The sequence below is a fragment of the Streptomyces sp. NPDC004542 genome (assembly GCF_040610035.1).
Lineage (GTDB): Bacteria > Actinomycetota > Actinomycetes > Streptomycetales > Streptomycetaceae > Streptomyces.
The window spans coordinates 1-57671 of record NZ_JBEXLP010000017.1 but is presented as its reverse complement, the minus strand read 5'-3'; the positions used below and the strand labels follow the sequence as shown (position 1 = coordinate 57671).

Sequence of the window (57671 nt, the reverse complement as noted above, 5' to 3'; positions counted from 1 at the left end):
CGACACCGTGCGGGTGGCCCCCGGCCTCGTCCGCATCCCGCACCCGGTGCTCCTCGACGACCTCGAGGAACTGCGCGAGTTCGCGGTCGAACTCGGTGTGGAGCAGCGGGCCCAGCAGCTCTTCCGCGAGGTGTTCCCCCGCCCGGCCGCCGTCGACGCGGAGGGCACGCAGATCGAGGAGTACGCGGGCGGCTCGTTCAAGGAGCTGCGCTTCCTGCACGGCCGGGCCACCCAGCTGGGCTACCGCGTCCGCGGGGGCAACGCCGTGTGCTCCGTGCTGGAGGACGGCCGCGGGACCGAGGCCCGGGTGTGGATCGGCGACTACGACGGCTACGAGGAGACCGAGACCGGACCGCTGATGTGGACCGACGCCGCCGGCCGGGCCCTGAGGCTCGGTCAGGTCGGCCCGGTCGCCTGGTCGGAGGGCATGCGCATGGCGGCCGCGCTGTACGCCGGACGCGACATCGAGGACGAGGAGCGGGCGGCATGACGGTGACGACGTACGACGAGACCACGGGGACCGCCGGGACCACGGGGACCGCCGGGACCGCGGGGGCCGCCGGGACGAGCGCGGCCGCGCTGCTCGACGCGGGCGCCGTCCTGCCGCCGGGCTCCACCGCCCGCGAGGACGCGGACACCCTCACCGTCCGCACCTACACCCACCCGGCCCTCGACGACCGCCGCGTGGTCCGGCTCGTGCCGGGCACCCTGGGCGAGGCCGAGGACCTGGCGCTGGAGTTCCTCGGCCTGGCCCGGGAACCCAGCACGCCCGAGGTCGGGCAGGTGCGCCGGGAGACACTGGGCTTCCCCGCCTGGGCCCTGGTCAACGACCCGGCGAACGGGCACCACGCGCTGGCCCTGGTCAAGGAGGTCGAGCGGCTCGCCCGGATGGCCAAGTCCCGCCCGGGCAACGCCAAGGACGGCTTCGAGACGCTCGGCGTGCGCCTCGGCCGGGCCGTGCCGCACTTCCTGCCCACCTTCTACGAACAGGCCGCCCGCGTCTTCCTCCAGCACGAGAACACCACCTACGCCGCCGCCTTCTTCGGCAAGGCCCGCGAGGCCGAGCGGGTGCACGCGCTGACCGTCGACGAGGAGCGGCAGCGGGCGGTGTTCCTGGAGTTCGCCTTCGCCGGGGCGCTGACGGTCAAGGCGCTCAAGGAGCACGTGAAGGACCTCGCGCGGCGGCTCGACCCGGCCGCGGCATGGGCGCAGTTCCGGCAGCTGACGGTGGAGCGCTGCGCGGCCGGGATGCCGCCGTACGCCTCGCTGCCGCAGGACGCGCGCGGTCTGATCAAGGCGGCCGGGCTGCCGCGCGACACCGAGGAGTGCGACCTCCTCGCCGATCTGCTCGCCTCGCCCGCCGCTGTCCGCGCGCCCGCCTCCTTCTGGACCGCCTACCGTGCCACCCTGCCGCTCCTCGCCGCACAGCGGCCGGCGATCCGGGCCCGGCTGCTGGAGATCATGCCGGCCGGGCTGGGCCGGGAGGTCGAGGACGACGAGTTCTGGCTGACGCTGCTGGCGGAGAGCGGCGCCGACCGGTTGCTGACCGGGGAGGACGGAGAGGACACCGACGCGGGGCCCGGCGTCGACGCCGCCGACTGGCTGAGCCGCTGGGCACTGCACCGCAAGCACGGCAGCGCCCACACCCGCCGTTCCCCGGCCACGCTCGCGCTCGTCGAGCGGATGGCGCCGAAGCTGCGCGCCGCGGGGCGGCCCGTCGACCTGTTCACCGGACGCTGGCACGCCGGGGCGGACCTCGACCTGCTGGACCTGTGCGCGGCGCAGGGCATCCCGCTCGCCGTGCCCGACCCCGGCGTGAACGTGTATCTGGCCCTGGAGCGCTGGCTGCCCGACACCGCCCTGCCCGGGCGGCGTGATCTGGTCGCCACCGCGGCGGACCCGCGCCTGCGGCGCCTGCTGCACGGGGCCGTCGGCACGCTGGGCAACGGACAGCGGGTGACGCCCGAGGTGCTGGCCGCCCTCGCCGCCCACCCCGTGCTCGGTGACGTCCTGGGCGAGTGGCTGGACGAGGCGGCCGGTGAGTTCACACGCGCGGTCGGCCTGCCCGGCGCCCGTGCGGCCCTCGACCGGCTGCGGCCCTTCCGTGCCGTCGCCCGCGAGGTCAGCCCCGGGGCCGTGGCCCGGATCGCGGGCCACGCGGTCGCGCCGCTGCTCGGCCGGACGCTGCGCGCGGGCATCCTCGACGAACTCGGCTGGCCCGCCCTGGAGGAAGGGCTGCGGCTGCTCGACGGCGAGCCCCGGCAGGGCGAGGACAACACCCTGACCGTCACCGAGGCCTGGCCGGCGCTGATCCTCACCCGCCGGCACAAGGCGGTCGTCGTCGGCCCCGAGGAGATCCTGCTCGAGCACGAGTTGCGGCTGCCCGACGATCTCGACCGCTGGCAGCGCCCCCGGTTCCGCTACACCGACGGCGAACTCCTGGTGATGTGGCGGCAGGGCAGCGAGCAGTTCGGCTACTGGTCCACCAGGCCTGCCGAGGTGTTCCCGCTCACCGGCGAGCAGCTCCCCTCCTACTGGTCCGGCCACGACGCCGGCCCGCCCTCGATCCCGCTGCCCGACGGCGGCCGGGCCACCGGCGGGCGCACCCTGCACGCCGGCGACACCGTCCTGCCGCCCGGTCGTGCCGTCATCGGTGACGGCACCACGTACTGGCGGCAGGGCAGGCAGGGCCGGCAGACGGTGTGGCTCGAGTACGACCCGGCCACCGGCACGCACGGCCGTGCCTCGCTGCCCGCCTTCCTCCGGTCGGGCATCCGCGAGGTCGCGACCCTGCTGCCCGCGCACTGCGAGGTGCTGCCACTGCAACCGGGCCTGGAGAACAGCCCGTTCGGCACCGACGGCACGGTGCTCGGCCGCTGGGTGCGCACCGAGGGACAGGGGCCCGCGGCGGTGACCACCGCGGGCACCCCGGACGGCCGGACCGTCACGCTGGCCGCCCAGCGCGGGCACGGGCGCCGTGTCCCGCTGGGCAGGCTGAGGCTGCCGGGCGGAGCCGAGCCGGTGGTCGCGCAGCTGTACCCGAAGGTCGCCCTGTTCGCGGGCGACGACACCTCGGACGCCGGTCTGCTCGGCCGGGTGGCACCGCTCGAGCAGGGCGGCGAATTCGCCGCCGGCACCCGGCTCGTGCCGCCGGTCGCCTTCTGGCACGCCCTGCGCCCCCGGGACGAGCGGTCGTCGGCCGTGCTGCGCGCGCTCACCGACGAGCAGGCCGCCGAAGTACAGCGGGTCACGGCCGCGGCGCTGGCCGAGCGGCGGGAGCGGGAGGCGGCCGCCCGCAAGAGCATCACCCATGACCCGGGCACCGGCGGCGGGCTCGGCGTGCCGACCGCCGACGAGGTCGCCCGCGAGGCCGTGTCCGGCGCCCTGCCCCCTCTCGCCGACGAGCGGATGCTCACCGGCGTCGCCGCCCTGGTCCGTACCGCGCTCGGGATCGCCGAGTCGGCCGCCGCCTTCGCGGCACCGCCCGTGGAACGGCCGCGGCCGGACCGCCGGCGGACCGAGGGCATGTTCGCCGACTACGGTCCGGAACTCGGCGACGACCGCGCCCTGCACGTCGCCACCGCCGGCCTCGCCCGCCTGGGCTCGTGGTGGGGCGGACAGCGGTGGAGCGTGCTGCGTCAGATCCGGTCCGTGAACCACGTGCTGTCCGGCAGGCCCGCCGACGGCAGGCCGCTGCCCGACCGCGAGCGGCTCGCCGCGCTCGCCGGCGGCTGGCACAGCGACGAGCACACGATTCCCGGCATCGGCATGGTGTGGACGCATCTGCTGTCCGTGCTGCGCCCCCTCGCCCACCGCGCCGCCTCGGCGGCCCTGCCCGACGCCGAGCGGGAGGCGCTGCTCCTGCTGTTCGAGGCGATGACCGAGGGACCGCTCGTCACCGCCTGTGGGGACACGCTCCGCGAGATCGTGCTGAGCGAACCCCACGACAAGCAGCAGCGGACCGGGCAGGTACTGCGCCGCGAGGGCCGGACCGTGGTCGTCCTCGGCTGCCAGAGCGTCGACTCCCAGCGCGACCGCGTGGACTGGCTGGCCCTCGACCACGATCCGGCCGGCGCGTTCGGCGCCGTCGCCCACTTCGCGCTGACCGGGGAGACCCGGCACACGCCGCGGATCTCCACCGAGCAACTGGCTACCGTCACCCGGCTGGTCCGGGACAAGGGCGCCGCGCCGTGGCGGCCCGAGGCACCCGCCGCGCTCGCCGCCGCGACCGGCCAGGGGCTGGGTCCCGTGCAGGCCACCGTGCTGCTCGCCGGTCTGCCGGGCCGTCCCGACGCCGAGGTGTCCGCCGTCATCGGGCTGAAGCCACGCCAGGTGGACTTCGGCGACCGCATGCTGGCCCCGCTCGGCGCGGACGGCCGTGCCGAGCTCGTCGCGGCCCTGCTGCCCGAGGACCCGGCCGACCTGTGGACGTCGGGCCCCGACACCGGGGCCGCGGGCCGGGTGTGGGCCGAGCGCCACGGCTCGCTGCTACGCCTGACCGAGGAGCTCGCCGACGGGCTTCCGGTGAGCGCCGGCGCCGCCGAGGCGGTGCTCAACCCCGGGCACACCCCGTGGCTGAGCCGTACCACCGTCCTGCGCCCCGGCCAGGACGGCGACCTGGTCTGGGCCGACCCGGCGGCCGTCCCCGGCCGGCACGACCTGACCGGCGCCGTCGCCGCGCTGTCCCAGCTCGCCTACCACCTGCCGTACGGGCACCCGCTGCGCGCCGCCCTGCCGGCCGGCCTGGCGGCGCTGCGCCGCCGGCTCAGCGACCCGGAGCTGCTGCTCGACCTGGATGTCGCCTGGGCGGAGAAGGGCGGTCCGACCGCCGCCGAACTCCGCAAGGCGTACGGGCTGCCCGCCACGGGCGGCGCCGACGCGTACGGGCGCACCCGGGTCGGCGAGGCGCTCGTCCTGCGTCCCTGGTACGGCGACAGCGAGAGCGTGCTGGTCCGTCCGGCCGCGCTCACCGGCCCCGACGACGACGTCCTGCTGCTCCTCGAAGGCCTGGTCGGTCCTGCGCGGGGTGACGCCCTGCGGTCCCTGCGGACGATCCTCGGCGACGACCTCGGCCGGGCCCTCGCGGCCGGGGCGGGGACGGACGGCCCGACCGGCCACGCCCAGGACCCCCTGGTCAGCGTTCCCGCGCTGGTCACCGAGGTCGCCGGGGCGCAGGGGCTGAGCGAGGACGCGGCGGCGCTGTACCTGCAACTGCTGGCCCTGCCCGACCCCACGGACCGCAACCGCGCCCGCTGGACCGGCTGGAAGCCGGCCCGCCTGAAGAAGGCCCGCGCCGAACTGGCCGCGACGGACCTGGTCGTGGAGGCGAAGCGGCCGCGCGCCGGGCGCACCCTGTTCCTGCCCTGCGGCTGGCACGACCTCAGGTCGCCGGCGCTGCCGGTGGAGACCTGGAAGGAGGGGCTCTACCCGGTGTCCCGCCACGGCGGCCGTACCGTACCGCCGCTTCCGGTGCCCGAGGTGTTCGCCCGCGCCTGGGACCGCGTGTGCGCGGGAGACGCCCCGGCGTACGAGGAGCTGACCACGCGGGCGACCCGCCGCGGGCGCCGCCGATGAGCGGCACCGGCCTGACGGCTTCCCCGACCACCACCCGTACCACCGCCTCTGAGGACCACCGCCGATGACCACCACCCTCGTTCCCGACGCCACCCGGCAGATCGTCCCGCCCGAGGAGCGGTACGCCACCGAACTGGCCTTCCTGGCCGCGTACGACGACGGGCCGCGTCCGCCCGCCTGGCGGCTCACCCCGCGTGCCGTCGTCACGTTCGTCATGGGCAGCGACGGGCGTGCGCTGCGCCTGCCCGACGACGCGGCGGTGCCCGGGGGCGTGCCGCGCCGGCTGGTGGTGGAGGGCAAGTTCGTCGGCGACCGTGCGCTGGTCGAGCGGTGCGTGGTCACGCTCGCGGGTGAGCGCGGCCTGCTGCTCGTCGGCGAGCCCGGCACCGCCAAGTCCATGCTGTCGGAGCTGCTGTCCGCCGCCGTGTGCGGCACCAGCGGGCTGGTCGTGCAGGGCACCGCGGGCACGACCGAGGACCAGCTCAAGTACGGCTGGAACTACGCCCTGTTGCTCGCCAAGGGGCCCAGCCGGGAGGCGCTCGTGCCCTCGCCCGTGCTCGCCGCGATGCGCCGGGGCGCCATAGGCCGGGTCGAGGAGGTCACCCGGTGCCTGCCCGAAGTGCAGGACGCGCTGGTGTCGTTGCTCTCCGAGCGGCGCATCGCGGTCCCCGAGCTGACCGGCACCGAGGACGCGCTCGCGCACGCCGCGCCGGGCTTCAACCTCATCGCCACCGCCAACCTGCGGGACAGGGGCGTCTCCGAGATGTCCGCCGCGCTCAAGCGGCGCTTCAACTTCGAGACGGTGGGCCCGATCCCGGACCTCGACGCCGAGACCGCCCTGGTGCGCCGGCAGGCGCGGGCCGCCGTCGAGCGGGCCGGGGCTGCCTTCCAGGTGGACGACGCCGTCCTGGAAGCCCTCGTCACCGCCTTCCGTGACCTGCGCGAGGGCCGGTCGGCGGAGGGCTGGGAGGTGGAGCGGCCCTCCACGGTGATGAGTACCGCCGAAGCGGTCTCCGTGGCGGGCGCGCTGGGGCTGGCCGCCGCCTACTTCCCGGGGGACCGCGACGTGCTCGGGCTGCTGCCCGGACACCTGCTCGGTGTGGTCCGCAAGGACGACCCGGCCGACGCGGCGCGGCTGCGCGGTTACTGGGACGGGCCCGTGCGGCGCCGTGCCGAGCAGGGCTCCGCCACCTGGCGCACCCTGTGGGACCTGCGCACGGTCCTGGAGGGCTGACGGCCGTGCCCCTCTCCCCCGAGGAAGCCGTCGCGGCCCTCACCGACCCGGCGGCGCCCTACCTCATCGGCGTACGGCACCACGCGCCCTCCCTGGCCGCGGTCGTGCCGGCACTGCTGGACGCCGCGAGACCGGACGTGCTGCTCGTCGAGCTCCCCGCCGAACTGCAGGAATGGCTGCCCTGGCTCGGCCACGAGGAGACCCTCGCCCCGGTCGCCCTCGCCGCCGCGCCAGGCGACGGGGGCGGCGGCCCGGCTTTCTACCCCTTCGCCGACTTCTCCCCCGAACTGGCCGCCGTCCGCTGGGCGGCCCGCCACGCGGTCCCGGTCCTCGCCTGCGATCTGCCACTGGCCGACCGCGCGTGGGGCGCGGACCGGTGCGACCGGGAGCCGGCGGCCGGGGGGCCGGGGCTCGCCGTGGCCCTGCGGTCGCGGCTGACCGGCCGCCCCGGTGAGGACCTGTGGGACCGTCTCGTCGAGGCCACCGCGCCGGGCTCGCCGCCCGAGGCGGTGCGCCGGGCCGCGCTGCTCGCGGGGTGGGCGCTGCGCGAGGACGCGGCGGCCTCGGGCGGGGTCCCGGAGGTGGACCTGCGGCGCGAGCGGTGGATGCGCGCCCGGCTGGCCGAGGCCACGGCGGGTGGCGGGCGGGCGGCCGTGGTGGTCGGTGCCTTCCACGCACCGGCACTGGTGCCGCCGCTCGACGGGGCGGGGCCCGATCCCGTTGCCCGGGCCGGGACCGACTCCGTTGCCCGGGCCGGGACCGGTGACGGTGCCGCCTGGACCACCTCGCTCATCCCCTACACCTACGCCCTCCTGGACGAACGCTCCGGCTACCCGGCGGGCATCCGGGACCCGGAGTGGCAGCACCTGGTCCTCGAAGCGGCGGGCGACCCGGACGCCCTGGAGGAGGCACTGACCCGGGCGGCCGTACGGGTGTGCGCCGCACTGCGGGCCCTCGGTCATCCGTCGGGACCCGCCGACGCGCGGGAGATCAGCCGGCTCGCCGGGGACCTGGCGCGGTTGCGCGGCCTGCCCGCGGCGGGCCGGGGCGAGCTGGTCGAGGCGGTGCAGACGGTGCTGGCGCAGGGCGAGCCGTACGGCAGGGGCCGGGCCGTGGCCCGGGCGATGGAGCGGGTGCTCGTCGGTACGCGCGGCGGGCGCCCCGCGCCCGGCGCGCCGCGCAGCGGCCTCGCCCCCGCCGTGGAGGCGGAGTTGTCGGCGCTGGGCCTGCCCGGGCCGGGCGCCGGCACGCCCGGCGCGGCCCGGGAGCTGCGCCTCGACCCGCTCCGCTCCGGCCTGGACCGCCGCCGGGAAATCCTGTTGCGCCGTCTGACGGTGTGCGGCGTGCCGTACGCGGAGGTGAAGGACGTCGTCGGCGCGGGCGGCGCCGACGCACTGACCTCCCGTTGGGAGGTGCGCTGGACGCCCGCCACCGCGGCCATGCTGGCCACGGCCGGGGTACGGGGGGTCACCCCGGCCCAGGCCGCCGAAGGCCTGCTGCGCGAGCGGCGGCACGCCGAGCGGGACGAGGGCGGGCCCACCGCCGCGCAGGCCCTGCGCGGTCTGGAGCAGGCGGCGGAGTGCGGGCTGCCGGGACTCGCGGACGAGCGGCTCGCGGACATCGCAGGGGTCCTGCCGCAGAGCGGCACCCTTCCCGAACTCCTCGCCGCGCTGGCCCTGTCGGACCGGCTGCGGGCCGGGCACATCGCCGGGCTCGGCACCGACGAGGAGCGCACCGCCCGGGTGGCGGCCGTGGCCGAACTGCTCACCGCGGCCGCGGTGCGCCAGGTGGACGGGCTGACCGGATCGGAGGATCCCGCCGACGCCCAGGCCCTGCTGGCTCTCGCCCACCGGGCCGACCAGCTGGGCGGCATCCGGCTCGCCGACGCCCTCGCCCGCCTGGCCGCGGACGGTTCCCCGCTGATGCGCGGCGCCGCCGGGGCGGTACGCGTGCTGCTCGGGCAGGAGGACGCGCGGGCGCTCGGCGGGCGCGTGGCCTCCTGGGTGGACTCCGCCTGCGACCCGGAGTCCCGGTCCGCGCTGACCGCCCGGCTCACCGGCCTGCTGACCGCCGCCGGCCAGTTGCTGGAGGCGGCGCCTCCCGCCCTGGAGCCCCTGCTCACCCGCGTGTCGGTCCTCGGCGACCAGGACTTCCTCGACCGGCTGCCCGCGCTGCGGGGCGGTTTCGACACACTCAGCCCGGCCGCCCGCGACCGTCTGATGGCCGCCGTCGAGGAGCGGCTGGACACCGACCTTCTGGCGGACACCGGGGACGTCGACCCCGCGGCTCTCGCCACCTGGACACGCGCGGACCTGGCCGCCCGCGAGGTGCTGCGGACGAGGGGCCTGCTTCCGCCGCCGACGCGCCCGGACGAGCAGTCCGGGCCGGTGGCCGACGCGTGCACCTCGTCCGGCACGGCCGCCGGGCGGCACCGGCCGGCCCCCGCCGACCGCTGGCGTCTGCTGCTGGGCCGCCGCACGGACCGGCTGCCCCGGCCGGCGGCCGCCCTGGCCACCGCGCTGGACGAGCTGTACGGGGGCGGACGCGGCGAGGGCAGCCGGGGCGACCTCACCGGCGGTGGCCGGGGCGGGCGCGAGGTGCCGTACCCGGGGGTGCGAGAGTGGTCGGAGGAGCTGGCGGCGCTGTTCGGGCCGGGTATCCGGGAGGAGGTGCTGGCGGCGGCCGCCGCGGCGGGCCGCCGGGACGTGTTCACCGAGTTCGACCCCGACGCCGTACGGCCCTCGGTCGACCTGCTGCGCAGTGTGCTGCGGCATGCGGGCGGGCTGCCCGAGGCCCGGCTGGCCGCGCTGCGTCCGCTCGTGCGGCGCCTGGTCGACGCCCTGACCCGGCAGCTGGCCACACGCCTGCGCCCCGCCCTGCACGGCACGGCTCTGCCCCGCCCCAGCCGGCGCCCGGGCGGCGGCCTCGACCTGTCCCGCACGCTGCGGGCCAACCTGCCGGCCGCGCGGCGCGGACCGGACGGCACCGTCCAGGTCGTCCCCGAGCGGCCGGTCTTCCGCACCCGTGCCCGGCGGGCAGCCGACTGGCGTCTGGTCCTGGTCACCGACGTGTCCGGGTCGATGGAGGCGTCCACGGTCTGGGCCGCCCTCACGGCCTCCGTGCTGGCCGGGGTGCCCACCCTGTCCACGCATTTCCTGGCCTTCTCCACCGAGGTCATCGACCTCACCGACCATGTCGAGGACCCGCTGTCGCTGCTGCTCGAGGTGAGCGTGGGCGGCGGCACGCACATCGCGGCGGGGCTGCGGCACGCCCGCGAACTGGTGACCGTGCCCTCCCGCACCCTCGTCGTGGTCGTCAGCGACTTCGAGGAGGGCTACCCGCTCGGCGGGCTGCTCGCCGAGGTCCGCGCCCTGGTCGGGGCCGGCTGCCACGTGCTGGGCTGCGCGAGCCTCGACGACACCGGCCGGCCCAGGTACTCCACCGGCGTGGCGGGGCAGCTCGTCGCGGCGGGGATGCCCGTCGCCGCCCTCAGCCCGCTCGAACTCGCCCGCTGGGTAGGGGAGAAGATCGCATGAACCCGGACCTCCCTCCGGTCGCGCCGTCCGTGACCGCCGAACTCGTCGGGGCGTTGTCACCCCGGCTGCGCAAGCGGCTCGACGCGGGCGTCACCAAGCTCGCCGCCCGGCCCACCGCCGTCGACGGCGACACCGTGCGCATCGCCGTCGACGACGACACCCACATCGAACTGCACGCCCCCGGCGGCACGGTGACCACCGCGGACGCGATCCGCTGCGGGTGTCTGCTGGCCCCCGGCTGTCTGCACCGCGCCGCGGCGGCGTCGGCCGCGCCGATCGCCGACACGGAACAGGCCGGCACCGCCGCCGAACCCGAGGAGCCGACCGGAGCGGACATGACGCGGACCCCCGCGCAGCCGGAGACGGCCACCGCCGGGCAACGCGCCGCCGCCCGGGCCGTGCACGAGGCGTCGGCGGCCGTGCTGGACGCGGGCACGGACGGCGCGGGAGCGGTACTCCAGGCGGAACTGCTGCGCGCCGCGCACACCGCGCGGCTGGCGGGCCTGCACCGGGCCGCCGCCTCGGCGGTCGCCGCGGTCACGGCGGTGCGCGCGGCCCGCTCGGCCGATCCGGCGTACCGGCTCGCCGATCTGGTCGCCGCGCTGCGCGAGCTCCTGTCCGTCGCGCACCGGCTGCCGTCCGCGACCGGCCCGGACCTTCAGGCCCTGCGCGGCACCGTGCGGCAGCCCTACACCCCGGACGGTTCGCTGCGGCTGTACGGCCTCTTCTCCGAACCCGTCCTCACCGCGACCGGCTACGCGGGCGCCGTCACCTGGACCGCCGACGCCGACGGCCGTCTCTACACGGTCCCGGACGTCGCCCCGGGCGGGCCGGGGCGGGCCGTGGGCGCGGCCGACCGCGCCGTACGCATCGGCGACACGGCCCTGACCCACCGCGAATTGTCGCGGGCCGGCCTCGCGGTGTCCGGGGCCACCGTCTCACCGACGGGTCGGCTGGGCGCGGGTGCGGGGGTACGGGCGGTCCGCGCGTCCGGCGCCGGCTGGAGCGACGAGCCCCTGGACCGGCTCTGGGCGGTACCCGTCGCGGACCAGGTCACCCGAGCCCTGAACGACGACCACGACCTGCTCTTCCTGGACGTCACCCTCACCGGCACGGTCCGCGAGGCCGCGGGCGACTGTCTGCTGGCCGACTGCGGCGGCCGCACGCTCCGGCTGGCCGCCGCCCACGACCACCCCGCGCTCCCCCACCGCGACAACCTCCGCCTGCTGGCCGCGGCCCGGGGCAGCCGGCTCCGGATCGTCGCCCGTCTCACGCCGGCCCCGCAGCCCCGCGCCCTGCTGCTCGCCGCCGAACACCCCACGCGTCCGGGCACGCACGTGGACCTCGGCCTCGACCACCTCCAGCAGGCCGACCTGCCCACCGGGGCGCCCCCGCCGGCCGGACGGGCCGCTCCCGTCCCGGACGCGGCCCCCCTCCACCTGCTGCGGCGCCGCGTCCACCAGGCGGCCTCCGGCGGGCGCCGTGTGCTGGCCTTCCCCGGGGAGGGGAACGGCGACGGCCGGCGCCTGAGCCACCACGGGCTGACGACCGCGGCCGACCTGCTCGCCGAGCTGCGGTCGGCCGCCGCGGACCGCACCCGTGACCCCTTCGGCCGCCTCCTCCCGGCCGACACGTCCCGCTTCGCCCACGCCTGGCTGGCCGCCGCCCTCTACACCGATGAAGTGGACCGATCGCTCTGCGCCGCCGCGTGGGATGCGTGAGGCCGGCGCCCGCACACCACCCCGTTCGGCCGGCCGCTGCCTCGTACCGGCACGGTCCATCCCGGCCGGCGCCGATTCGAGGGGCGGCAGGCCGGGCACAACGGGCGGTGACGGTTGTGCCTGCCATTTCTATGATGGTGCCGGTTGATGAATGACCGTCAACTCACGGGGGAGGGCCGCACCTTGGTGACGGGGACGGGGCAGGTTCGTGTGGTGTCACGGGAGGGGAGCGTGTGGGGCGCGGGCGTCCTGTTGTCCGACTGGGCGGTGACCTGTGCACACGTAGTGACGGCCGCCGTCGGGCGGCCGGGCGCGCACGGCGACGTCGTGTGGCTGGACATGCCGGGCAGCCGGAACCCACCGGTCAAAGGCGTGGTCCTCGAGGACGGATGGCGCCCGGCACCCGTGGACGCCAAGGATGGAGCACTGGCATCGCACATCGACCTGGCTGTGCTCGCTCTGCCCGAGGGCCGGCCGGCGGAGTGGCAGAGCGCGTCGCTGGCGCCGGCCGGCCCCGAGCCGGGACGGAGATTACGGGTCATGGGCTACCCGCCGGGATCGGAAGGCGGCGTCTGGGTCTCGGCCGAGATCGCCGGACCGGGCGGTCTGCATTCCCGCTGGGTGCAGTTGGACGGTCTCTCGCCGGTGGGCGCCAGGGTGGAGCGTGGTTTCAGCGGTGCACCCGTGTGGGACACACGGACAGCCTGCTGTGTGGGCCTGCTGACGGCGGCGATGGTCGATCCCGCCACGCATGTCGCCTGGATGGTTCCGGCCGAGGCGATGGCCGAGTGCTGGCCGGCGCTGTCGGCCGCCCCTGTGCCGGCTCCCCGGCCGCCGAAGAACGAACCGCCTGCGGTGGCGACTTTGTTCATGATCACCGACGGCCTCCTGAGAGTGCCGCAGATCGAAGGGGACGGCGGTCGTACACTACGCGATCTGCTGCCGGAGACGATCCGCCACCAGGTGTACGAACATCCCGAGTCACGGCTGCGGTTGTTCCGCATCGTGCAGGCCTGTTCGCGCTTCCCGTACGGACGTGAGGCGCTGATCGAGGCGGTCTCCTTGCTCGGCGGCTCGTCCACGGCGACGCTCGACGCGCTCGACACACTGCGCAGGTCCTGGAGAGCCCCCGACGGAGAGAGGGGCGGAGGCCTCTGATGGTTTCCGGCCACTGGGGGAGGCGTGAGTGGGCACCCCTGCGCCTGCTCCTGGAGGCGTTGGAGCAGGTCCGGGTTCTGCAAGACCCCCAGGTGCTGAGGGACTGCATCCAGTGGGTGGGCGGTTCGCTGGGTATCGCACTGGACGTCCATGAAGGGCCGTACAGACGCGTCTGGCTCATGAACCTGCTGCTGGCACTGCGCGAGCACCCTCGTGGACTCCGGACACTCGAGGCCTGGATCGGGCTACTGGCACCCCAGACACACGACCTGAACCGCCTTCGGGTCGCCATCGCCGTCTCCGAGGTGCCGCTGTTCCCCGCCAAGGACTGGGAGCGGCTGCTGGACCTTCTCCGTGACTTCCCACCGCGGGATCTGGGCGAGATCTACGAGGAGTTGTTCTACAGCCGCGGTGAACCCCTTTCGCCCGAGGACTCGGAGGACCCTCTGTTCGTGGTGCTGCACGCGGCCACGCTGAACTGCGTACCCGGAGCCCCGCATCCCTGTGTCGAGCTGGTGGCACGCCTCGCCGAGATCGCGGAGGGCCCCTGCGCCGAGGGTCTGCGGGCCTGGGCGAAGGAACACGAGCAGTCCCCTCATGGGCTCGGATCTCCGGCGGCGGTACCGCTGCCGGAGGCGGCGGCCGACCAGGATCCGCCCGTGGCGGACAGGAGTGAGAGCACTGCCTGCGACTTCGGGCAGGACACTTGGTCACCAGCCGCGTGTCTGACGATCCGCATCCGGTACAAGGCGGACGACGCGGAGGGCAGCACTCGGGTGCTGATCTCCTCGTGGCGGCAAGTCACCCGCCGCGGCGGACTGGCGTTCCGCGGCGAGGACGTCGTCGTCGTCGAACAGGACGCCGAAACCACGGTTCAGGCGCTTGTCGAGGAGGCCGAGAGCGGATGGGCACATCGTTATCAGGAGGACCTCGCTCTTGAATTCTTCCTGCCCCACGACCTCCTGCATCTCCCGGTGGAGCGTTGGCCCAAGAAGCCCTTTCACCGAGCCGGAGCGGCTCTGGGAGAGGATCACCCCGTCATGGTGCGCAGCCTTGACCGACTGGAACGGCGCGCGATGCACCGCAACTGGCAGAAGAACTGGCTTTCGGCGCTGGCCAAGGCAGACGGCCGCGTTCACTGGTTCCCGGACGACAACCGCGGGCTGCTGCGCACCGACCCCCCTGCCGTCGTCGTGCTGAGCACGCCACCGCGGACGGATGCCGACGCGGCGGGCGGCGACGAACTGGACCATGCTCTGCTCGCCGGTGCGGGCATCGTCGTCTGGGACCGCAGGGAGCGGCCGGACCCCTCGTTCCGTACGCACCTGACGGAATTTTTGGGCGGAAGCGACCTCAGACGGTTACCCGCTGTGGTGCAGGCGTTGCGCATCCGGGCCTGGAACGGGGATGCTGGTGAGGGTTCTGCTGTCGGTTGCCATCTAGCTCTGCTTTGGGACGATCCCTTTAGGCTTCCTGTGGCGCCGGGGAGCGGAGCGCCGGGGTCGTCCCCCAGAAGGGGGTCTGGCCATCATGCGTCCGGATGACATGCCGCAAGCCACCTCCGCGGAACCCGCAGACGACATCGCTCCGCCTGCCGACTCCCCCCCGGACGGCGACGGGACGCCCCGGTGGTGGATCTACCGGGGGACGGGAGAGCCCCAGCACGACCTCGATCTGGCCCGCGTACTGCCCCCGCCGCCCCCGTGGCGCCGCTTCGACGGCGGCCCCCTGCTGCGGCGTCCTCCCGCCGACGAAGCGGAGGCGCAGCGTCGCCTGGGAAGCGTCGGGACGCACCGCTTCGCCACGTCCGCGACACGTCGGCGCGAAGTCGACATGGTCAATGCCGCTTTACTGCTGAGGCGCCCCTTATTGGTGACGGGCCGTCCCGGTACGGGTAAGTCGTCCCTGGCCTATCGGGTGAGCAGGGAGCTCCGCCTGGGGCGGGTACTGCGCTGGCACATCACCAGCCGCACCACGGTTCGGTCCGGCCTGTACGAGTACGACGCGATCGCCCGTGTTCAGGACGCTGCCGCGGTGCAGGCGGCACGAGGCGGCGGCACCGAAGCGGACGCGGCGACCATGACGGGCCGCTCCGAGAACAGCCTGCCCGATCTCGGAAGCTATCTCCAACTCGGGCCACTGGGAACCGCGTTGCTGCCGTATGCTGCTCCCCGCGTCCTTCTCGTCGACGAGTTGGACAAGAGTGATTTCGACCTGGCGAACGACCTGCTGAGCATCTTCGAAGAGGGCCTCTTCATCATTCCGGAACTGCTGCGAGCTCGGAAGCACCATCCGCGCGTCACCGTCATGACGGACGACCAGAGCGAGGCCGAGATCAGCGGTGGCGCGGTGAAGTGTCACGCCTTCCCCTTCGTCGTCATGACATCGAACGGGGACCGTGACTTTCCCCCAGCCTTTCTCCGCCGCTGCCTGGTACTGCGCATGGAGGATCCCGGCAGCGACCAGTTGGCTGCCGTCGTGGCCGCCCACTTCGGCACGGACGTGGCTCAGCGAGTGAGCAATGAGCTCATCCAGCGCTTCCTCGACCGCCGCAGAGAGGGGCGCATGCTCAGCGTCGACCAACTCCTGAACGCGGTCTCGCTCGCCACCTCGGACCGAGTCTACGGACATGACGAGTCGGTTCACGCGGTGGTGGACGCCCTCTGGCACCGGTTGGACGGAGCCGAAACGAGGGCGCCATGACGTCCTCGCACCATGACGGGCCATCACCGAACCCTTCCGCCCCGTCGGGCGGCTGCTCCGGCAAGCCGGACATCGCTTGGTCGGAGCTGGCGGATGCGCTCTATCTGGCGGGCTGGTTCGAAGAATCCGACCCGCAAAGAGACTGGGTACCGCCGCCTTCCGCGGCGTCACCGGAACCGCGTCCAGCACGGGCCACCGCGGCCGGTCACACCGCAGGTCCGCGGACCTCCACGCCCGAGGCGGCCTCGGAGCGCGCTCCGGTGGACCGCGGCCTCCCGGCCGACCGCAAGCCGACGGCACGCCTCACGGCATCCTTCGCCGGACAGAGCGCCGGCCGGGCCGTGAACGCCCGGCTCGGCGAGCAGCCTCCCGTGTCACGGTGGGGGCCAGGGGCGGCAGTCGCCGACGTCCCCCCGGTCGGTCTGCCGGACGAGCTCGCGCTGACGTCGTCGTTGCGCATTCTGCGCCTGAGTCGTCCCTCCCCCGTCGCCCGGCGTCTGGACGAGGAAGCGACGGCCTCGCACGCGGCCGCGGCCGGTCTGTGGCTGCCCCAGTGCGTCCCCGCCGACGAGCGCCTCGTCGACCTGACAGTCCTCGTCGACCACGGCCCCTCCTATGCGGTGTGGAACCGTCTCGCGTCGGACCTGTGCACCGTGTTCGAGCGGAGCGGGGCCTGCCGCCGCATGTCGGTCCTGACCTCGGACGTCGCGGCTCGGGGCGCGGAACTTCGGCGGGCTCACGAGACGGTGCCCGGCGGGGGAACCACGACCGGCGGGGACGGACGTTCCGTGGTCGTCGTGATCACCGACGCCGGCTCCGCCGGCTGGCGCGACGGGGACGCGTCCTTGGCCCTGTACCACCTGTCACGGCGTGCGCACGTGGTCGTCATCAGCGTGCTCCCCCAGTCGCACTGGGATGTGACGCTGCCGTCGGTCGCCCGCACCGCACTGCAGCCGACGCAGCCCGTCGCCACGAACCGGCATCTTCGCCTGCTGCACAGCGCGCGCATGCGGCATGTTCCGGACGGCACCGTTCCGATACCCGTCCTGGAATTGAGCCCCGATTCCTTGCGGCGCTGGGCGACCATGGCCACGTCGGCCCACGGTCGGCATGAAATGGCCGCCATGCTCACCGGGCCGGACGGGGATCGCGGAGCGCCGCAGAACACGGATCCCCGAGTGACGGCGGAGAGCGGATCGGAACCCGGCGTCTCCGCCAAGGACCAGGTGGCCCGATTCCGGGCACTGGCGTCGCCCCACTCGTTTTCTCTGGCCTGCCGGCTTGCCGCTGCTCCATTGAATATGCCAGTGATGAGACTCATCCAGGCCGCGCACCCCAAAGCACAGTGGTGGCATCTCGCGGAAATCCTCTATTTCGGCATCATCGTTCCGGTCGCGACGGATGTCGAAGTGCCCGAGCGAGTCTCGTTCGATTTCCCCGGGCAGGTGCGGGAAGAGCTGCTGGGCCTGGGCACAAGGCTGGACACGGCACGAGTGCTGCAGGACGTCGAGGAGTACCTCGCCCCGCGTCTGGCATACCGGCACCCGGGCGGGGCCGCGCTGGTGGCCTGGCAGCCGACGGCCACCGTCCCGCAGCTCACCGAGGAGACGGCGCCGTTCGCCCGACCGGTGCAGGTCGCCCTCCGCATGCTTTCGGGGCCCTATCTGGAGCGGGCGCACGGGCTGGAGATGGCTTTGGAGGTGGTCCCCGCGCGTGCCCTGCGTGCGGAGGGGTTAAGCCTCAGTGCCGTCGAATCGGCGTCGACAGACAAAACCGATAGTGTTCATCCTGTGACTGAGTGCGACGAGTCGACGGTGGGTGAAGCGGATGGCGTTCCGCTCCCGCCGGCACGGCCCGCGGTGCCGCCGGAAGTCCAACCCACCCCCTCGACGGCCGTGGGGCCGCCGACGCCTCCAGGAGGTCCTGTGTCCGTCGATCAGCGCCCGCGACCGGACTCGCCGCTCCTCAAGAGCCTGCCGTCGAAGCTGTGGGGCAACGTTCCGCAGCGGAACAGGAATTTCACGGGGCGCGAGGAACTATTAGAGCAATTGATGCAGCGTCTGACAGTGAACGACGTGACATCAGTATTGCCGGAGGCAATACATGGAATGGGAGGCGTAGGGAAATCACAAATCGCCATCGAATACATCTACCGACACGGGAAGGATTATGGCCTTGTTTGGTGGATCCCTTCCGAGCAGAACAATAAAATAATCCAATCCCTGATCGAACTCGGCGAACGCATGGGTCTGCAAGCGGGCCCGGAGACAGCCGCAGTGCGGACAGTTCTGGAATCCCTGAAAGCTGGATACCCGTATTCAAACTGGCTTCTGGTGTTCGACAACGCCGAGGATCCGATCGAAGTAATCAAATTCTTCCCAAAATCGGGGCCGGGACGCATCATTGTGACGTCTCGAAACGTTCAGTGGGCCACAAGGGCCAGTTCGCTCGAGGTAAATGTGTTCAATCGCGATGAGAGTGTGGCGCTGCTGCGCCGCCGTAGTCCGGATATCCCTGAGGACGCGGCCGATCGGCTGGCCGAGTCCCTGGGGGATCTGCCCCTGGCCGTCGAGCAGGCGGCCGTCTGGCTGGCCGAGACCGGCATGCCGGTCCAGCAGTACCTCGAGTTGTTCGACGAGAAACGGGCAGAGATCCTGCGAGTGGCACCGCCCCCGGACTACGAAGTGCCTGTCGCCGCGGCGTGGAACGTGTCACTGGAACGTCTGCGTCAGGAGCACCCCGCCGCCCTCCAGCTCCTCCAGGTCTGCGCGTTCTTCGCGCCGGAACCCATTCCGTGGGATTGGTTCTCGGCCGTTCGTAACGTATCGGTTCCGACGGCACTCCAGTCGGCTCTGGATGATCCGATCAAGCTCGGCAAGGCAGTACGGGAGATCGGACGGTACGCACTGGCCCGTATCGATCACCGCCAGAACACCATTCAACTCCACCGCCTGGTCCAGCGCGTTCTCGTGGAACAGATGACGCCTCAGGAAGAGGCCCAGATGCGGCATGGAGCCCACGAGCTCCTGGTGCGCGCGGACCCGAAGAACCCGCAGTGGCCCTCACGGTGGACTCTCTACTCCGATCTCCTTCCGCATGTGTATGCCACGCGGGCGGACGAATGCGATGACCCGTGGACACGGCGTCTGGTGCTGAACGAGCTGCGCTTCCTGCTGGCCCGGGGCGACTACGACGCCTGTGCGGAGTTCACCGACCAGGTCAGGCGGCGCTGGCTGGAACAGCTGGGCCGCGATCACGAGGACACGCTCGCCGCGGACCAGGTGTACGCCGAGGTGCTGCGGAAGCACGGACAGTACGAGGACGCCTACCGGCTGCAGAGCGACCTGGTCGAGCGTTTCCGGCGGGTTCTCGGCGAGCGTCACGAGGAAACCCAGCTCGCGCTGAGCCAGCTGGCGATCAACCTGCGCCTGCGTGGTGATTTCTACGGGGCTCGGGACATGGACCAGCAGGCCTACGAGACCTCACTGCGGGAATTCGGCCCTGACGAGCCCATCACCCTTCAGGCGGCTCACAACTACGCCGTCAGTCTCCGCCTCACCGGCGACGTGCAGCAGGCGTACGAACGCGACGAGGACACCTGGCAGCGCCGTGTCGAAGTCATCGGCGAGGACCACGTCTACACGCTCGGCACCCTGAACTCCTCCTTCGTCGACCTCCAGGAGCTCGGACGCTACGTGGAGGCCCTGGAGGGGCAGGAACAGCTCGCCGCACGCGCCAGCCTCCTGCTGGGCGAGGAGCATCCGTCCACCATCCTGTTCCTGCGGGAGCTGTCGGTGACAAGGCGCAAGGTCGGTGACCATCAGGGCGCCTACGAGCTCTCCTTCAAACTCCTGCCGGTGGTGGAGAGCCGCTTCGGCCCCGAGTCGAACGAATACATGCGCACGGCGCTGAACCACGCCACGGATCTGCGGCAGACCGGGGACCTGGAGGCCGCGCGCGCCCTGGGCGACAAGGCGATGACCCTGTGCCGCGAGACGCTGGGGCCGACGCATCCCCATACGTACGCCACCTGCACCAACCTGGCGGTGACGCTCCGTCTGCTGGGGAGGGTGGAGGAAGCCCGGGAACTGGACGAGGAGGCCGTGGCCGGGCTGAAGGAGGGGCTGCGGCCCGATCACCCGAGGACCCTCCTGGCCCGCACCAACCTGGCGAGTGACTATTTCGCCCTCGGGCGCCCGCAGGACGCGCTGGCGCTGGACGAGGAAACCGCCGCGCTGTCCGCTCAGATGAAGGGGGACAAGGATCCGGCGACGCTCGCCGTACGGCTCAATCTGTCGTACGACCTGACGGCGGTGGGCCGCCGGGAGGAGGCCGAGGCCCTGTACAAGAAGACCGTCGGCTCTTTCGTCAAGATCCTCGGAGAGGAACACCCCGCCACGCGCGACGCGCAGTCGGGCTTGCGGGCCAACTGTGACATCGATCTGCTCAATGTGTAGGCGGGCCTGAGAGCCAGCGTGCCAGCGTCTCGGCGTGTACCACGGTGCCGTCGCGGCCGAGAGCCTCCTGGAGTACCCGGACCGCCTCCGGGCGCTCCAGGAGGAGGCGTGTCCATGGCTCGTCCCCTCGGTGGGGACACCGTTCCACGGACAGCGCGAGACCTGTCCACGCGGTGACGTCGCAGGGATCGGCTCGCAAGGTCCTGCGGTACTCCGAGACGGCTTCGCAGCAGAGCCCTCCCGCCGCGGCCGCATCACCCGCCGTGGCGCCGGGCAGGTCCGCAGGGCCGCCGCCGGCGCGGAGAACGCCCGACACCTCGGCGAACAGCTCCGGTTCCGTGAGCCGGAGCCGGACCAGTGCGGTACGTACATCCGGCCGGACGTCCGACAGCCGGGGAGCCAGTCCGGCCTCAGGCAGCGACGGGGGTGCCCCGCCACGCCGCCAGGCGTCCATGAGCGCCTCCACGGACGCGCGGGGCAAGGTCATGTGGCGAGCACGCCAGACAGACCTCCGGTCCGCGACCCGCCACGCGGCCAGGCTGTCCGCCTGTTCGGGAACGGACACTGCGCGCCAGTTCCGTAAGAGATGTGCCAGGCCGTCGACCACCCGATGCCCGGCAGAGGTGAGCCCTCGGCCCGTACGCAGGACGGGCAGGGCCGCTCGTAGCTGATGGACCGCCAAGGCGTACTCGAACCAGGCGCCCTCGCAGCCGGCGGCCGGGCCGGCCTTCGTGGCGCCGAGCCAGAACCGGGCCACGCCGCCGAAGGCGTGAGCGCCGTGCAACAGGCCGAGAAAGGGACGCGGATCAGCGCGCCAAGGAGCGAAGTATCGTTCCTCCTGTTCCTCCTCCTCCGGCTGGTACAAGCAGGTCAGCGTCATGAGGGCATTGAGCTGCTGGTGACGCGCCTCGTGTACGAGGGTCGCCGCCAGTTCCACCGGGTCCAAGGGCGGGGAGAGCAGTATCTGACCGAAGGCGTCGGAGTGCGAGGCGCTGCTCGTCCTGCGGCGTTCCGGACCGGGCAAGGGAACGAGTGACCGAACCATGCCGGCCACGGTCACGGCCTCCCGCGGCGCGCATTCCAGCACGAGGCGCCAGGACTCGGCCAACAGCCGCAGCCAGCGCCGTCGACTCTCCGGCGACAGCGGTTCGACCGGTCTCCGGCCCCGGAAGTCCCGGTACGGTGAGACGGAATCGACCGTCACCCGCAGCTCCCCGTGCTCTTCCCGTGCCGAAATCCGCGATACGGGAAACCAGCCGGGACCCTCTCGCGCCGGCTCGCGCGGCAGAACGACGGAGCCCTCCGGACCGGTAACGCACCATCCCTCCTGGGAGCGATGCACCCGAGCCGTCATCCGCCCGCGCCGCCAGGGCCCGGCGGCCACCCCCAAGGAAGGCAGCCACAATTGGCCGTCCACGACCGCAGCTTCAACAGTCATCGATTCCTGGGTCTGGACACAGACCGCAGCGGTGAGGGATGCGAGGAAATCGCCCACCGCGGCCAGCCTGTCGAGCCGCGACGCCGTTCCGTCACCGGCCGCCGGTGCCGCCCGCAGCAACCGGAAACAGGTTCCGGCGACGGCTGGATCCCGCAACACGTTCTCCACTGCCTCGGGACACATCTCCTGGAGTCGGCAGAGCTGCTCCCACTGGTCGTGTATCCGGGCCACCGCGGTCCGATCCTCCCCGTTTTCGACGGGGGAGACATCGCGCAGGGCCTTGAGCGCCAGCAGCAGGCGACTGCGCTGTGCACTCTGCAACAACTGCACCTCCGCAGGACCGACTTCACCGCTGGCCACGGCCCACAAGGACTCGTCCGAGAGCTCATGGATGCCCAGGGAAGTCCGGCTGCCCACTAGGCGTCCGGGAAATCGGCTTCTGGGGCGGGACGGCGCTGCGAGCAGCCGTGCCTTCCTCTCGCCGCGGGTTCTTCGGGCAGCGCGGATGCCATGGATTCATGCTGGCCGTCGTATGAGTACATACGGGCGGTTGACCGGGTGCTCTCGAGCACGGCCGCGACAGAGGCCGCAAGAACGGGATCCTCGCTCGTGCCCAGCTCCCTCAGGCTCATTCGGGAGAGGTCGGCAAGAGGGGTGTCCGCGACCTGCTCGGAATATGCCATACCAACGATGCCCCCTGCCGACACGACCCACGAGTCTCCCGTCCTATTCATGGTGACCGAGGTGTGGCCGATGCGGAAGACCGAGCGTCTGAGCCAGCAATCGTTTTTGGCCCGTCGGGCGACACGGCTGATCAAGGACAAGTGGACGCCTGACAGCACCACTTTCCCGCACTGGACCGCCGCGGCCGCCGAACCGCCGCTGGATCAGGACTGCCCGCCCGCCAGGAACGTCATACGCACCTTGCGTTCTGTGTTGTCCCGGTTCGTGTCCACCAGGCACACCGACTGCCACGTGCCCAGTTCGAGTCGCCCGCCGAGCACCGGGAGGGTCGCGTGCGGGGGGACGATCGCGGGGAGGACGTGGTCGCGGCCGTGGCCGGGGCTGCCGTGGCGGTGCTGCCAGCGGTCGTCGGCGGGAAGCAGGGTGTGCAGGGCGGCCAGGAGGTCGTCGTCACTTCCGGCTCCCGTCTCGATGATGGCGATGCCCGCGGTCGCATGCGGGACGAAGAGGTTCAGGAGGCCGTCGCGGCCGGCCGCCACCTCGCCGAGGAAGGCCTCGCAGTCGCGGGTGAGGTCCACGACCCGCTCCCGGGAACCGGTGGGGACGTGCTGCACGCGTGTGGTGAAGGCATCTGACATGCCCCCATCCTGACCCATGCGCCGGGTTCCACACGTCAGCGGTCGCGCGCTCAGGTGTCAGGGAAGATGCCCGGCCGCCCCACTGTTCGTACAAACGTGAACAACACGCGTGAGGTCGACGTGGTCGTCACAGGCGCCGGACAGGCGGGTCTGTCCAGCGCCTACCACCTGCGGCGCACGGGCTTCGAGCCGGACCGCGACTTCGTCGTGCTCGACCACTCCCCCGCTCCCGGCGGCGCCTGGCAGTTCCGGTGGCCGTCGCTGACGTACGGCAAGGTGCACGGGATGCACTCCCTGCCGGGGATGGAGCTGACGGACGCCGATCCGGCGCGGCCGTCGGCCGAGGTCGTCGGGGAGTACTTCGCCCGGTACGAGCGGACCTTCGGCCTGCGGGTGCGCAGGCCTGTCGACGTACGTGCCGTGCGCGAGGGCGAGGGCGGGCGGCTGCTGGTGGAGACCTCGGACGGCGCGTGGTCGACGCGGGCGCTGATCAACGCCACCGGCACCTGGGACCGGCCGTTCCGGCCGCGCTACCCCGGTCAGGAGAGCTTCCGGGGACGGCAGTTGCACACCGCGCAGTACGCGGGGCCCGAGGAGTTCGCCGGGCAGCGGGTGGTCGTGGTGGGCGGGGGCGCCTCGGGCACCCAGCACCTGCTGGAGCTCGCCCCCTACGCGGCCGCCACCACCTGGGTCACGCGACGGCCGCCCGTCTTCCGCGAGGGGCCGTTCGACGAGGACGCGGGCCGCGCCGCGGTCGCACTGGTGGAGGAGCGGGTGCGGCAAGGGCTGCCGCCCAGGAGTGTGGTCTCGGTCACGGGACTGCCGCTCAACGACGCCATCCGGCAGGGTCTGCGGGACGGCGTCCTGGACCGGCTGCCGATGTTCGACCGCCTCACCCCGGACGGCGTGGAATGGGCGGACGGCCGGAAGATCACCGCCGACGTCATCCTGTGGGCGACCGGCTTCCGTGCCGCCCTCGGCCATCTGGCGCCGCTGCGGCTGCGCGAGCCGGGCGGCGGGATCCGGGTCGAGGGGACGCGCGCGGTCGCCGACCCGCGTGTCCACCTCGTCGGGTACGGGCCGTCAGCCAGCACCGTCGGGGCCAACCGGGCGGGACGTTCGGCCGTGCGGGACATCGCACGGCTGCTGGCGACGGAGTCCGTCGCCGCGTGACCGCACGCCGGCTCACTGCGGTGACTGCAGCGGTGACTGCGGCAACCGGGGCGGCTGCTGCGCGGGCACACCGGGCGAGGACCGTTGCGCCGGGGCGGGACTCGACGGCCGCGCCTTGCCCTGCTGGAGCGCGTCGAACTCGGCCACATTGCGCTGGTGCTCGGCGTAGTCGGTGGTGAAGCGGGTGTCGCCGGGTTTGACCGTGACGAAGTACAGCCAGTCGCCCGGCTCCGGGTTGATCGCCGCCCGCATCGCGTCCTCGCCCGGGTTGTCGATCGGCGTGGGCGGCAAGCCCATGCGCTGGTAGGAGTTGTAGGGGCTCTCGATACGGGTTTCGTCCGGGGAGACCCGGGCGGACCTGCGGTTCAGGGCGTAGTCGATGGTGGAGTCCATCTGCAGCGGCATGCCGCGCTGGAGCCGGTTGAGGACGACCCGGGCCACCTTGCCCATGTCGGCCTTGGTGGCGGCCTCGGCCTGGACGATGCTCGCGACCGTGACCGTCTGGTAGACGTTCATCGCGTTGTGCTGCGCACCGGCGGCGACCGGCGCCCCGTTGTACTTCTTGTTGGCGGCGTCGACCATGAACTGCAGCAGGGACTGCGGGGTCGCCTTCTCGTCGATCGGGTAGGTCGCCGGGTAGAGGTACCCCTCCGGGTTGCCCTGGGCCTCGTTCGGCAGCTTCAGGGTGGCCTTCCCCACGGACTTCCGGGTGGTGCCGGCGGGCAGGGCGAGGGCCTTGTCGACGGCGTCGTAGACCTGGCTCGCACGCGCGCCCTCCGGGATCACCAGGGTTCTGGTCCGGGTGGTGCCGGCTTCCTCACCCCGGCCGAGCAGCGGCACCGCCACGGCGGTGCCGGCCAGGACGGCGCCGGTCACGACGAGGGCGATCCGGCCCCGGCGTGTCAGTCGGGTGGTTCTCCGTGGCGGAGTCTTCGTCTGCATGCGGGCACGGTAGCTTGCATATCGTCATAAACCCGGCATATCTGAAGTCGAACGGCATATCTTCAGCTGGTCGGTTCCAGTTGCGCGTCCCGTCGGACGAGGGCCGCGTACCGCCCGTCCAGTTCCAGCAGTTCCTCGTGCGTCCCCCGTTCGGCCACCCGCCCGGAGTCCAGCACCACGATCTGGTCGGCGGTCTGGACGGTGGACAGGCGGTGGGCGATGGTGAGCGTCGTCCGATTGGCCGACAGGGCGTCGATGGCGTCCTGGACGGCGGCCTCCGTACGGGTGTCCAGGGCGCTGGTCGCCTCGTCGAGGATGAGCACCGGCGGGTCGCGCAGGATGGTGCGGGCGATGGCCAGCCGCTGTTTCTCGCCGCCGGAGAAGCGGTGGCCGCGCTCTCCGACGACGGTGTCGTAGCCGTCGGGCAGCGCGGCGATGTGGTCGTGGATCTGGGCCGCCTTCGCCGCCGCGTGCAGTTCCTCGTCGGTGGCGTCCGGCTTGGCGAAGCGGAGGTTGTCGGCGACCGAGGCGTGGAAGAGGTACGTCTCCTGGGAGACGACGCCGACCGCGCGGGCGAGGGTGTCGAAGTCGAGGTCGCGGACATCGACGCCGTCCAGGGTCACGCGGCCGCCGGTGACGTCGTACAGCCGGGGCACCAGGTAGCCCAGTGAGGACTTGCCCGCGCCGGTGGGGCCGACGACCGCCAGGCTGCCGCCCGCCGGGACGGTGATGTCGACGCCGTCGAGGACGGGCCCGCCCTTGCCGTCGTAGCGGAACTCGACGTCCTCGAAGCGGACCTCGCCCCTGACGCGGTCGAGGCGGACGGGCCGCTCCCGTTCGGTGATGTCGATCGGCAGGTCGAGGTACTCGAAGATGCGCTGGAACAGTGCCAGCGAGGTCTGGATCTGCACGCCGGTCGACAGCAGGCTCACCGCCGGGCGGAACAGGCCCTGCTGGAGCGAGACGAAGGCCACGATCGTGCCGAGCGAGGTCTGCGGGCCGCCCAGCTGGAGAGCCACCCCGGCGGTCCAGTAGATGACGGCGGGCATGGCGGCCATGACGATGGTGATGACGGCCATCCGCCAGCGGCCGGCCATGCTGGACTTCACCTCGAGGTCGACCAGCCGCTCTGACTCCTCGGCGAAGGACGCCGTCAGGGACTCGGCTCGGCCCATGGTGCGGCCGAGCAGGATGCCGCTGACGGAGAGCGACTCGGTGACCGTGGCGGCCATCGCGGCCATCTGCTTCTGGCGCTGGGTGGTGATCCGCTTGCGCTCGTTGCCGACCCGGCGGCTGATCCACACGAACACCGGCAGCAGGAGCAGCGAGACCAGGGTGAGGCGCCAGTCGAGGGCGGCCATCGCGACGATCGTGGCGACCACGCTGGTGAGGTTGGAGACCAGCGAGGTGGCGGTGGAGGTCACGGTGGCCTGCATGCCGCCGATGTCGTTGGCTATGCGGGACTGCACCTCGCCGGTGCGGGTGCGGGTGAAGAAGGCCAGCGACATGCGCTGCAGCCGGCCGTAGACGGCGGTGCGCAGGTCGTGCATGACGCGCTGGCCGACGGTCGTGGAGATCAGGGTCTGCAGCACGCCGAAGACACTGCTGAGGACGGCGCTGAGGATCATGCCGAGCGCGAGGAGGCTCAGCAGTCCGGTGCGGCCCTCGGGGATCGCGACGTCGAGGGTCTCCCGGAGGAGGAACGGCGTGGCGACCGAGACCAGGGACGAGGCGGCGACCAGCAGGCCGACGATCGCGAGCCGGCCGCGGTAGGGGCGGAAGAGCTTCAGGATGCGGCGCACCTGCCGGGGCCGTTCCACGGCGTCGGCAGGTGGGGTCCAGGGGGTTTCACGATCGGGATGCATGGGCTCCTACGGAGGTGAGCGGGCGTCGGCGTCGAGACCCGGTCAGGACTGGCCGACGGCGACTGACGGTCTCAGGCCATTGTTACCTATACTCACAATGAATGGCATCCTGATATTGTTCCCCCATGACCACCCCCGACCCCGAAGGCCTGCTCGCCGAGCAGTTGCTGCGGCTGACCCGTCGGGTGCACCGCATCCAGAAGCACCATCTGGAACAGCGCGGCCTGGGCATCACCCCGGCCCAGTCGCGGCTGCTGCGCACCCTGGCGCACTACGGCTCTCCGCCGCGCATGGCCGACCTGGCCGAGCGCCTCGAGGTGGTGCCGCGGGCGGTGACCACCCTGGTCGACGGGCTGGAGGCGGGCGGCAGGGTGCGCCGGGTGGCCGACCCGACGAACCGGCGGGTGACCCGGATCGAGCTGACGGAGGCCGGCCGCACGGCCCTGGAGGAACTGCGCGCCGCACGCCGGTCGGCCGCGCGGGAGATCCTCGCGCCGCTCACGGACGAACAACGCGAGGTGCTCGGCGACCTGCTGGACACGCTGGTGGACGGCGCGACGGCCGGGCACTGCTGAACACGGCCTCCCGGTGACGGCTCAGCAGCGGCTGCGGTCCTCGGTCAACACCCCCTGGACGGTCGTCAGGGACCGGTCGTGACAGCCGTGCGAGCCGTGGAGCCGGTAGCGCTCGCTCGTCGTGCCGACCGCGTGAGGTCCGCCCGGTCCCCCATGACGATGACCGGATGCCGGGCCGGGTCGAGTGTGCGCAGCAGGTACTCCATGGCCTCCTTGGCGACGCTGACGCAGGCGGACGTACCACTGCCGTGGTCCATGTGCAGCCAGATGCCGCCGCCCTTGTGCGCGCCCTCGGGGCGGGTCGGGTCGTTCGGCGGGGTGCCCTTGACCCGGTTGTAGTCGATCGCGATGACGTAGTCGAAGTCATGCCAGTGCGACTCGTGCCACTGACGCGGGGCCGCGAACGACTCGTCCCGCGTGTACGGCAGTCCGGCACCGGGGTCGGCGAGCACACCGCCCGCGTCGGAGAGCGTGTACACCCCGACAGGACTGCGGTTGTCCCCCAGGTGATGGTCGACGGTCCAGCCCTTCTTGCCGTTGTGCGCCGGCCAGCCGCGCGTCCGTTCCCAGCCGCTGCCCCGCCTGGTGTACAGCACGAGCGTGGCGTCGGCCGAGTCCTTGTCCCGGCCGTAGACGACCACGGCCTGGCCGGAGTCCGCCGGGATCCGACGGCGCAGCCCTTCGCCGACGCCCGGCAGGCCGGTGGTGCGGACCGCAGCGGGGCCGCCGGGCCGGCTGCGGGCGGGGACGCCGCGGTCCCCGGCGGCACCGCCTCCGCCGTGTTCTGCGGAGCCGCAGGCGGACAGGGCCGTCAGCAAGGCCGCGAGCGCCGCCACGAGGACCGTCGCGCGCCACGAGCCGTTCGTCTGCATCGGACCATGGTGACATCCCGTGTCGGCCGGTCGCACCGGGTAGCGGACAGCGCTCCCGCGAGTCCGCCGGAAAACCCCCGCGACGTCCGCCTTGAAAACCGTTTGCTTTCGACCACGCTGCGACGCGAACCTTGCACGGTTTGTTGCCGTCATCTCCCGCCCTCCCTCGCCGACTCCCCCGACACGAGCCACTGGGACGTCCTACGCCATGCAGATCCAAGACCTTCCGTATTCCGACCCGGGCGTGCCCGACGCACGTTCAGGCCCCCGATTCCTGTGGTGGCTCGGGCGGAACCAGCTGGGCGGACAGATGAAGGCACTGGCCTGGGGGCTGCTGCACTTCGTCTCCGTCTCCGCGCTGCCGTTCTGTGTCGGACTCGCGGTGCAGGCCGTCGTCGACCGCTCCGGCACCCGCCTGGCCCTGACCGGAGGGCTGATGGCGCTGTGCGGTGCGGGCATCGCCGTCGGCGACACCTTCCTGCACCGGGCCGCCGTCACCAACTGGATCACGGCGGCCGCCCGCGTCCAGCAACTGCTGGCCCGCAAGGCCGCGCAGCTGGGCTCCGCGCTGACCCGGCGGGTCGCGGCAGGCGAGGTGGTGGCCGTCTCGACGGGTGACGTGGAGAAGATCGGCTGGCTGGTGGAGGCGGTCTCGCGCTTCACCGCGGCCGCGCTGACGGTGGTCGTGGTCTGCGTCGCCCTGCTCGTCTACCAGCCCGCGCTCGGCGTGGTGCTCGTGGTCGGACTGCCCGTGGTGGCGCTCGCCGCGCTGCCGCTGCTGCCCCGGGCCACGCGGCGCGCCGACGTGCAGCGCGAGAAGGCGGGCCGGGCCACCGAACTCGCCTCGGACACCGTCGCCGGTCTGCGCGTGCTGCGCGGCATCGGCGGCGAGGAGCTGTTCCTCGACCGCTACCGCAGCGCCTCCCAGGAGGTACGGCGCGCCGCCGTGCGCAGCGCCCGGATGTGGTCCCTGATCGCCGCGATCCAGGTACTGCTGCCCGGATTGCTGCTGATCGCGGTCGTCTGGCACGGCGTCCACCTGGCCCGTGCGGGACGGATCACCGTCGGCGAACTCGTCACCGCCTACAGCTCGGTGATGATCCTCGCCTATCCGCTGCGGCACTTCGAGGAGATCGCCATGGCGTACTCCTTCTCCCGCCCCTCGGCCAAACGGGCCGCGCGCGTGCTGTCGCTGGAACGCGCCACGGACGCCCGGGGCTCGCGCGGGGCGGGGACACCTGGCGGCGAGCTGTACGACCCTCAGACGCGTCTGCTCGCGCCCGCCGGCCGGCTGACGGCCGTGGTCTGCGGGGACCCGGACGCGGCCGGGCGGCTCGCCGAACGGCTGGGCGGACACGCCACCGAGCCGGGCCCGTCGGCGCTGCTCGGCGGGGTGCCGCTGGACGAGCTGCCCCTGGACAGCGCCCGCACCGCCGTCCTCGTACAGGACAAGGACCCGGTCCTGCTGTCCGGTTCGCTGCGCGAGCTGCTCGACGTGCCCGCGTCCGGGTCCGTCCGGGCGGAGGACGCCCTGGCTGCCGCACAGTGCGGGGACGTCCTGGACGCCCTCGTCCAGGGATCGCCGGCCGCCACCGACCCGATGGACGCCCGCATCACCGAACGCGGCCGCTCGCTCTCGGGCGGCCAGCGCCAGCGGCTGGCCCTGGCCCGGTCCCTCATCACCGACCCCGAGGTCCTGGTCCTGGACGAGCCGACCTCCGCAGTCGACTCCCACACGGAGGCGCGGATCGCGGACGGGATACGGCGGCTGCGAACCGGCCGCACGACGGTGGTCCTCACCTCCTCACCGCTGCTGCTGGACCGCGCGGACCAGGTCGTCCTCCTGCACGACGGCGAGGTCGCAGCGATCGGCGTGCACCGCGAACTGGTGCGCACCGAGCCCCGGTACCGGGCGGTCGTGACCCGTGAGACCGACGACGAGATCGCCGCCCTGCGGGGCGCACTGGAAGAGATCGAGGAGAGAGCATGATCGGCGTCGCGCCACCGGCGTACGACCCGGCGGCCCCGACGACGGCCACCACCCTGCCCGTCGGCGCCTCGGCAACCGTCCGCGCCTACGTGGCCGAACTGTTCCGCCGGCACCGCCGCGCCTTCGGCATGCTGATCGCGGTCGACACCGTCGCCGTGGTGGCCTCCATGGCGGGCCCCTATCTGGTGGGCGCACTGGTGGAGCGGGTCTCCGACGGGGCACGCGAACTGCACCTGGGCCTGACCGTCGGCCTGTTCCTGCTCGCGCTGATCGTCCAGGCGGTGTTCGTACGGGAAGTACGGCTGCGCGGGGCGATGCTCGGCGAGCGGATGCTGGCCGACCTGCGCGAAGACTTCCTCGTCCGCTCGGTGGGGCTGCCGCCGGGGGTGCTGGAGCGGGCCGGCACCGGCGACCTGCTCTCCCGTATCACCACGGACATCGACCGGCTCGCCAACGCCATGCGCGAGGCGGTACCGCAGCTGGCGATCGGGGCCGTGTGGGCCGTGCTGCTGCTCGGCGGGCTCGTGATCACCGCGCCGCCGCTGGCGGCCGCCGTGCTGCTGGCCGTGCCGCTGCTGGTGGCGGGCTGCCGCTGGTACTTCAAGCGGGCCCCGTCCGGCTACCGCTCGGAGGCCGCCGGGTACGCCGCCGTGGCCGCCGCGCTCGCCGAGACCGTGGACGCCGGACGCACCGTCGAGGCCCACCGCCTCGCTGAGCGCCGCATCGCCCTGTCGGAGCGCCGGATCAAGGAGTGGACGGCCTGGGAGCGCTACACCCTCTGGCTGCGGTCCGTGCTCTTCCCGGTCATCAACGCCACCCATGTCACGGTACTCGGCTCGGTCCTCATGGTCGGCGGCGTCTTCGTGCTGCACGGGTGGATCGGGGTGGGGCAGCTCACCACGGGCGCTCTCATCGCGCAGATGCTCGTCGACCCGGTCAACCTGATCCTGCGCTGGTACGACGAGGTGCAGGTCGCCCAGGTGTCGCTGGCCCGCCTGGTCGGCGTGCGGGACATCGAGCCGGCCGCCGGGGACGCCGCGCTGGTCCCGGACGGACGTGACGTGCGCGCGGACCGGGTGCGCTTCGGTTACCGCGAGGGCGTCGACGTCCTGCGCAAGGTGTCGCTGGAGGTCGCGCCCGGCACCCGGCTGGCTCTCGTGGGCCCGTCGGGGGCCGGCAAGTCCACCCTCGGCAGGCTGCTCGCCGGCATCTACGCCCCCCGGGAAGGCCTGATCACCCTGGGCGGTGCCGAGCTCTCCCGGATGCCCGCCGAGCAGGTGCGCTCGCACGTCGCTCTCGTCAACCAGGAGCACCACGTGTTCGTCGGCTCCCTGCGCGACAACCTCCTGCTGGCCAGCACCGTCGCCACCGATGCCGAGCTGTGGGCCGCGCTGGGCGCGGTCGACGCCGACGGCTGGGCGGGGGCGCTGGACGACGGCCTGGACACCGAGGTCGGCTCGGGCGGGCTGGCGCTCACCCCGGCCCAGGCCCAGCAGATCGCGCTGGCCCGGCTCGTGCTGGCCGACCCGCACACCCTGGTCCTGGACGAGGCGACCTCGCTCCTGGACCCGCGGGCGGCACGGCATCTCGAACGCTCCCTGGCCCGCGTCCTCGACGGCCGCACCGTGGTGGCCATCGCCCACCGCCTGCACACCGCGCACGACGCCGACGTCATCGCCGTCGTGGAGAACGGCCGCATCAGCGAGCTGGGCAGCCACGATCAGCTCGTCGAGGCGGACGGCGCGTACGCGGCGCTGTGGCGTTCCTGGCACGGGTGAGCCCGCGGGGCGCGGGGCGGCCGGGAGCCGGGCCGGAGGGCGCGTGCGCGGTGCCTGCGGACGGAGCGGGGCCAGGGCCGAGGTCCGCACCGTCGGAGCAGGCCCCGTGCCGTTGCGCGGTGCCGTTGCGCGGTGCCGAACCGGGGTGGAAGGCTGGACACTGGCACCGGCTTGGGGAGCACCCGGGAACCGTCCGGTCACCGTCCGGTTCGCGCCGGGTGAGACCTGTGCCCCGCATCCCGGCGGTCCGCCCCCGGACGCGGTGAGAACGGGCCGTGCCCAGCAGCTGGAGGTACCCGTGGACAGCACCGACGGATGGGGAGATGACGTCTACCAGCCCGATGCGTCCGAGATCCAGGACGACGCGGGACTGCTCGACGCGGAGGACACACTCGTCGACGACGGTGTCGACGACCCCCTGGACCGCGGCTGGTCCCCTCCCGAGCGACCGTGGGCGGTGGAGCACGCGGGCGTGACGGCGGGCGAGCGCCGGCGGGGCGAGACCCTGGACGAGCGCCTGGCCGAGGAACTGCCCGACCTCACCGCGCCCGACGGCGACGGTATCGGCGACGCCGAGGACACCGACGGCGAACTCCTGGACAACGAGGTCGGCGCCCGGCGCTCCGGCCGCCTCGTGGCCCCCGACGAAGGGGCGCACGAGGACGAGGAGGCCGCCCTCGTCGCCACCGACGTCGGCATCGACGGCGCGGCAGCCTCCGCCGAGGAGGCGGCGATGCACATCGTGGACGAGGACACCTACGGCTGAGCCCGACGCAGCGGGCCCGCCGACCGCCCCGTGCGAGGAGCCGCCATGCAGCAGGACAAGCACCCCGACTACCACCCCGTCGTCTTCCGCGACCGCGCCGCCGGGTACGCCTTCCTGACCCGGTCCACCGCGACCAGCGACCGGACCATCGAATGGGACGACGGTGAGACGTATCCCGTCGTCGACGTGGAGATCTCCTCGGAGAGCCACCCCTTCTACACCGGTCAGGCCCGCACGGTCGACACCGAGGGGCGCGTCGCGCGCTTCGAGCGCAGGTACGACAGGGCGGACGCCGGATCCGCCGGCGGGTCCGTCCCGGGCGGGGGCGGCGAGCCGGCCTGAGTCCGTCAGATGACGCCCAGCGCCGCCGCGCAGCCCACTCCGCCGAGCAGCATGAACACCGGCATCAGCACCTTGAGCTCGACCCAGCTGCCCGCCCGGAACCGCATCGCCTTCGGCGGCCCCACCGGGTACCAGCGCTTGCGGCCCACCGGGATCGGCCACAGTATCGGGCAGCCGGAGACGGTCAGCGCGTCCCCGATGTCGTGCACCAGCGCCCCCAGCACGACGGGCAGCCCCAGCCACAGGTACTCCTGCCCGGGCTCGGTGAACAGCCAGTCGGACCCGCTGCCCGGCTTGTCCAGGATGCCCGCCAGGATCCACGCGCTGGTCGCGGCCAGCAGCCAGACCAGGACGTCGCTGCTCGAGCCGCGGGCCGCCCGCCACAGCAGGCCCTCGATGGCCAGGACCATGTGCGCGAACAGGATCGCCAGCACCGCCCACCGGCCCCCGGTGATCGCCGCCGCCGAGCAGCCGCCGCCGATCAGGACAGCCCACAGCCAGGTGTGCGTCAGCGTCCGGTGCCCGCCGGAGCGCCGTGGGTCGCCCTGCTTCCTGGTCGCCTTGTAGACGGCGTAGGACAGCTTGTCCACGATCTCGCAGATCCAGCGGGAGAACGGTCCGAAGGCGCGCGAGATGGTCGCCGCCTTGTGGTCGAGGTCGGGGGCGAGCGCGGCGCCGGCACAGATCAGCGCACCGACCAGGAGCACCGGCCAGGGCATCGGGTGGCCCGCAGCGGCGGCGGCCGCTCCGACGCCGAGCCAGGCAGCGGCCCCCGACAGTGAGTGTGCTGGTCCCATCATGGCCGTTGTCCGCCCTGTTCCTCGTGTGCCGCTGTCCAGTTGACCGGGTGCGTTGACGCTCCGTCGGCGACACAGCGTAGCCGCCGTGATCTTCCCGCTCACAGCCGATTCCCCCATCGGCCGTCGGGCCAGGCAAGATGGGTGCGTGACCCTCATCGATCAGCTGCCGCCGACCGCCGACCCCGACGCCCTCTACGAAGCCTTCGAGTCGTGGGCTCAGGAGCGCGGTCTCACGCTCTACCCCCACCAGGAGGAGGCGCTGATCGAGGCGGTCTCGGGTGCGAACGTGATCGTGTCGACGCCCACCGGTTCGGGCAAGTCCATGATCGCCGCGGGCGCCCACTTCGCCGCGCTGGCCCGGGACGAGGTCACCTTCTACACGGCGCCCATCAAGGCGCTGGTGTCGGAGAAGTTCTTCGAGCTGTGCAAGCTCTTCGGCACCGAGAACGTCGGCATGCTCACCGGCGACGCCTCCGTGAACGCCGACGCGCCCGTCATCTGCTGCACCGCCGAGGTGCTCGCGTCCATCGCGCTGCGCGACGGCAAGAACGCGGACGTCGGCCAGGTCGTCATGGACGAGTTCCACTTCTACGCGGAGGGCGACCGCGGCTGGGCCTGGCAGATCCCGCTGCTCGAACTTCCGCAGGCGCAGTTCGTCCTGATGTCGGCCACACTCGGCGACGTCTCCTTCTTCGAGAAGGACCTCACCCGGCGCACCGGCCGCCCCACGTCGGTGGTCCGCTCGGCGACCCGCCCGGTCCCCCTGTCCTACGAGTACAAGCTCACCCCGCTCACGGAGACGCTCACCGAACTGCTGGAGAGCAGGCAGGCGCCGGTGTACATCGTGCACTTCACCCAGGCGCAGGCCGTGGAGCGGGCGCAGGCGCTGATGAGCATCAACATGTGCTCGCGTGAGGAGAAGGACCAGATCGCCGAGCTGATCGGCAACTTCCGCTTCACCACGAAGTTCGGCCGAAACCTCTCCCGGTACGTCCGCCACGGCATCGGCGTCCACCACGCCGGCATGCTGCCCAAGTACCGGCGTCTGGTGGAGAAGCTGGCACAGGCCGGCCTGCTGAAGGTCATCTGCGGCACGGACACCCTCGGTGTCGGCGTGAACGTGCCCATCCGGACGGTGCTGTTCACGGCTCTGACCAAGTACGACGGCAGCCGTGTACGCACCCTGCGCGCCCGTGAGTTCCACCAGATCGCGGGCCGGGCCGGCCGGGCCGGCTTCGACACGGCGGGGCTCGTGGTCGCGCAGGCGCCCGAGCACGTCATCGAGAACGAGAAGGCGCTCGCCAAGGCGGGCGACGACCCGAAGAAGCGCCGGAAGGTGGTGCGCAAGAAGGCACCGGAGGGTTTCGTCGGCTGGACGGAGAACACCTTCGAGAAGCTGATCGCCTCCGAGCCGGAACCGCTGACGTCGCGCTTCAGGGTCACGCACACGATGCTGCTGTCGGTGATCGCCCGGCCCGGCAACGCCTTCGAGGCGATGCGCCACCTCCTGGAAGACAACCACGAGCCGCGTAAGCAGCAGCTCAGGCACATCCGGCGGGCGATCGCGATCTACCGCTCGCTGCTGGACGGCGGCATCGTCGAGAAGCTCGAGGAGCCGGACCCCACCGGCCGTATCGTCCGCCTCACGGTCGATCTCCAGCAGGACTTCGCCCTCAACCAGCCGCTGTCCACGTTCGCGCTCGCCGCGTTCGAGCTGCTGGACCCGGAGTCGCCGTCCTACGCCCTCGACATGGTGTCGGTCGTGGAGTCCACCCTGGACGACCCGCGGCAGATCCTCGCCGCGCAGCAGAACAAGGCGCGCGGCGAGGCGGTGGCCGCGATGAAGGCGGACGGCGTCGAGTACGAGGAGCGCATGGAGCGCCTCCAGGACGTGACGTACCCGAAGCCCCTGGAGGAGTTGCTCTTCCACGCGTACAACACGTACCGCAAGAGTCACCCCTGGGTCGGCGACCATCCGCTGTCGCCGAAGTCCGTGATCCGTGACATGTACGAACGCGCGCTGTCCTTCACGGAGTTGGTGTCCTTCTACGATCTGGCGCGCACCGAGGGCATCGTGCTGCGCTACCTGGCCGGCGCCTACAAGACCCTGGACCACACCATTCCGGACGACCTCAAGTCGGAGGACCTGCAGGACCTGATCGAATGGCTCGGCGAGATGGTGCGCCAGGTCGACTCCAGCCTCCTCGACGAGTGGGAGCAGCTCGCCAACCCGGAGGAGATGACCGCCGAGGAGGCTCAGGAGAAGGCCGACGAGGTCAAACCGGTGACCACCAACGCGCGTGCCTTCCGGGTGCTGGTCCGCAACGCGATGTTCCGCCGCGTGGAGCTCGCCGCCCTCGATCAGGTCGGCGAACTGGGCGAGATGGACGCCGAGTCCGGGTGGGACGCCGAGGCCTGGGGCGAGGCGATGGACAAGTACTGGGACGAGTACGACGACCTCGGCACCGGTCCCGACGCCCGCGGCCCGAAGCTGCTGGTGATCCAGGAGGAGCCGCAGAACAAGCTCTGGCGCGTCCGCCAGATCTTCGAAGACCCCCAGGGCGACCACGACTGGGGCATCAGCGCGGAGGTCGACCTCGCGGCCTCCGACGCGGAGGGCCGTGCGGTCGTCCGCGTCACCGATGTCGGCCAGCTGTGAGCACAGGAGACCCCCACCCATGACGAATCCGGCCGAGAGACTCGTCGACCTGCTCGACCTGGAGCAGATCGAGGTCAACATCTTCCGTGGACCGAGCCCGCAGGAGTCCCTGCAGCGGGTCTTCGGCGGGCAGGTGGCGGGCCAGGCCCTGGTCGCCGCCGGGCGCACTACGGACGGCGACCGTCCGGTGCACTCGCTGCACGCATACTTCCTGCGCCCGGGCCGCCCGGGGTTGCCGATCGTGTACCAGGTGGAACGGGTCAGGGACGGGCGGTCGTTCACGACGCGCCGGGTCACCGCGGTACAGCAGGGCCGCACGATCTTCAATCTGACCGCCTCCTTTCACAAGCCTGAGGAAGGACCTTTTGAGCACCAGCTGCCGCCCGCCCGCGAGGTGCCGCACCCGGAATCCCTGCCGACGGTCACGGAGGAGATCCGCGAGCACCTGGGCGCGCTGCCCGAGCAGCTGGAGCGGATGGCGCGCCGCCAGCCCTTCGACATCCGCTACGCCGACGGGCTGCGCTGGCACGACGAGGAGATCAAGGGCGCCGAGCCGCGCAGCGCGGTGTGGATGCGGGCGGTCGGCCCGCTGGGCGACGACCCGCTGGTGCACACCTGCGCGCTCACCTACGCCAGCGACATGACCCTCTTGGACGCGGTCCGCATTCCGGTCGAGCCGTTGTGGGGCCCGCGGAACTTCGACATGGCCTCGCTCGACCACGCCATGTGGTTCCACCGGCCGTTCCGGGCGGACGAGTGGTTCCTGTACGACCAGGAGTCGCCGATCGCGACAGGAGGCCGCGGTCTGGCCCGCGGGCGGATCTACGACCTGCACGGACGTCTGCTCGTGTCGGTCGTCCAGGAAGGACTCTTCAGGCCCCTGCAGTCGCTGTGACCACTGCTCAGTGCCCGGTGGGCAGACGGCTTCTGCGGCGCAGCCAGCCCCGTGGTCCACGTGACGGCTTCGGTGCGCACGCCGCGTCCGGTGCGGCCGGGGGTGGGGGCGAGTGCGGTGCGGACGGGCCCGTAGGGGATACCGACGGGGCCAGGTGTCGTGCGGGCAGGGCCTGGCAGGTCACCGGGCGCGGGGCGGGCCGGTGGGCGCGCGCCTCGGCGAGCGCCTGCGCCAGCTCGCTGCGGAGCCGGCCGACCTCGTCCGGGTCGTCCGCCGTCATGATCCACTCGATGAGTTCCGCCGAGGGCGAGCCCGGGGCGCAGTGGGCCGGCGGTCCCGGCCGGAACCGGTTCACCTGAGCCCGTTCGTAGGGGTCCGCGACCATGTCCGTGACGTGGGCGGGGTCGAGGAAGGCGGCCACGGCCCCGGCGCGCTCCCACGGATCGCGGGCCTGCCGCAGCAGGAATCCGAGGTGCCGTCCACGCCAGGTGCGGGCCCGCAGGTCCTGCCCCTCCCCCAGCCGGTCGCGCAGAGGCTGAGGGGTACGGCCGGTCAGCAGGCGGGCGTTCCGCTCGTCCGCCGCGAACTTCCGCAGTTCCTCGGCCAGATACAGCCAGACCACGGCGCGGTACCGGTTCAAGTAGAACTTCACCGGAACCACCAGGCCGAGGCGCGCGAGACGGGTGAACCTGGCGGCCGGCACGTCCATCAGCGCCGCGCCCTCCGTGGTGCCCACGGCCCTGACGCTCTCCCGGATCGATTCCGGGAATCCGTCCTGCCCGCGCAGGCGATCGATCTCGGCCCGCGCGACGCGGCGGCCCCCGCCCACGCCTTCGTCGGGCACCGTACGGATCCGGCCGAGGTGTACCGCGAGGTCGAATTCACCTCGCCTGAGACCGAGTTCGCGAGCGGCGCGGCTCGGTGCGCAGGTCAGGTCACGCTGTGCCGCGATGGTGTTGCCCGACATGGTCGTCTCCCCCGTGGAGTCGGTGGCTCACGCCGTCCGCGCTCGCCGTGAAAAAACCGTAGCCGGTCCGGCGAATCTCGGGGCAGGCCTGTGGACAACTCGCTGAGGAGCGAAGAATGCGCAGGTCAGAGGTCTTCCTTCGGCTCACGCCCCGGCTGTCGGTCGTCCACGCCGAGGTGCTCGCCGACGCGGTTGACGAGCAGCGTCATCTCGTAGGCGATCTGGCCGATGTCGGCCTCCGCCCCGCTGAGCACGCACAGACAGCTGCCGCTGCCTGCGGCGGTGACGAACAGTACGGCGTCGTCGTACTCGATCATCGTCTGACGGACTCTGCCCGCGCCGAAGTGGCGTCCCGAACCCTTGGCCAGGCTGTGCAGTCCGGACGCGACGGCGGCGAGGTGCTCCGCGTCCTCGCGGCGGAGACCGGTGCTCGCGCCCGTCACCAGACCGTCGTTCGACAGGACCAGCGCGTGCCGCACCTGTTCCACGCGCCCGGTCAGGTCGTCCAGGAGCCACCCGAGTCCCTGGTTCTGCGCCATCTTCCGTCTCTCCCCGTGTGACGTCTCCCCCTGACTGGAGGGAGTTCCAGCAAGCCTTCCCCACGGCCGCCGTCCGGGCAAGGAGGATGGGGGCATGGCACAGAAGATGACCGATGAGGAATGGCGGGCGTTCGTGTCGGAGGGCACCCGCACCGGCAAACTGTCCACCGTGCGCGCCGACGGCAGCCCGCACGTAGCGCCGATCTGGTTCCTGCTGGACGGCGACGAAGTGGTCTTCAACACGGGCAAGGAGACCGTGAAGGGGCGGAGCCTGACTCGTGACGGGCGCGTCGCGCTCTGCGTGGACGACGACCGGCCCCCCTTCCACTTCGTGACGCTGAGCGGCCGCGCCCGGCTGTCCGAGGACCTCGGCGAGGTCCGCGAGTGGGCGACCCGGATCGCCGCACGGTACATGGGTGAGGAACGCGCCGAGGAGTTCGGTGCCCGCAACGGCGTTCCGGGCGAACTCCTGGTCCGCGTCACCGTGGACCACGTGGTGGCGCTGAAGGACCTGACGGGCTGAGACACCGGCGTCGGCCGGTCAGCCCACCGAGTCAAGCAGCCGGGCGGTGTACATCCGCCCGGCGTACTCGACGAGCCGGATCAGCACCTCCTTTCCGGAGTCCCGGTCGCGGGCGTCGCACAGGACCACGGGCGTGCCCTGGTCGAGGTCGAGGGCACGGCAGACGTCGTGGGCGCCGTGGGTGCGGGCGCCGGCGAAGCAGTTGACGGCCACGACGAACGGGATGTGCCGGTGCTCGAGGTAGTCCACGGCCGGGAAGCAGCTCTCGCGCCGCCGGGCGTCCGCCAGGACCACTGCTCCGAGGGCGCCGTGTGACAGCTCGTCCCACAGGAACCAGAAGCGGTCCTGGCCCGGTGTGCCGAAGAGGTACAGGGACAGGCAGGAGCAAATGGTGATGCGGCCGAAGTCCATGGCCAGGGTGGTGGTGACCTTCCGGTCCACACCGTCGGTGTCGTCGGCCAGCCGACCGGCCTCGCTGAGCCGTTCCTCGGTGCGCAGCGGACGGATCTCGCCGCTGACCGCGCCGACCAGGGTGCTCTTGCCCACGCCGAATCCGCCGGCGACCAGAATCTTCAGCGCCAGGGCGGGCGCGTCGCCGTCCGTGACGTCGGGGTGCTCGATGACCGTGATCACTTCTCTCGGGGGTGCGAGTCGCGGCCGGCGGCGCGCCGTGGGTCCGGTGGGTGGGGAACTGTCATCTGCAGCGCCCGCAATCCCGCGATGGCCTCGCGCAGAATCCGTTCGTCGGGCAGCCGGGCCGGCGGTACCGGGCGGCTGACCGTGCCACAGCCGAGTTCCAGCAGGTCGCCCAGCAGCACCCTGATCACGCCCACCGGGAGGTCGGCGCCGGCGGCGAGTTCGGCGGCCGACCGGGTTTCCGTGCGGTACAGGCCGACGGGCGTCAGCCGGCCGGGGGAGGCGTGGTCCAGGTGTCCCATGGCCCCGGGACGCCAGCCCCGGCCGAGGCGCACAAAGAGGGCGCATTTCGAAAGGTCCTGGAATCTGGCACAGACGTGCGCTGGAACGATCGCGTCACGCTCGAACGTGTGCGCAGGACATCCCTCCTCCCTGCACGTGGGGGATCATGCGGACCATGAGCGACGACCACACACACGTCCAGGAGTTCTTCACCGCCCGGGCGGACGACTGGGACAGCAGGTTCCCGGACGACGGCCCGGCCTACGCGGCCGCCGTCGCCGCTCTCGGGCTGCGCCCCGGCGACCGCGTGCTCGACGCCGGCTGCGGCACGGGCCGCGCGCTGCCGCCGCTCCGTACCGCCGTGGGGCCGTCCGGCGTGGTCGTCGGGGTCGACCTGACACCGGCGATGCTGCGGGCAGCCGTACGGGCGGGGCGGGACCGTCACGGGCGGCTGCTGCTGGCCGACGTCGCCGCGCTGCCCCTGCGGTCCGGAGCGTTCGACGCCGTGTTCGGCGCGGGCCTGATCTCCCACCTGCCTCATCCGCCGGAGAACCTCCGGGAGCTCGGGCGCGTGGTGCGTCCCGGCGGCACCCTGGCTCTGTTCCACCCGATCGGCCGGGCGGCGCTGGCCGCTCGCCAGGGCCGCCGCATCACCCCGGACGACCTGCGCGCCGAGGCCAACCTGGGTCCGTTGCTGGCCGGTTCCGGATGGCACATGAGGTCGTACGTCGACGAGGACGCCCGCTTCCTGGCGCTGGCGGTCCGCGAGGGATGACCCCCTGTCGCCGGACTTCAGGCCGCGGTGCGCGACCGGTCCGTCCCCGCGACCGCCGCCACGAACGCGTCGGGGTTGTCGAACATGATGTTGTGTCCGGCGGCCGGCACGGTCCGCACGCGGACACCGGCCGCCTCCAGTCCCTCCCTGCCGGGCAGTTCTCCGCTCAGCTCGCCCTGGAGGTACACCCGCTCGATCCCCAGCCCCTCCAGGATGGTGCGCGTGACGGGGTCCGAGCCCCTCCTCAGACCGACGGCGCTGCGGTGCAGTCCGCGCGGGTCGGCCAGCCGCATGGTCGACGCCCACAGGGGGCCGACCGTCTCCAGCACGCGCGCGTAGCCGCCCGCGACGAATTCCTCCTCCCCGTACGAGGCGATGTGGCTGCTGCCGGCGCCGGCCGGCGGGAAGGCGTCGAGATTGGCTTCCGTGAGGACCAGCCGGGAGACCAGGTCGGGCCGCCGGTGGGCGAGTACGACGGCGACGGCGCCGCCCATGCTGTGCGCGATCAGCTCGGCCCCCGTCAGGCCCGACACGTCCAGCGCGGCCGCCACGGCGTCGGCGTGCTCCTCAAGGGTGTAGCCGAAGTCCTCCGGCCTGTCGCTCACGCCGTGCCCGGGCAGATCGACGAACAGGCTGCGCCGGCCGATGAGTTCGGGACGTGCCGCGATGTGCGCGTGGTACACGGCCGAGGCCGCCCCCAGGCCGTGCACGTACACGCGAGCGGGCTCGGCGCCCGGCGTCTCGGTCCAGCGGATACGGCTTCCCCTGCCGTCGAACTCGGCGTCCTTCATCACGTCCTCCTGGGTCACAGCCGTGGCGGCTGTCGGCTCACCGAGCATACATCGACCACGATGTATTACTGAATGGATGTACTCGCAGTGCGACATATGAACTCCACGACATACCGCCGGCCTGAGACAATGCGAGCATGCTGGAGCTCGCCATCCTCGGATTCCTGTACGACGCCCCGCTGCACGGCTACGTCCTGCGCAAGCACATCGCGGCACTGACGGGACACGTGCGGCCCATCGCCGAGAGCACGCTGTACCCCGCGATCAAACGCCTGGAGAAGGCCGGCCTCCTGGCGCGTGCCACCGAGCCGGGCTCCGTGGCCGCGCCGCGCCATGTGCTGACGCTGACCGAGGAGGGCGCGCGCGAGCTGCGGCGCAGGCTCGCCGAACCGGACCCGCGCGACATCACCGACGAGAACCGCTGGTTCACGGTGCTCGCCTTTCTCCGGCACCTCGAAGCCCCTGCCGCGCAGGCGGCGGTGCTGCGCCGCCGCCTGGCCTTCCTGGAGGAGCCGGCCAGCTTCTTCTACGACGGCGACCGCCCCCTGCGCGCCGAGGAGCTGGACGATCCGTTCCGGCGCGGCGTTCTCACCGTCGCCCGGGCCACGAGCCGGGCCGAACTCACCTGGCTGCGCGAGACCCTGGCCTCGCTCGAGGAGCTCGGCGACTGCCGCGCGTAGCGGGGTGCGCGGCCGGAGCCACAGGCCGCTTCACCGCGGCGTCCCTCTTTCGCCACCGAGGCTCCGACTCTACGTTGAGCGGTGACGGATGGATGATCGGCAAGGGAAACCACGGAGGGGACCATGGCCCGTGTGTGGGACAGGATCCGCGAGAAGATCGCCCGGCCGGCCGTCTCAGGACGCCCGGGGGCAGGTGGCGGGGGTGGGAAGCGCACGCGCAATCTGTTCGATGCGGCGGCCGCCTATGTGTCCGCCCGCACGGAGGACGACCAGGACCGGATGGACGAGGCCGCGTCCTGGGTGTCGCCGGAGGCGCTGTCGTTCGGGGTGAGCGAGCTGGCCTGCCGGGCCGTCCTGGTGCTGGCCCGGGAACGCGACGAGTCACCGCGGAAGGTGGCCCGTGATCTGCTGGGGCTGCCCGCGGCCTGAACGGGGTCCAAGGAGCGGCATTTCGCCCTGTCCAGGGGGATACCTGCAGCTCCACGAGTGGGGGGAGTCGTGACAACGGCATTCCGCTCGCACTAGGGTGCGCGCCGTTGGACGAACCACTGGGGAGGCTGGGATGCCTGGGACGGAAGAGGAGACCGTCGCCGCCGCGGACGATGCGCTGTACGTGCTCACGGCTGTACTGCTGACGCCGGCGCAGTTTCCGAGCGTGCTGGGCGACGACTATCCGGAGGCGTGCGCCGCGCTCGGCCTGGCGCCGCGCGCGGACGGTTACGGCCTGGTGCTCGGCCAGGACGGCGACGGGGCTCGCTGGACGGTCGTCATCGACGACGTCTCGCTGGTCGCCGTCGCGATCGCCTCCTGGGACTGCGGCATGGAGTACGACCTGTCGCCGGACGAACGCACGGTCGTCGCCGCACTGCCCGGCTGGCCCTTGGCGGTCGCCGTCGCCGCTCCGAACGTGCCCGCGCCGCACGACCCGGGCCCCGAGGTCGCGGACCGGCCGCCGCTGACCCCGCCGGACACCAGCACCTGGGGTCCGGCCCAGCGGCGTCTGGGCGCCGACGAGATCGCCTCGCAGTGGGCCATGTGGCGGGGGCAGGTCAACGAGGCCGACTTCCCGGCACCGGACGGCCCGGCCCCGGCGGCAGGCGGCGGAGCGGACGCACGGGACGGCTCGGCGGAGGCGCGGGACGACGGGACGAGGACGTCGTCGTCGCAGGGTCACCGCGGCATCCGGCGTGCCCTGGCCGAGGCTCGCGCATACGTGGACACGCCACCACCGCTCGGCAGGGTCCGCTCGTCGTTCGCTCCGGGGGACGCCCGCACGCTGCGGGCCGACGGCCCGGGCTGGTCGATGGTGGCCCGCACCGACGACATCGCGTTCCTGCTGCTGGACGAGGAACCCGGCGAGGTCCTGCCGGTGGGCCGGGGCCCGGAGCTGCCCGGCCTGCTGCAGGCGCTCGACAAGCTGGCGGTGCGGCCGAGCTGACGCCGCCGGCGCCGTGCCCGGCACCGGCGGCGGTGCGTCATCCACTCCTGTCCGGGACGACCAGGAGGGCCCCCAGGGCGACGTCCGGGTCCTCGTGGGCCCTGAGGGCCGCCAGTTCGGCCCGCCACGGCTCCGCCCAGCCCGTTCTGTCGCCGCCGACCCGGACCAGGGCCAGGGCGAGCAGCCCGGACACTGCCGTCGCACGCGTGCGCAGGCTGCGGGCGGCGGCGAGCAGGGCCGCGCGCGTGAGCGGCCGGTCCAGGTTCACGGGTACGTGGCCGGCGGTGCCGGGGATGCGTCCCGGGCCCGTCTCGCACAACCGGGCCAGACGCTTCCACCGCTGCTCCTCGTGGATTCCGTGGCGCACGGCCTCCACCGCGACCTCCCAGCTGAGGCGCGCGGCGTCGGCGTGCAACCCGACGGACTCCAGCGTGCCGGCCAGGCCGTCCAGGAGATGCAGCGCCGTGCCGTGCCCGAGGCCCGGCCGTATGTCCTCGCCCCACTGGTGCAGGCGCCGCAACGCCTCGACGCGTGCTTCCGGATCGTCGGCGCGGGCCCGCCCCGCCAGGGCGTCGAACGCGGAGCGTGCGGCGGCCTCGGCGACCGGCCCCGGCGGGAAGCACGGCAACTGCTGTGCCGCCGCCCTCCAGACCCACTGGGGCCGGTCCGGGTCTGCCATCACCGCGGACAGCACGCGGAGGGCTTCGGTGGCCCCGGGCGTCAGCCGGCCCGCGAGCGCCTCGCAGGCGGCCGCCGCGGTGTCCTCGCCGCCCTCCTCCACGAGCCGCACGAGGAACGCCCGGTACGGCTCGCCCTCGGTGCCGGGGACCGTCCACACGCGCGTGTGCACGACGGCGTCCCGTACGGCGGGTTCGTCGGCCGCCGCGCAGCCGGTCCGCGACGCCGGCGCGGTCGATGCCGGGCAGCAGCGCGCGGGCCAGGACCGCCCGGACGTCCGGATGCTGGCCGGGCGCGTCCCAGGAGGCCAGAAGGGCCTCGAACGAGCCGTCCAGGGTGCTCAGCGGACGGCCTCCTTACGCGTGCCCACGGGCGCGTCGGTGGCCGCCGCGACGGGGGCGAGCAGGGCCACGGCGTTGCGGTCGCGGGCCCGCTCCAGGAGCCGCCGCAGCGCCGCCAGTGCGGCCCGTCCGCGCTCTCCTGCGGTCCCGGCGTGCTGCAGCAGGAGGTCCCGCAGTCCGGTGCGGGCGGTTTCCGGTGTGCGGTCGGTGGCTTCCCCGAGGGCGGTGAGCGCCGCCGCGGCCACGGGCTGCGGGGCGTCCTGTGCCAGCGCCGTCAGCCACTGGGGGTCCCTGAGCAGGGCCGCGGCGTCGGCCCGGGTGCGCAGCGGTGCGGTCTCGTCGGCGGCCACGCGGGCGAGGTACCCGGCCCACGCCTCCCGCTGGCGCGGCAGCCACCGGCCCATGGGCTCGGGGTGCACCTTGGGCGCCCAGGGCAGCGGGCGGGGCCGTAGCCGTCCGGTGAACCGTTCTCGTGCGGCCGTGAGGACGGTGTCCAGCAGGTCCGTGCGCCGGACGGTGAGGGTCCGCAGGACCACCGGCAGGGTCGCGAAGGTGGCGTCCAGGGCGACGAGTTCGGCGCAGCGCCGCTCCCGCAGGTGCGGCGGCCGGAGCCAGACCGCCGCGGCACGGGCGGCGAGTTCCGGGTCGTCGCAGGTGAGCGCGAGTTGTCGGACCGCGGAATCCAGGCCGGGCAGGACGGTGAGCCGGTGGGTGAGGAGTTCGGCGAGCGCGACGGTGACGTCGGGCCGGTTCCGCGCCGGCCCGGAAGTGGCCCCCCAGATGGCCCGGGCGGTCTTCTCGTCGACGTTCAGGGCGGCCACCGCCCCGGCGCGCGGGGTCTCCAGCACGACCTGGCCGAGCAGTTCTGCCCCGTGGACGGCACGGTCGTGCCGACCGGCCCGTGCGGCCTGTTCGACGACGCGGCGCAGCAGCCGCTCGGCGGCGGCCAGACAGGCCGGTGTCGTGTCCCGCGACTGGACGGTGGTGAGCACGGCATCACGCAGCACTCGCTCGGGCAGGGCCGCCAGCAGGCGCGGTGCGGCGCCTGCCAGTTGCTCCAGGGTCTCGTGGCGTACGTCCCTATGGTCGTGCCAGGCGCGTTCGCAGTCGGCCGCGATCCGGGCGAACTCTTCGGGTTCGCCGTCGAGTTCCGCGCAGGCCAGCAGCGCGGGCCAGGCCAGGGCCCGGAGGTGGGACCGGTGGTCCGAGGTGATGTTCCGCAGCACCGGTTCGGCATCGGACAACGGCAGGGCCGCGGCCAGCCGGGCTCGGAGCCAGGGGCTGCTGTGCCGGTCCAGACGGGGCTGGATCAGGTCCGCGCGGTCGGCGGGGGTGAGGGCGGCGAACAGACCGAGCGGGGCTCTCAACAGCCGCCTGCCGCCGCTGAGACGGCGCTCGGCGACGCGTCGCCGGTCCGCCGCGGGCAGGAGCGCAAGCAGCGCGTCTGGGGTGATCTCACGCCGTTGGTGTCCGTGCACGCGGCTGCCGGTGGCGGGGCAGCGCTCGGCCAGGAACGCGAGTTCTTCGGCGGGCAGTTCGCGCAGTGCACGCCGTACGGAGGGCGGCAGTGCCCCGGTCGGCACGGAAAGGCAGGACAGCCGGCCGTCCTCGTCGGGTTCCGCCGCGCGCAGGACGGCCGCCGCTTCGGCGGGCCGTCGGAGCGCGGAGAGGATCCCTTGCGGGGTGAGCAGGGCAGGGGCCCGTTCCAGGAGCAGGAGTGCCGTGCCGGGATCGCGGTGGGCGGCGATCGAGGCGACGGCGCGGTACCGGGTCGTGAAGCGGTGCCTTCCTTGCCGTGGCCACGCTTCGGACTGTGCCGCGAGATACCCGGCCACGGCCCTGGGTGCGGTGCGGGCCAGGCAGCTGAGGACACCCTGGGACGGATCGAGGCGGCTCAGCCAGACCGCCGCGGTCTCGGCGGGGCAGGCGGGCAGCAGCGCGGCCGCGTCGCGCCTCCCGTACCGCTCGTGGACCCGGGGCAGCAGCCGGGCGGCGAGCGCGTGCCGGCGACTGAGCCTGAGCACCCCGAAGGTGTCGTGACGGGTGGCCCTGATCTCGCTCAGCGCCACCCGTTCCAGGGCGTGTTCGGGGACCGGCAGCCGGATGGCCGCCGCACGGGCCCGGCGCCCGAGCAGCGGGTCCGTGCGGACATCGGCCACCCGTTCCAGGTCACGCCGTACGACGGCCAGGAACAGGGCGGTGTGCCGTTCGTCGCGGTCGCCGGTGTCGAGGGTCTGGCGCAGGGTTTCGTAGGCGTCCGGAGCGAGGGCGCGGGCGTAGCGCGCCAGGGCACTCATCCGTTCCGGGAACGGCAGCGGGTCGAAGTGGGTCCTCAGCCAGGCGGGCGTCAGCGGCGCCTGGGGAGCAAGGGGCTGTCGGGAGGGCGTCCGGGACGCCTCGTGTCCGGCCATCAGCGCTCACCGTGGAGTCGCTGGGCCTCCTTTCCGTACATCATGGCCGTCATCGTGGCCTCCGGTGATCGACGGCGCAAGCGAATTCGCGGCCGCGGGCTCGTCGCTGCCCGCGGACCGGCCCGCGGACCGGCCGACGGTCCGGTCCGCGGGCAGCGACGAGGCCAGTTCCTCCTCCCCTCCCGGCACCTCAGCGGCCGATCTCCTTGCGCGCGGCGCGGCGCAGCCTGCGTCGCTGCGAGGGATCCAGCGTGAGGTACGCGGCAGCCGGAACTCCCAGGACGATCAGGAACGAGACCCACCAGGGCAGCCATATGAGCAGGATGAGCCCGACCGCCACACCTCCTGCGGCGATCTTCGCGTTGTTGGACATGAGCGTCGCCTCCTTCGCGGCCACTGCCGCTCTCTGATCTGAGAACGGGCCCGCGCCTTCGGCGGTTCCGGGCCGTGTCCCTGAGACATCCCTGAGTCTCGTCCCTGACGCACCCCTGAGAAGGGCCTCCCAGGAGAGCCTTCCCCCCGCGAAGACGCCGTCCGGTCCGTCCTGCTGAAGCCGATCAGTGGGCGACGCCCGGCGTTCACCTGCCGGCCGTGGGCGGTTCCGCTGAGGGCCCAAATCTGGCCGCGTCAGCGAACCTGCCCACCAGGAGGCACGATGTCCCCGCACACCACCAGCCGGCGCCGCGTCCACCGCACCGCCGCCACCGGTCTGCCACTGGCCCTGGCGGCCGCGCTCGTGGCGGCCGGCACGGCCGCGGCGGCGCCCTCGGGGGACGCGTACGTCACCCGCACGGCCACACTCGGCGACATCCCGCTCGGCGCGTTCAGCAACACGCTGCTGCCCGGCACCGTGGACGACGACCGGGGCGTCGACCTCGGCGGCATCGGCAGCGACATCTACCCGGCCGGGCGCAAGGGCGAGTACTGGACGGTGACCGACCGTGGCCCCAACGGCCAGATCAAGGTGGGCGGCCAGAAGCGTCGCACCTTCCCGGTACCGGGCTTCGATCCGGCGATCGTGCGGATCCGGGTGTCCGGCGACACCGTCAAGGTGATCGACGCGGTCCCCGTCACCACGTCCTCCGGAAAGCCCGTCACCGGGCTGTCGAACCAGCAGGGCCGCGACGAGGTGCCGTACACCTACGACGCCGCCACCCAGCTGCCGTACAACCCGAACGGCCTGGACACCGAGGGGATCGTGCGGGCCGAGGACGGGACCTTCTGGCTCGTCGACGAGTACGGCCCGTCCCTGGTACACGTCTCCGCGCGCGGGAGGGTGCTCACCCGCTACGTGCCCCGGGGGCTCGGTCTCACCGGCACCGACTACCCGGTCGTGGAGGCGCTGCCGGCGGTGCTGCTGCACCGGAAGAGCAACCGCGGCTTCGAGGGGCTGGCCCAGCTGCCGGGCGGTGACCTGGTGATGGCGCTGCAGAGCCCCCTCTCGCTGCCCGACGCGGACGCCGGGAACGCCTCGCAGACGACCCGTCTGCTGCGGTTCTCGCCGAAGAGGAAGGCGGTCACCGCCGAGTACGCCTACCGGTTCGACCCGGTGAACGTGGTCGACCCGAGCGAGGACGACACGTCGGAGCTCAAGATCTCCTCGGTGGTGGCCGTGGGCCGTGACCGGCTCCTGGTGGAGGAGCGCACCGACAAGGCGGCCCGGCTCCACCTGGTGAAACTGCGGCGCGGGGCGGACATCCTCGGTGGCCCCTGGGACGACGACACGACGTCCCCGTCACTGGAGCAGCTCGACGACCCGGCGGCCGAGGGCGTCCCGGTACTCGCCAAGCGCCTCGTCGTCGACCTGGGCAAGGTCGCCGGGGTGCCGGGGAAGATCGAGGGCGTCGCGCGTGTGGACGACGACACACTGGCGCTGGTCAACGACAACGACTTCGGGATGACGGACGGCGCGGGCGCCTTCGACGCGCGGGGCCGGCTGGTGGACAGCGGAGTCGAGACGACGGTGACCTACGTCCGGCTGCCGGCCGGCATCTGACGGGCGCCGGTCTCAGGGCAGGGTGTCCGGCAGCGAGGTGATGAGCGACTGCGAATGGCTCGGCACCTCGCTCGGCAGCACGCCGGGGAACCCGGACGGCAGACCGCTCGGCAGCCGGGACGGCGGGCCCGACGGCAGCCTGCCGGTCAGTTCGGTCGGGAGACCGGGCGAGGGCCGCGGGGAGCGGCTGGAGGTGACACCGCTCCCCGGCCGCTGGTCGTCCGGGGAGCCGTCACGGCCGGAGGCCGTCACGAGCACGGCCAGGCCGGCGAAGAGCGCACCCCGGCGCCCGCGGGGGCCGGGGCCCCGCCGTCGGCGGGCGGTCCGAAAGCGCCGCCCGGCGGTCCGGGCGGCGCAGGCGGTACGGATGGTGTGGTCATACCGTCCACCATCGCCTCACGCGGTTCATCGGGCGACCGGCGCACGGTGGCTGACAGCGGCTCACACCATGGACCGCACGGTTCCGGAGCATTCCGTGCGCGGGCAGGTCAGCGCCAGCGCGCGTGCACGTCACCAGCACGCGCGCGTGCGTGCGCTCAGCCGCGCGCCCCCAGCAGGTGGTCCATGGCCAGCTGGTCGAGGCGCTCGAAGGCCATTCCGCGCGCGGCGGCCGCCTCCGCGTCGAAGTCCTCGAAGGCCGCACGGTCGGCGAGCAGGGCCTGCAGGCCGTCCGCCGCGGTGGGCTGCGCCAGCTGGTCCAGACGCGAGGCGCGCAGTGCCTCCTGGACCTCCGGGTCGGCGCGGAAGGCCGCCGCACGCTCCTTCAGGATGAGGTAGTTGCGCATGCAGCCGGCCGCCGACGCCCACACGCCGTCGAGGTCTTCGGTCCGCGGCGGCTTGAAGTCGAAGTGGCGGGGACCGTCGTAACCGGCGCTCTCCAGGAGGTCGACCAGCCAGAACGCGGCCCTCAGGTCACCGGCGCCGAAGCGGAGGTCCTGGTCGTACTTGATGCCGGACTGGCCGTTGAGGTCGATGTGGAAGAGCTTGCCCGCCCAGAGGGCCTGCGCGATGCCGTGCGGGAAGTTCAGCCCGGCCATCTGCTCGTGGCCGACCTCGGGGTTGACGCCGTACAGCTCCGGCCGCTCCAGACGCTCGATGAACGCCAGCGCGTGGCCGACGGTGGGCAGCAGGATGTCGCCGCGCGGCTCGTTCGGCTTGGGCTCGATGGCGAAGCGCAGGTCGTAGCCCTGGGCGGTGACGTACTCGCCGAGGAGGTCGAAGGCTTCCTTCATACGGTCGAGGGCGACGCGCACGTCCTTCGCGGCGCCGGACTCGGCGCCTTCCCGGCCGCCCCAGGCCACGTACGTCTTCGCGCCCAGCTCGACCGCAAGGTCGATGTTGCGGATGGTCTTGCGCAGCGCGTAGCGGCGCACGTCGCGGTCGTTGGCGGTGAACGCGCCGTCCTTGAAGACCGGGTGCGTGAAGAGGTTGGTGGTGGCCATCGGCACGGTCATGCCGGTCGTGTCGAGGGCCTGGCGGAAGCGCTTGATGTGCGACTCGCGCTCGGTGTCCGAGGACCCGAAGGGGATCAGGTCGTCGTCGTGGAACGTCACACCGTAGGCGCCCAGTTCGGCCAGGCGCTGCACCGTCTCGACCGGGTCGAGGGCACGGCGCGTGGCGTCGCCGAACGGGTCCCGTCCCTGCCAGCCGACGGTCCACAGGCCGAAGGTGAACCTGTGTTCGGGGGTGGGCTGGTAGCTCATGCCGCGGCTCCTTGCTCGCTTCGCTCGCTGGCGACTATTTCGTCATGGCGATTTACAAATTAGTATGCACTCGCGTCCCTGGGAAGGGACAGGATGTTCTCGAGGCCGGATCTCGAGGCCAGATCCCGCGAGCCGCGGAAAGAGGGAGAGCCCGATGTCAGCAGCCGAGGGTCCGCTCGTCGTCGGGGTGGACTCGTCCACCCAGTCCACCAAGGTCCTGGTCGTCGACGCGGCCACCGGGCGGATCGTGGCGAGCGGCCAGGCGCCGCACACGGTCTCCTCCGGCGCCCGCCGGGAGAGCGACCCCCGGCAGTGGTGGGAGGCCCTGTGCACGGCGTTGCACCAGTGCGGGGACGCGGCTCGCGAGGCGGCCGCGGTGTCGGTCGGCGGCCAGCAGCACGGCCTGGTCACCCTGGACGCCCGGGGCGAGCCGGTGCGTCCGGCGCTGCTGTGGAACGACGTACGCTCGGCGCCGCAGGCGAGCCGGCTCGTCGAGGAGCTGGGCGGCCCGAAGGCCTGGGCGGAGCGGACCGGCAGTGTGCCCGGCGTGTCCTTCACGGTCACCAAGTGGGCCTGGCTGGCCGAGCACGAGCCGGACGCGGTCCGCGCCACCGCCGCCGTACGGCTGCCCCACGACTACCTCACCGGGCACCTGACCGGGCAGGGCACCACCGACCGTGGCGACGCCTCCGGTACGGGCTGGTGGGCGTCCGGGACCGAGGCGTACGACGAGGAGATCCTCGCGCACGTGGGCCTCGAACCGGCGCTGCTGCCCCGGGTGGTGCGGCCGGGCGAGGTGGCCGGGACGGTCCGTGACAGCCATGACCTGCCGTTCTCCAAGGGAACCCTGGTCGCTCCCGGCACCGGCGACAACGCGGCGGCAGCACTGGGCCTGGGGCTGCGCCCGGGCACGCCGGTACTCAGCCTGGGCACGTCCGGGACGGTGTACGCCGTCTCCGAGCGCCGCCCGGCCGACCCGAGCGGCACCGTCGCGGGATTCGCCGACGCGCGTGGCGACTGGCTGCCGCTGGCCTGCACCCTGAACTGCACCCTCGCGGTCGACCGCGTGGCAGCGCTGCTCGGCCTGGACCGTGAAGCCGTCGAGCCCGGCACCTCCGTGACGCTCCTGCCCTACCTGGACGGCGAGCGCACCCCGAACCTGCCGAACGCCTCCGGCCTGCTGCACGGCCTGCGGCACGACACGACCGCCGGGCAGCTGTTGCAGGCCGCGTACGACGGCGCCGTGCACTCCCTGCTCGGCGCGCTCGATCTGGTCCTCGACGAGGACGCGGACCGCACCGCGCCGCTGCTGCTGATCGGCGGCGGGGCCCGGGGCGCGGCCTGGCAGCAGACGGTACGGCGCCTGTCGGGGCGGCCGGTGCAGGTGCCCGAGGCCAGGGAACTGGTCGCGCTCGGCGCCGCGGCGCAGGCGGCCGGACTGCTGACCGGTGAGGACCCGGCTGCGGTCGCCCGCCGCTGGAACACCACGGCCGGGCCGGTGCTGGACGCCGTGGAACGGGACGAGGAGACGCTGGCCCGGATCGCCGGGGTACTCTCCGACGCGGCGCCGTTGCTGGAACGGGGGACGGACGGCCGCTGACCGTCGGCCGTCCGGAGCGCGACGGCTCGGGTACGGGCCGGCCGCCCGGCGTACCGACGGCATGACGCACCGACCGGGAAGACGGACCGAGGACTGAGGGAGGCATGAGCGCACCGCTGCACGAGGCCCGCCCGGCCGGCCCCGGCCGGGCCCTGCCCGACACCCAGCAGGGCATGCGCCGCCGCAACCTCGCCCGGGTGATGCACGCCGTCAACGCCGAGGGGCCGCTCTCCCGCGCCGCGGTCGCCTCGCGCATCGGCCTGACGCGGGCGGCGGTGTCGACGCTGGTGGACGAGCTGGTCCGGTGGGGACTGCTGCACGAGCTGGGCCCCGAGCGGCCCGGCCGGGTGGGACGGCCGGGATCGGCGCTCGCGGTCAGTGGGCGGGGGCCGGCCGGGATAGGGGCGGAGGTCGGCGTCGACCACCTCGCGGTGTGCGCGGTCGACCTGCGCGGTGAGGTGAGGGCCCGGACCGTCCGGCACCGCGCCAACCGCGGCCGAGCGCCCGAACCCGTGCTCGAGGAACTCGACGCACTCGTCCGCCAGGTGGTCGCGGAGGCGGAGCGGGAGGGCCTGTGGCCCGCCGGGCTTGCGGTCGCCGTGCCCGGCCTGGTGGCGCGGGACGCCCGCACGGTCGTCCGCGCCCCCAACCTCGAATGGCACGACACCGACCTCGGGGCCCTGCTGCCCACGGACGTACCGCTGACCGTGGACAACGAGGCGAATTTCGGTGCGCTGGCGGAGCTCTGGCTCGGTGCGGACACCCCCGGTGACTTCCTGCACGTGTCGGCGGAGATCGGCATCGGTGCCGCGGTCGTCGTGGACGGCGGACTGCTGCGCGGGACACGGGGATTCGCCGGCGAGCTCGGGCATGTACCGGTCCACCCGGACGGACCCGGGTGCCCGTGCGGGGGGCGGGGGTGCCTGGAGCAGTACGCCGGTGAGGAAGCGGTTCTGCGCGCGGCGGGACTCGAACCGGGCGCAGATCTGGTGGGGCTGCTCGCCCGGCGGGCCGAGGAGGGGGACGCGGACGTACGGCGGGCGCTCCGCGACGCGGGTACGGCCCTCGGCATCGCCCTGACCGGGGCGGTCAACCTGCTCGATCCCGAATCCGTCGTGCTCGGCGGCGCGCTGGCGGAACTGTCTCCGTGGCTCCTGCCGTCCTTGGAGACGGAACTGGCGAGCCGCACCGCGGGCCCCGCCTGTCCGGTGTCGGTGTCCCGCCTGGGCTCCGAAGGGCCGCTGCTGGGCGCCGCGCACTCGGTCATACGCGCCGTCCTGGACGATCCGGCGGCGGTGGCGGAACGAGGCTGAGGAGGCAGGGGGCACACATGGCGGAATGGATGCCTCGTGAGGAATGGGTCAGGACCCAGCCGCAGGCCCTTCTGGCCTCCTGCGTCGTGCTGCTGGACGACCGTGACCGCATGCTGCTCCTGCGGTACGGTCCCGGCCAGCCGGCCGCGGGAACGTGGTGGCTGCCGGGCGGGATGGTCGATCACGGCGAGGACCCGTGGGCGGCGGCACGGCGGGAGACGCGGGAGGAGACCGGCATCGAGCTGGGGCCGTCCCCCGTGCTGATCGGTATCGACCACCGGGTGGACGTCCTGGGGACCGGACCGGTTCTCGACTGCTTCGTCCACGGCGGCACCCTCGACGACGAAGCACTCGTCCGGCTCAGCGCCGAGCACGACGGCCACGGCCTGTTCACCGTCGACGAGTTGGCCGGGACGCCGCTCTCCGCACGTCTCACCACCCTCGTCGCCCTGCACACGGCGGCACTTTCCAGGACCGTCGTGTGCCTGCGTGAAGGGGAGCCCCTCAGCTAGTGTCCCAGTGCCCCGGCACTAGTACCAAGGCCGTGAAGTTATGGCTCGGGTGGGGTTGTCCAGAGGGCCTTGAGGTGCGGTTTCGTCGAACGTGAGGAGCGGAGCCCCGGTAGAACTGGCAGTCGACCAAGACAAGCCGTTCACAAGACCGGAGGCTCCGCTGTCCGAACAGTGTGCCATCACACGTACCGTCACGGTGGCCGGAGGCCGGTTTGCGCCCGGTCATCTGGGTGAACTCACCCAGCTGGTGCCCTTCGAGATGGTCGATGCGGCGCTGAGCGCGACCAGGGCCGTGCAGTGTCGGCTGCGGGATCTGCCCTCCCGGGTCGTTGTGTACCTGGTCCTGGCCTCGTGTCTGTTCCCCGAGACGGGCTACCTCGGCGTTTGGCGCAAGCTCACCGGGGCGCTGGCCGGCTTGCCGGTGGTCTCGCCGACGGCGAGCGCGCTGGGCCAGGCCCGCCGCCGCGTCGGCAGCGAACCGCTGCGGTGGCTGTTCGACCTGCTGCGGGGCCCGGCCGCGACAGGGCACAGGCCGGGGATCCGCTGGCACGGTCTGCTGGTGGTCGCGCTCGACGGCACCACCCTGACGGTCCCCGACACGCCAGCTGTCATGACCAGGTTCACCAAGCAGGCCGGCAACCATGGAGGGACCGGATACCCGCAGGTCCGCATGCTCGCCCTGGTCGCCTGCGGCACCCGCACCCTCGTCGACGCGGTGTTCGGCCCCACCACCGCGGGGCGAGACCGCCTACGCCCCGCGGCTGCTGCCCAGCCTGCGGTCCGGGATGATCCTGCTGGCCGACCGCAACTTCGGTGCCCAACGGCTCCTGGCTGACATCGCGGCCACCGGAGCCGAGGTCCTGGTCCGGCTCAAGAACGGCCGTCGCATGCCCGTCCTGGCCCGCTACCGGGACGGCTCCTACCTCTCGGCGCTGGGCGACCTGCGCGTCCGCGTCATCGACTGCGAGATCACCATCACCACCACCGCCGGGAAACACACCGGCCTCTACCGGCTGGCCACCACCCTGCTCGACCACCACCGCCACCCGGCAGCCGAACTGACCACGCTGTATCACCAGCGCTGGGAGATCGAGACGGCCTACCTGGAACTGAAATCGACCATCCTCGGCGGCCGGGTCCTGCGGGCCCGCACTCCGGACGGCATCGACCAGGAGATCTACGCCCTGCTGGTCGTCTACCAGCTACTGCGGACCGCCATGGCGGACGCCACCAGCACCCGATACGGCACCGATCCCGACCGCGCCAGCTTCAGCATCGCCTGGCAGACCGCCCGCGACCTGGTCATCCAGGCCGCGGGCGTCATCGCCGACACAGTTGTCGACCTCGTCGGCACCATCGGCCGACACGTCCTGGCCGGCCTGCTGCCCCAGCGGCGACTACGCGTCAGCCCCCGCATCGTCAAACGTGCCATCTCCAAGTACCAGGCCAGAGGCCCCCGCATCGACCGGACCAGCTACAAAGCCACCACCGGCATCGAAATCCTCGCACCCGCAGGCCCTTGACAACCTCCCCCAACCGCAAACTTCACGGCCTTGGCACTAGTACTGCAACGACACTCCGTGATGCCCTCTGCGTTGGTAATGACTGATGCGGGCTCGTGCTTGGCTTCTTCTTCGCCATAGTGACCATGCGAGTACGTGCTGGGTTCGGTGGCGGATCGGAGAGGAGATGCGGTTGAAGAGCCGCCGGGCTTCGTTCATGGTCACGGGTATGAGCGATTGATTTCCGCCGGTGCTCGGATCCCCCTTTTTGCCTCTGCCCGCAAGATGGCGAGGAAGGCGAGAGCGGCCATGGACAGGGTTATATGCCGGTACCACGCGGTGTACCCGCGGACCTGGTAGTGATCGAGCCCGGTCTCGTTCTTCGCGGTCTGGAAGCACTCCTCGACCATCCACCTCGATCCCGCGATCCGCGCAAGTTCCTCCAGCGGTGTCCCGGCCGGGCAGAAGCAGATGTAGTAGGCGATGTCCGTGGAATCGGTGGTGCTGCGCCGCGCCAGTAACCAGTGGTCCCAGCCTTCCCGTCGCCAGGGCCGGATCGGGGCCGCCGCCCAGTCGTACTCGCGTGGCCCGTGGGCACCGTCACCGCAGCTCAGACGCTCCCATGCGTCGTCGGGGAGTTCACTGACCAGGATGTGCGCGCGGGCCTGGCCGAAGAATTCCATGGTCATGACCATCTGGGATTTCGGGACGGCGAGGACATGGGGGATGTCGTGTTCTTCCAGCCACATCCGGATCCGGCTCGTCTGGCCGTAGAGCTCATCGGCGGTCACCCACCCGAAAGGGACACCGGCTTCCACAGCGCGCTGAAGCATGCGCAGACCCATGTCCGGTTTGGTGGCGAACTCGACATCGTCACCGATACCGGCGGACCGGCAGCGTTCGCGGTCCGACGTCCAGTCCTTCGGCAGATACAACTCCCGGTCGATCAACGCCCGGCCCTTCACGGACCCGTAGGCCAGAAAGACCGCTACCTGGGAGTTCTCGATCCGGCCGGCCGTCCCGGAGTACTGGCGCGCGACACCCGCTGACCGCACTCCTTTCTTGAGGAATCCCGTCTCGTCAAGAATGAGAACTCCCGCCACGGGATCTCCGATGTGTTCCACCACCGCGTCGCGGACGTCGTCACGCACAGCGTCCGCGTCCCACAGGTAGTGGTTCAGCAG

44 protein-coding genes and 1 pseudogene (1 of these 45 running past the window's edge) are annotated in these 57671 nt (G+C 72.7%); 28 read left to right on the top strand and 17 right to left on the bottom strand.

The window, feature by feature from the left end:
* From ABZX30_RS12845 to fxsT, 9 genes are all read left to right on the top strand, one after another.
* Window positions 1–490, top strand: partial view of a DUF4132 domain-containing protein gene (locus ABZX30_RS12845; RefSeq protein WP_355932439.1) — the 3' portion only. 365 nt of this gene lie to the left of the window's left edge; 490 of the gene's 855 nt are visible here — the last part of the coding sequence; its start codon lies beyond the left edge, outside the window; it ends in the stop codon at window positions 488–490.
* Window positions 487–5574 carry a hypothetical protein gene (locus tag ABZX30_RS12840; protein ID WP_355932436.1) on the top strand — a complete coding sequence of 1696 codons (5088 nt, stop codon included), beginning with the start codon at window positions 487–489 and terminating at the stop codon, window positions 5572–5574. The genes ABZX30_RS12845 and ABZX30_RS12840 overlap by 4 nt, the downstream gene beginning before the upstream one ends.
* 64 nt (window positions 5575–5638) lie before the next feature.
* Complete coding sequence (locus ABZX30_RS12835) at window positions 5639–6808, top strand: AAA family ATPase (RefSeq protein ID WP_355932433.1); 1170 nt, start codon at window positions 5639–5641, stop codon at window positions 6806–6808.
* A 5-nt stretch (window positions 6809–6813) separates the two neighbouring features.
* Window positions 6814–10344, top strand: a complete 3531-nt coding sequence (locus ABZX30_RS12830; protein WP_355932431.1) for a DUF5682 family protein — start codon at window positions 6814–6816, stop codon at window positions 10342–10344.
* Window positions 10341–12065 carry a hypothetical protein gene (locus ABZX30_RS12825; protein ID WP_355932428.1) on the top strand — a complete coding sequence of 575 codons (1725 nt, stop codon included), beginning with the start codon at window positions 10341–10343 and terminating at the stop codon, window positions 12063–12065. Before ABZX30_RS12830 ends, ABZX30_RS12825 begins: the two co-directional genes overlap by 4 nt.
* 147 nt (window positions 12066–12212) lie before the next feature.
* The gene (locus ABZX30_RS12820) at window positions 12213–13223 is read left to right on the top strand and encodes a trypsin-like peptidase domain-containing protein (RefSeq protein ID WP_355932425.1); all 1011 of its coding nucleotides are present in this window, start codon (window positions 12213–12215) and stop codon (window positions 13221–13223) included.
* Complete coding sequence (locus tag ABZX30_RS12815) at window positions 13223–14767, top strand: hypothetical protein (protein ID WP_355932423.1); 1545 nt, start codon at window positions 13223–13225, stop codon at window positions 14765–14767. Before ABZX30_RS12820 ends, ABZX30_RS12815 begins: the two co-directional genes overlap by 1 nt.
* A gap of 289 nt (window positions 14768–15056) precedes the next feature.
* Window positions 15057–15926, top strand: coding sequence for an AAA family ATPase (locus ABZX30_RS12810; protein WP_355932420.1), 870 nt, complete (start codon window positions 15057–15059; stop codon window positions 15924–15926).
* Window positions 15923–20383, top strand: a complete 4461-nt coding sequence (gene fxsT / locus ABZX30_RS12805) for an FxSxx-COOH system tetratricopeptide repeat protein (protein ID WP_355932419.1) — start codon at window positions 15923–15925, stop codon at window positions 20381–20383. The genes ABZX30_RS12810 and fxsT overlap by 4 nt, the downstream gene beginning before the upstream one ends.
* Here fxsT and ABZX30_RS12800 read toward each other — a convergent pair.
* Window positions 20373–22181 carry an HEXXH motif-containing putative peptide modification protein gene (locus tag ABZX30_RS12800; protein WP_355932416.1) on the bottom strand — a complete coding sequence of 603 codons (1809 nt, stop codon included), beginning with the start codon at window positions 22179–22181 and terminating at the stop codon, window positions 20373–20375. The genes fxsT and ABZX30_RS12800 overlap by 11 nt on opposite strands.
* 527 nt (window positions 22182–22708) lie before the next feature.
* Complete coding sequence (locus tag ABZX30_RS12795; RefSeq protein WP_355932413.1) at window positions 22709–23143, bottom strand: YjbQ family protein; 435 nt, start codon at window positions 23141–23143, stop codon at window positions 22709–22711.
* 96 nt (window positions 23144–23239) lie between these two features.
* Here ABZX30_RS12795 and ABZX30_RS12790 point away from each other — a divergent pair, with 96 nt between their 5' ends.
* Window positions 23240–24316 (top strand): NAD(P)-binding domain-containing protein, encoded by a 1077-nt coding sequence (locus tag ABZX30_RS12790; protein ID WP_355932411.1) that lies wholly within the window; start codon window positions 23240–23242, stop codon window positions 24314–24316.
* 12 nt (window positions 24317–24328) lie between these two features.
* On the opposite strand, the gene mltG is transcribed toward ABZX30_RS12790, so the two are convergent.
* Both mltG and ABZX30_RS12780 read right to left on the bottom strand, forming a co-directional pair.
* Entirely contained in the window at window positions 24329–25258 is a 930-nt protein-coding gene (gene mltG, locus ABZX30_RS12785; RefSeq protein WP_355932409.1) for an endolytic transglycosylase MltG, read from the bottom strand.
* A gap of 62 nt (window positions 25259–25320) precedes the next feature.
* Window positions 25321–27123 carry an ABC transporter ATP-binding protein gene (locus tag ABZX30_RS12780; RefSeq protein WP_355932408.1) on the bottom strand — a complete coding sequence of 601 codons (1803 nt, stop codon included), beginning with the start codon at window positions 27121–27123 and terminating at the stop codon, window positions 25321–25323.
* Window positions 27124–27248: 125 nt separating this feature from the next.
* Here ABZX30_RS12780 and ABZX30_RS12775 point away from each other — a divergent pair, with 125 nt between their 5' ends.
* On the top strand, window positions 27249–27698 hold the full coding sequence (locus ABZX30_RS12775) for a MarR family transcriptional regulator (protein ID WP_355932406.1): 450 nt from the start codon (window positions 27249–27251) through the stop codon (window positions 27696–27698).
* A 65-nt stretch (window positions 27699–27763) separates the two neighbouring features.
* Here the strand turns inward: ABZX30_RS12775 and ABZX30_RS12770 are convergent, their stop codons facing one another.
* Window positions 27764–28570: a L,D-transpeptidase family protein gene (locus ABZX30_RS12770; RefSeq protein ID WP_355932403.1), complete on the bottom strand. Its 807-nt coding sequence runs from the start codon at window positions 28568–28570 to the stop codon at window positions 27764–27766.
* Between the two features lie 208 nt (window positions 28571–28778).
* On the opposite strand from ABZX30_RS12770, the gene ABZX30_RS12765 reads away from it, so the two are divergent.
* The 4 genes from ABZX30_RS12765 to ABZX30_RS12750 all read left to right on the top strand — a co-directional run bounded on the left by ABZX30_RS12765 (window position 28779) and on the right by ABZX30_RS12750 (window position 33446).
* On the top strand, window positions 28779–30560 hold the full coding sequence (locus tag ABZX30_RS12765; protein WP_355932402.1) for an ABC transporter ATP-binding protein: 1782 nt from the start codon (window positions 28779–28781) through the stop codon (window positions 30558–30560).
* Window positions 30557–32338, top strand: a complete 1782-nt coding sequence (locus ABZX30_RS12760; RefSeq protein WP_355932400.1) for an ABC transporter ATP-binding protein — start codon at window positions 30557–30559, stop codon at window positions 32336–32338. Before ABZX30_RS12765 ends, ABZX30_RS12760 begins: the two co-directional genes overlap by 4 nt.
* Before the next feature lie 298 nt (window positions 32339–32636).
* Window positions 32637–33104: a DUF5709 domain-containing protein gene (locus ABZX30_RS12755; RefSeq protein ID WP_355932399.1), complete on the top strand. Its 468-nt coding sequence runs from the start codon at window positions 32637–32639 to the stop codon at window positions 33102–33104.
* Between the two features lie 45 nt (window positions 33105–33149).
* Window positions 33150–33446, top strand: coding sequence for a type B 50S ribosomal protein L31 (locus ABZX30_RS12750; RefSeq protein ID WP_355932396.1), 297 nt, complete (start codon window positions 33150–33152; stop codon window positions 33444–33446).
* Between the two features lie 5 nt (window positions 33447–33451).
* Here the strand turns inward: ABZX30_RS12750 and ABZX30_RS12745 are convergent, their stop codons facing one another.
* Window positions 33452–34246 (bottom strand): metal-dependent hydrolase, encoded by a 795-nt coding sequence (locus ABZX30_RS12745; protein WP_355932393.1) that lies wholly within the window; start codon window positions 34244–34246, stop codon window positions 33452–33454.
* 145 nt (window positions 34247–34391) lie between these two features.
* Between ABZX30_RS12745 and ABZX30_RS12740 the strand changes: the two genes are divergently transcribed.
* Entirely contained in the window at window positions 34392–36905 is a 2514-nt protein-coding gene (locus ABZX30_RS12740) for a DUF3516 domain-containing protein (protein WP_355932391.1), read from the top strand.
* A gap of 19 nt (window positions 36906–36924) precedes the next feature.
* A complete protein-coding gene (locus ABZX30_RS12735; protein ID WP_355932389.1) occupies window positions 36925–37800 on the top strand; it encodes an acyl-CoA thioesterase II in 876 nt (291 codons plus the stop codon).
* 7 nt (window positions 37801–37807) lie between these two features.
* Here ABZX30_RS12735 and ABZX30_RS12730 read toward each other — a convergent pair whose 3' ends face one another.
* Both ABZX30_RS12730 and ABZX30_RS12725 read right to left on the bottom strand, forming a co-directional pair.
* Complete coding sequence (locus ABZX30_RS12730) at window positions 37808–38767, bottom strand: DUF6397 family protein (RefSeq protein ID WP_355932387.1); 960 nt, start codon at window positions 38765–38767, stop codon at window positions 37808–37810.
* A 125-nt stretch (window positions 38768–38892) separates the two neighbouring features.
* Window positions 38893–39306: a roadblock/LC7 domain-containing protein gene (locus ABZX30_RS12725; protein ID WP_355932385.1), complete on the bottom strand. Its 414-nt coding sequence runs from the start codon at window positions 39304–39306 to the stop codon at window positions 38893–38895.
* Window positions 39307–39400: 94 nt separating this feature from the next.
* Between ABZX30_RS12725 and ABZX30_RS12720 the strand changes: the two genes are divergently transcribed.
* A complete protein-coding gene (locus ABZX30_RS12720) occupies window positions 39401–39829 on the top strand; it encodes a PPOX class F420-dependent oxidoreductase (RefSeq protein ID WP_355932382.1) in 429 nt (142 codons plus the stop codon).
* Between the two features lie 18 nt (window positions 39830–39847).
* Here the strand turns inward: ABZX30_RS12720 and ABZX30_RS12715 are convergent, their stop codons facing one another.
* Complete coding sequence (locus tag ABZX30_RS12715) at window positions 39848–40459, bottom strand: ATP/GTP-binding protein (RefSeq protein ID WP_355932538.1); 612 nt, start codon at window positions 40457–40459, stop codon at window positions 39848–39850.
* 71 nt (window positions 40460–40530) lie between these two features.
* A pseudogene (locus tag ABZX30_RS12710) lies at window positions 40531–40731 on the bottom strand (DUF742 domain-containing protein); the annotation flags it as partial.
* Between the two features lie 191 nt (window positions 40732–40922).
* Here ABZX30_RS12710 and ABZX30_RS12705 point away from each other — a divergent pair.
* Window positions 40923–41522, top strand: coding sequence for a class I SAM-dependent methyltransferase (locus tag ABZX30_RS12705; RefSeq protein ID WP_355932380.1), 600 nt, complete (start codon window positions 40923–40925; stop codon window positions 41520–41522).
* A gap of 17 nt (window positions 41523–41539) precedes the next feature.
* Here ABZX30_RS12705 and ABZX30_RS12700 read toward each other — a convergent pair whose 3' ends face one another.
* Complete coding sequence (locus tag ABZX30_RS12700; protein WP_355932377.1) at window positions 41540–42313, bottom strand: alpha/beta hydrolase; 774 nt, start codon at window positions 42311–42313, stop codon at window positions 41540–41542.
* A gap of 137 nt (window positions 42314–42450) precedes the next feature.
* Here ABZX30_RS12700 and ABZX30_RS12695 point away from each other — a divergent pair, with 137 nt between their 5' ends.
* From ABZX30_RS12695 to ABZX30_RS12685, 3 genes are all read left to right on the top strand, one after another.
* Window positions 42451–42993 carry a PadR family transcriptional regulator gene (locus ABZX30_RS12695; protein WP_355932374.1) on the top strand — a complete coding sequence of 181 codons (543 nt, stop codon included), beginning with the start codon at window positions 42451–42453 and terminating at the stop codon, window positions 42991–42993.
* Between the two features lie 123 nt (window positions 42994–43116).
* On the top strand, window positions 43117–43422 hold the full coding sequence (locus tag ABZX30_RS12690) for a hypothetical protein (protein ID WP_355932371.1): 306 nt from the start codon (window positions 43117–43119) through the stop codon (window positions 43420–43422).
* 133 nt (window positions 43423–43555) lie between these two features.
* On the top strand, window positions 43556–44431 hold the full coding sequence (locus ABZX30_RS12685; RefSeq protein ID WP_355932369.1) for a hypothetical protein: 876 nt from the start codon (window positions 43556–43558) through the stop codon (window positions 44429–44431).
* A 37-nt stretch (window positions 44432–44468) separates the two neighbouring features.
* Here ABZX30_RS12685 and ABZX30_RS12680 read toward each other — a convergent pair whose 3' ends face one another.
* The 3 genes from ABZX30_RS12680 to ABZX30_RS12670 all read right to left on the bottom strand — a co-directional run bounded on the left by ABZX30_RS12680 (window position 44469) and on the right by ABZX30_RS12670 (window position 48234).
* A complete protein-coding gene (locus ABZX30_RS12680) occupies window positions 44469–45281 on the bottom strand; it encodes a hypothetical protein (protein ID WP_355932367.1) in 813 nt (270 codons plus the stop codon).
* A 168-nt stretch (window positions 45282–45449) separates the two neighbouring features.
* Complete coding sequence (locus ABZX30_RS12675; RefSeq protein WP_355932364.1) at window positions 45450–47861, bottom strand: hypothetical protein; 2412 nt, start codon at window positions 47859–47861, stop codon at window positions 45450–45452.
* Window positions 47862–48051: 190 nt separating this feature from the next.
* A complete protein-coding gene (locus ABZX30_RS12670) occupies window positions 48052–48234 on the bottom strand; it encodes a hypothetical protein (RefSeq protein WP_355932362.1) in 183 nt (60 codons plus the stop codon).
* Between the two features lie 282 nt (window positions 48235–48516).
* On the opposite strand from ABZX30_RS12670, the gene ABZX30_RS12665 reads away from it, so the two are divergent.
* On the top strand, window positions 48517–49857 hold the full coding sequence (locus tag ABZX30_RS12665) for an esterase-like activity of phytase family protein (RefSeq protein ID WP_355932361.1): 1341 nt from the start codon (window positions 48517–48519) through the stop codon (window positions 49855–49857).
* A gap of 12 nt (window positions 49858–49869) precedes the next feature.
* Here ABZX30_RS12665 and ABZX30_RS12660 read toward each other — a convergent pair whose 3' ends face one another.
* Together ABZX30_RS12660 and xylA are read right to left on the bottom strand one after the other, a co-directional pair.
* Window positions 49870–50109 carry a hypothetical protein gene (locus tag ABZX30_RS12660; protein ID WP_355932359.1) on the bottom strand — a complete coding sequence of 80 codons (240 nt, stop codon included), beginning with the start codon at window positions 50107–50109 and terminating at the stop codon, window positions 49870–49872.
* A 284-nt stretch (window positions 50110–50393) separates the two neighbouring features.
* Window positions 50394–51560 carry a xylose isomerase gene (gene xylA / locus ABZX30_RS12655; RefSeq protein WP_355932357.1) on the bottom strand — a complete coding sequence of 389 codons (1167 nt, stop codon included), beginning with the start codon at window positions 51558–51560 and terminating at the stop codon, window positions 50394–50396.
* A 154-nt stretch (window positions 51561–51714) separates the two neighbouring features.
* Here xylA and xylB point away from each other — a divergent pair, with 154 nt between their 5' ends.
* From xylB to ABZX30_RS12630, 5 genes are all read left to right on the top strand, one after another.
* Window positions 51715–53160, top strand: a complete 1446-nt coding sequence (gene xylB, locus ABZX30_RS12650) for a xylulokinase (protein WP_355932354.1) — start codon at window positions 51715–51717, stop codon at window positions 53158–53160.
* A gap of 104 nt (window positions 53161–53264) precedes the next feature.
* Window positions 53265–54473 (top strand): ROK family transcriptional regulator, encoded by a 1209-nt coding sequence (locus ABZX30_RS12645; RefSeq protein WP_355932351.1) that lies wholly within the window; start codon window positions 53265–53267, stop codon window positions 54471–54473.
* 17 nt (window positions 54474–54490) lie between these two features.
* On the top strand, window positions 54491–54985 hold the full coding sequence (locus ABZX30_RS12640) for an NUDIX hydrolase (RefSeq protein ID WP_355932349.1): 495 nt from the start codon (window positions 54491–54493) through the stop codon (window positions 54983–54985).
* A 247-nt stretch (window positions 54986–55232) separates the two neighbouring features.
* Window positions 55233–55820 carry a transposase domain-containing protein gene (locus ABZX30_RS12635; protein WP_355932347.1) on the top strand — a complete coding sequence of 196 codons (588 nt, stop codon included), beginning with the start codon at window positions 55233–55235 and terminating at the stop codon, window positions 55818–55820.
* Window positions 55771–56508, top strand: coding sequence for a transposase (locus ABZX30_RS12630; protein ID WP_355932345.1), 738 nt, complete (start codon window positions 55771–55773; stop codon window positions 56506–56508). Before ABZX30_RS12635 ends, ABZX30_RS12630 begins: the two co-directional genes overlap by 50 nt.
* Window positions 56509–56708: 200 nt before the next feature.
* On the opposite strand, the gene ABZX30_RS12625 is transcribed toward ABZX30_RS12630, so the two are convergent.
* On the bottom strand, window positions 56709–57671 hold a 963-nt coding region (locus tag ABZX30_RS12625; protein WP_355932342.1), incomplete at its 5' end, for an IS701 family transposase.

What these genes read in the sequence shown, in the direction of transcription:
- ABZX30_RS12750 (WP_355932396.1), top strand. Translation starts at nt 33,150, where the DNA reads ATGCAGCAGGACAAGCACCCCGACTACCACCCCGTCGTCTTCCGCGAC.
- ABZX30_RS12745 (WP_355932393.1), bottom strand. Translation starts at nt 34,246, where the DNA reads ATGATGGGACCAGCACACTCACTGTCGGGGGCCGCTGCCTGGCTCGGC.
- ABZX30_RS12675 (WP_355932364.1), bottom strand. Translation starts at nt 47,861, where the DNA reads ATGGCCGGACACGAGGCGTCCCGGACGCCCTCCCGACAGCCCCTTGCT.
- ABZX30_RS12690 (WP_355932371.1), top strand. Translation starts at nt 43,117, where the DNA reads ATGGCCCGTGTGTGGGACAGGATCCGCGAGAAGATCGCCCGGCCGGCC.
- ABZX30_RS12640 (WP_355932349.1), top strand. Translation starts at nt 54,491, where the DNA reads ATGGCGGAATGGATGCCTCGTGAGGAATGGGTCAGGACCCAGCCGCAG.
- ABZX30_RS12840 (WP_355932436.1), top strand. Translation starts at nt 487, where the DNA reads ATGACGGTGACGACGTACGACGAGACCACGGGGACCGCCGGGACCACG.
- xylB (WP_355932354.1), top strand. Translation starts at nt 51,715, where the DNA reads ATGTCAGCAGCCGAGGGTCCGCTCGTCGTCGGGGTGGACTCGTCCACC.
- ABZX30_RS12775 (WP_355932406.1), top strand. Translation starts at nt 27,249, where the DNA reads ATGACCACCCCCGACCCCGAAGGCCTGCTCGCCGAGCAGTTGCTGCGG.
- ABZX30_RS12795 (WP_355932413.1), bottom strand. Translation starts at nt 23,143, where the DNA reads ATGTCAGATGCCTTCACCACACGCGTGCAGCACGTCCCCACCGGTTCC.
- ABZX30_RS12720 (WP_355932382.1), top strand. Translation starts at nt 39,401, where the DNA reads ATGGCACAGAAGATGACCGATGAGGAATGGCGGGCGTTCGTGTCGGAG.
- ABZX30_RS12760 (WP_355932400.1), top strand. Translation starts at nt 30,557, where the DNA reads ATGATCGGCGTCGCGCCACCGGCGTACGACCCGGCGGCCCCGACGACG.
- ABZX30_RS12815 (WP_355932423.1), top strand. Translation starts at nt 13,223, where the DNA reads ATGGTTTCCGGCCACTGGGGGAGGCGTGAGTGGGCACCCCTGCGCCTG.
- ABZX30_RS12810 (WP_355932420.1), top strand. Translation starts at nt 15,057, where the DNA reads ATGGTCAATGCCGCTTTACTGCTGAGGCGCCCCTTATTGGTGACGGGC.
- ABZX30_RS12835 (WP_355932433.1), top strand. Translation starts at nt 5,639, where the DNA reads ATGACCACCACCCTCGTTCCCGACGCCACCCGGCAGATCGTCCCGCCC.
- ABZX30_RS12700 (WP_355932377.1), bottom strand. Translation starts at nt 42,313, where the DNA reads ATGAAGGACGCCGAGTTCGACGGCAGGGGAAGCCGTATCCGCTGGACC.
- fxsT (WP_355932419.1), top strand. Translation starts at nt 15,923, where the DNA reads ATGACGTCCTCGCACCATGACGGGCCATCACCGAACCCTTCCGCCCCG.
- mltG (WP_355932409.1), bottom strand. Translation starts at nt 25,258, where the DNA reads ATGCAGACGAAGACTCCGCCACGGAGAACCACCCGACTGACACGCCGG.
- ABZX30_RS12730 (WP_355932387.1), bottom strand. Translation starts at nt 38,767, where the DNA reads ATGTCGGGCAACACCATCGCGGCACAGCGTGACCTGACCTGCGCACCG.
- ABZX30_RS12705 (WP_355932380.1), top strand. Translation starts at nt 40,923, where the DNA reads ATGAGCGACGACCACACACACGTCCAGGAGTTCTTCACCGCCCGGGCG.
- ABZX30_RS12685 (WP_355932369.1), top strand. Translation starts at nt 43,556, where the DNA reads ATGCCTGGGACGGAAGAGGAGACCGTCGCCGCCGCGGACGATGCGCTG.
- ABZX30_RS12825 (WP_355932428.1), top strand. Translation starts at nt 10,341, where the DNA reads ATGAACCCGGACCTCCCTCCGGTCGCGCCGTCCGTGACCGCCGAACTC.
- ABZX30_RS12630 (WP_355932345.1), top strand. Translation starts at nt 55,771, where the DNA reads ATGATCCTGCTGGCCGACCGCAACTTCGGTGCCCAACGGCTCCTGGCT.
- ABZX30_RS12770 (WP_355932403.1), bottom strand. Translation starts at nt 28,570, where the DNA reads ATGCAGACGAACGGCTCGTGGCGCGCGACGGTCCTCGTGGCGGCGCTC.
- ABZX30_RS12735 (WP_355932389.1), top strand. Translation starts at nt 36,925, where the DNA reads ATGACGAATCCGGCCGAGAGACTCGTCGACCTGCTCGACCTGGAGCAG.
- ABZX30_RS12780 (WP_355932408.1), bottom strand. Translation starts at nt 27,123, where the DNA reads ATGCATCCCGATCGTGAAACCCCCTGGACCCCACCTGCCGACGCCGTG.
- ABZX30_RS12695 (WP_355932374.1), top strand. Translation starts at nt 42,451, where the DNA reads ATGCTGGAGCTCGCCATCCTCGGATTCCTGTACGACGCCCCGCTGCAC.
- xylA (WP_355932357.1), bottom strand. Translation starts at nt 51,560, where the DNA reads ATGAGCTACCAGCCCACCCCCGAACACAGGTTCACCTTCGGCCTGTGG.
- ABZX30_RS12645 (WP_355932351.1), top strand. Translation starts at nt 53,265, where the DNA reads ATGAGCGCACCGCTGCACGAGGCCCGCCCGGCCGGCCCCGGCCGGGCC.
- ABZX30_RS12725 (WP_355932385.1), bottom strand. Translation starts at nt 39,306, where the DNA reads ATGGCGCAGAACCAGGGACTCGGGTGGCTCCTGGACGACCTGACCGGG.
- ABZX30_RS12765 (WP_355932402.1), top strand. Translation starts at nt 28,779, where the DNA reads ATGCAGATCCAAGACCTTCCGTATTCCGACCCGGGCGTGCCCGACGCA.
- ABZX30_RS12665 (WP_355932361.1), top strand. Translation starts at nt 48,517, where the DNA reads ATGTCCCCGCACACCACCAGCCGGCGCCGCGTCCACCGCACCGCCGCC.
- ABZX30_RS12820 (WP_355932425.1), top strand. Translation starts at nt 12,213, where the DNA reads ATGAATGACCGTCAACTCACGGGGGAGGGCCGCACCTTGGTGACGGGG.
- ABZX30_RS12670 (WP_355932362.1), bottom strand. Translation starts at nt 48,234, where the DNA reads ATGTCCAACAACGCGAAGATCGCCGCAGGAGGTGTGGCGGTCGGGCTC.